The sequence below is a fragment of the Burkholderia latens genome (assembly GCF_902499045.1).
Lineage (GTDB): Bacteria > Pseudomonadota > Gammaproteobacteria > Burkholderiales > Burkholderiaceae > Burkholderia > Burkholderia latens.
The window spans coordinates 1-57,671 of sequence record NZ_CABVPL010000039.1; the positions used below are offsets into that span (position 1 = coordinate 1).

Sequence of the window (57,671 nt, forward strand, 5' to 3'; positions counted from 1 at the left end):
AAGCGCCAAGCGCCAAGCGCCAAGCGCCAAGCGCCAAGCGCCAAGCGCCAAGCGCCAAGCGCCAAGCGCCAAGCGCCAAGCGCCGAGCGCCGAGCGCGTGCCCAAGCCCCAAGCCCCTCAACGCAGCGGCAAATGAATCTCGGTCCGCAGATCGGCCGGCGCCGCGTCCATCGGCGTGTTCAGATACAGCTCGAACGGCGGCGCATCGGCCGCTTCGCGTCCCGAGTGACGCAGCCAGTCGCCGTACAGCCAGTGGTAGGCGGCCTTCAGATCCGCATACGGCCCCGTATGCAGCAGCACCGCATATTCGCCGCCGGCGATCGCGATGCGCTCGACCGGCGGCACCGGGTCGACGTCCGGCGCGCCGTCGGCCGGCACGACGCACGCTTTCGCGCGCAACTGCGCCTCCGGCGTCGTATCGGGATCGTCATAGTAGAGGCCGATCATCTTCGCGCCGAGCCCGAACAGCCCGCGCTGCCCGGCCCACGCGCCGATCTGCCCGAACGCATCGCCGACCTTCAGATACGCGCCCGTATGCGCAACCGCATAACCGTGCAGTGCCGGCACGCGCCTAATCTCGACTTCATGCTTGAACATGTCTTCCTCTCCTCGCTGTAACGGATAAATCGGCCGGTGGACGCCGGCGCGCCGGTGCCGCGCGGGCGGCACGCCATAAGCATCGCGAAATGCGCGGGCGAATGCGTGCGTCGACCCGTAGCCGGCGCGCCGCGCGATCGCGTCGAGCGGCAGCGTCGTGCACGCGAGATCCTCCGACGCACGCACGATCCGCATTCGCCGCACCGTCAGCACGACCGACTCGCCGTACAGCGCGCGATAGACGCGCTGCCAGTGATACGGCGACAGGCACGCGATGTCGGCGAGCCGGTTCAGGTCGAGCGTGTCGTCGAGGTGCGTGCGGATGTAATCGTGAACGCGCGCGATGCGCGCCGCATAACGCGCCCACGCGGGCGTTTCGGCTTTCGTGTCGATGGTCATGCGTGGGCCCCCCGGCGGAAATCGACGTCACGGTAGCACGCGGCCGATTGATAAATCTTGCGGAGATGCGTAGGCCGCCACCACGGCCGCCAAAATCCGCCCCTTTTTATTTCGCAGAAATTGGGTCTCGTCCCCGCCGATCTATGACTAAAGTTAAAGACGGTGAAATCGGGTGATCGCGTCATTTTTCTCGGGTAAGTTGCTACGGCGGCAACGCACGCTTTTCGAAGTACGCAGGTAGTTCGTCGATGTTCAATCGCAACGCCACGTTTTCGGGAGAAGAAGAAATGGATGCTTCCAGCTTCATCACGTCGCTGCAGACCACGCTGGGCGGATACCTGCCCAAGATCGCCGGGGCGATCGGCATCCTGGTGATCGGCTGGCTGATCGCGGTGGGGGTGCGGGCCGGCGCGCTGCGCCTGCTCAACGCGCTGAAGGTCGATCAACGGATCAGCGAAAGCACCGGGCAGGGCGCGTACGTGGAACGCATCATCGCGGGCGGGCTGTTCTGGCTCGTGCTGCTCGTCACCGCGGTGGGCATCTTCAACGTGCTCAACCTGTACGCGGTGTCCAATCCGTTCTCGCTGCTGGTCACGCACATCGTCAACTACCTGCCGAACCTGATCGGCGGCGCGGCGCTGACGCTGATCGCATGGCTGATCGCGTCGCTGTTGCGCAGCCTCGCGAACCGCGCGCTGAGGGCGAGCAAGGTCGACGCCGCGCTGTCCGAAAGCGCGGGCATGCAGCCGATGAGCGGCTATCTCGGCGACGTGCTGTTCTGGCTGGTGATCCTGATGTTCCTGCCGGCGATCCTGTCGTCGTTCGCGCTGTCCGGCCTGCTGTCGCCGGTGCAGGGGATGGTCGACAAGCTGCTCGCGATCGTGCCGAACATCTTCGCGGCCGCGGTGATCGGCTTCGTCGGCTGGATCGTCGCACGCGTGCTGCGCGGCCTCGTGACGAACCTGCTGGTAGCGGCGGGCGCCGACCGGCTGACCGCGAGCCTGGACAGCCCGACGCCGGTGCGCGTGTCGAGCCTGGCCGGCACGATCGTCTACGTGTTCGTGTTCGTGCCGACGCTGATCTCCGCGCTCGACGCGCTGAAGATCGACGCGATCTCGATTCCCGCGACCAACATGCTGAACCAGTTCCTCGGCGCGGTGCCGGACATCGTCGCGGCGATCGTGATCGTGCTCGTCACGTTCTACTTCGCGCGCTTCGTCGCATCGCTCGCGCAGCGGCTGCTGGAGGCCGCCGGCGTCGATGGGCTGCCGGTCGTGCTCGGCGTCGGCAGCGTGTTCTCGGGGATCCTGCAGCCGTCGGTCCTGGTCGCGCGGCTGATCGTGTTCTTCGCGATGCTGTTCGCATCGGTCGAGGCCGCGAACCGGCTCGGCTTCACGCAGGTGCGCGACGTCGTCACGCTGTTCATCGAATTCGCGGGCCACGTGCTGACGGGCGGCGTGATCCTCGTGATCGGCGTGTGGCTCGCGGGCCTTGCGCGCCGCGTGATCGAGCAGGCCGACCGCGAGCACAGCGTGCTGTTCGCGCGGATCGCGCAGTTCGCGATCCTCGGCCTCGTGTTCGCGATGGGGCTGCGCGCGATGGGCATCGCGAACGAGATCGTGCAGCTCGCGTTCGGCCTCGTGCTTGGTGCGATCGCGGTGGCGGTCGCGCTGTCGTTCGGCCTCGGCGGCCGGGAAGCGGCGGGTAAGTTGCTTGATCGCTGGTTCAACCAGCGCGGCCAATGACCGTGTGAGACCGCGTGCTGCCGGGCCGCCGCGTGCAGCCGGGCAGCAACGCGCGATGCTCAGCGGGAGGTCGGGTGTTCGTCGTTGTGGCGCGACGCGTGGCGACGCTTTCCGTTCGTCACGTAGCGCCACACCCGCCAGACAAGCCACCCCGCGAGCGTGATAGCCAGCACGTTCAGGAACGACAGCGTCAGCCAGAACAGGTCGTAGAAGAGTTCGGTATCGTCTCCATGAAGCCCGTACAGATCTTCGATCCATTCCACGACCCAATCGGGGTAAGTTGGGAAGTGGTCGACGTTGTGTGTCCAGACGTATTGGTAGAGCAAGGTGGCAGCGATCAACCAGACAACGAGCGCGCCGCCTTTCTTGAACGCTTTCATCGAACCGTTACCTTGCCGTATGCGCGGACTTCCGTTCCGGGGATGACTCCGCGGCCGCCGAGCAACATGCCTCGCACGATGTCGAAATCCGCCTGATTTTCGAGCGTGATGCACCCTTTGCTTGTTCCGGTGCCCGATTTCGGGTGCAGTCGAAATTCGCCTCTCGTCACACTGTTGCAAAATGTGTAATCGTCGATACGGCCATCATCCGCATAAAGTGCGAACCACTCGCGTTTTCCGGAAAATGCGTCCTTGAATCGACCAAGACGGCCACCAGACTGCCGATCGACAATGTAGTACGTACCGGTCGGGATCGGTCCGTAATTCCCCAAGCATTGATGGTCGCGTTTGTTGATATAGGGTGATTTACCTGAAAAAGCAGGAAATTTCCGCCCATTTATTTCAAATATGCTTATTGGTTCGTCGTTCAGGGTGAAGGTGCATCGATGCATTTTCATTTGCTCTCGTTCGTCAGCGGCTCACCACGGTATCACCGCCACCCTCTCAAAATTGTGCGCAGCGAGAACGGGAGCGACGCCGCCGGACAACGGCATGGGCGTCGGGTCGCATCCCGCGATGGAACGCGAACGCGACGATTGCAATCGCTCTGCTCGCTGACGACACGTTTCTGTAGCCTTCCCGTTGGCGAAACGTCAGCCGAAACCATTGCCGAATTTCGATAACACGTCGTTTTATGACTCTCTAGCATCGATTCTCAGTCGCGCGGGCCGGCAGGCCGGCGCCTTTCAGGAGAATCCGATGAAAGCAGAGTCGAATGGCCGGCCCGCCGCCGGCGCCAAGTCGTCCGGCCAGCCCGCGCTGCAGCAGACGCTCGGGACCTGGCAACTGTGGGGCATCGCAGTCGGCCTCGTGATTTCCGGCGAATACTTCGGCTGGAGCTACGGCTGGGCGAGCGCGGGCACGCTGGGTTTCGTCATCACCGCGCTGTTCGTCGCGGCGATGTACACCACCTTCATCTTCAGTTTCACCGAGCTGACGACGTCGATCCCGCATGCGGGCGGCCCGTTCGCGTATGCACGCCGCGCGTTCGGCCCGACCGGCGGCTATCTGGCCGGCGCGGCGACGCTCGTCGAGTTCGTGTTCGCGCCGCCCGCGATCGCGCTCGCGATCGGCGCGTACCTGCACGTGCAGTTTCCGGGGCTCGAACCGAAACACGCGGCGATGGGCGCGTATCTCGTGTTCATGGCGCTGAACATCGTCGGCGTGCAGATCGCCGCGACGTTCGAGCTCGTCGTCACGCTGCTGGCGATCTTCGAGCTGCTGGTGTTCATGGGCGTCGTGTCGCCGGGCTTCGCGTGGAGCAACTTCATGAAGGGCGGCTGGTCGGGCGCCGATCATTTCAGCGTCGGCGCGTTCCACGGGATGTTCGCGGCGATCCCGTTCGCGATCTGGTTCTTTCTCGCGATCGAAGGCGTCGCGATGGCCGCCGAGGAAGCAAAGAATCCGAAGCGTTCGATCCCGATCGCGTACGTCGCGGGGATCCTGACCCTCGTCGCACTCGCGATCGGCGTGATGGTGTTCGCCGGCGGCGCGGGCGACTGGACGAAGCTCGCGAACATCAACGATCCGCTGCCGCAGGCGATGAAGTACATCGTCGGCGCGAACAGCGGCTGGATGCACATGCTCGTGTGGCTCGGGCTGTTCGGGCTCGTCGCGTCGTTCCACGGGATCATCCTCGGCTACTCGCGCCAGATCTTCGCGCTGGCCCGCGAAGGCTATCTGCCGGAGTGGCTCGGCAAGGTGCATCCGCGCTTCAAGACGCCGCATCGCGCGATTCTCGCGGGCGGTGTGGTAGGGATCGCCGCGATCTACAGCGACGAGCTGATCCAGTTCGGCGGCCAGACGCTCACCGCGAACATCGTGACGATGTCGGTGTTCGGCGCGATCGTGATGTATATCGTAAGCATGGCGGCGCTGTTCAAGCTGCGCCGCTCGCAACCGAACATGGCGCGACCGTTCCGCGCGCCGCTGTACCCGTTCTTCCCGGCGTTCGCGATCGTTGCGGCCCTGATCTGCCTCGGGACGATGGTGTACTTCAACGGGCTGGTCGCGATGGTGTTCGTCGCGTTCCTCGCGCTCGGCTACGCGTACTTCCTCGCGACCCGTTCGCAGCGCGCCAGCGCGCCGGGCGACGCGCTGCTGGAGGAGTGAGCGGCATGAACGCGAACGGCCATTCCTGACGGCAACCGGCGCGCCCCGTCGAACGGGCGCGCCGTCGGCATTTGGCAAGGAGATTCGAACGATGTCCTATACGGAGACGATCGGCCCGCGCACGTACCGTTTCGCGGACCTGAAGACGCTGCTCGCGAAGGCGAGCCCGCTGCGCTCGGGCGACCAGCTCGCCGGCGTCGCGGCGGCGAGCGAGGAGGAGCGCGTCGCCGCGAAGATCGCGCTCGCGGGCGTGCCGCTGAAGGCGTTCCTGAACGAAGCGTTGATCCCGTACGAACATGACGAGGTCACGCGGCTGATCATCGACGATCACGACGCGGCCGCGTTCGCGGAGATCTCGCACCTGACCGTCGGCGATTTCCGCAACTGGCTGCTGTCGCCCGCGGCCGACGGCGCGGCGCTCGAGCGGATCGCGCCGGGCCTCACGCCGGAGATGGTCGCGGCCGTGTCGAAGCTGATGCGCAACCAGGACCTGATCGCGGCCGCGAGGAAGCGCCGCGTCGTCACGCGGTTTCGCAACACGGTCGGGCTGGCCGGCCGGATGTCGGTGCGGCTGCAGCCGAATCATCCGACCGACGACGTGAAGGGCATCGCCGCATCGATGCTCGACGGGCTGATGTACGGCTGCGGCGACGCGATGATCGGCATCAATCCGGCGACCGACAGCCTCGCGGCGATCGTGAAGCTGCTCGCGATGATCGACGGGTTCCGCGAACGCTACGGCGTGCCGACGCAGTCGTGCGTGCTCACGCACGTGACCAACACGATCGCGGCAATCGAGAAGGGCGCGCCGGTCGACCTGGTATTCCAGTCGATCGCCGGCACCGAGAAGGCGAACGCGAGTTTCGGGATCTCGCTCGCGCTGCTCGGCGAGGCGCGTGACGCCGCGTTGTCGCTGAAGCGCGGCACCGTCGGCAACAACCTGATGTATTTCGAGACGGGGCAAGGCAGCGCGCTGTCGGCGAACGCGCATTTCGGCGTCGACCAGCAGACCTGCGAGGTGCGTGCGTATGCGGTCGCGCGCAAGTTCGATCCGTTCCTCGTGAACACGGTGGTCGGCTTCATCGGGCCGGAATACCTGTACGACGGCAAGCAGATCATCCGCGCGGGGCTCGAGGATCACTTCTGCGGCAAGCTGCTCGGCGTGCCGATGGGCTGCGACATCTGCTACACGAATCACGCGGAAGCCGACCAGGACGACATGGACACGCTGCTGACGCTGCTCGGCGCGGCCGGCATCAACTTCATCATGGGGATTCCGGGCGCGGACGACGTGATGCTGAACTACCAGAGCACGTCGTTTCACGACCAGCTGTACGTGCGCGAGGTGCTCGGGCTGCGCCGCGCGCCCGAATTCGAGGAGTGGCTCGAAACGATGGAAATCGCCGACGCGCATGGCGCGCTGCGCGCCGCGAGCGCACGCGTGCCGCTGCTCGCGGGCGCGAACGACTGGATGGGGATTTCCGCATGAGCGACGCCGTCGAGAAGAATCCGTGGGCGCAACTCAAGTCGTTCACGAACGCGCGGATCGCGCTCGGCCGTGCGGGCAGCAGCCTGCCGACCGCGCCGCTGCTCGCGTTCAACCTGTCGCACGCGCAGGCGCGCGACGCCGTGCACCAGCCGCTCGACGCCGATGCGCTGCGCCGCGAGATCGATGCGGCCGGGTTCGCGACGCTCGGCGTGCAGAGCGCCGCGCCCGATCGTCAGCATTATCTGCGCCGGCCGGATCTCGGCCGCAAGCTGTCCGACCACGGACGCGCGCTGCTGGCCGGCTACGGCGCGGCGCTCGACGAGCCGCCGGAGGTCGTGTTCGTGGTCGGCGACGGGCTGTCGGCGTTCGCGGCCGCGAAGCAGGCGCTGCCGTTGCTGCAGGCGGTGTGCCCGCGGCTCGCCGCGGACGGCTGGCGGATCGGGCCGGTGGTGGTCGCGACGCAGGCGCGCGTCGCGCTCGGCGACGAGATCGGCGAGCTGCTGCGCGCGCAGGTCGTCGCGATGCTGATCGGCGAGCGGCCGGGGCTCAGCTCGCCGGACAGCCTCGGCGTGTATCTCACGTGGGCGCCGAAGGTCGGCTGCCACGACGCGCTGCGCAACTGCATCTCGAACGTGCGGCCCGAAGGGCTGCCGCATGCCGCCGCCGCGCACAAGCTGCATTACCTGATGACGCATGCGCGCCGGCTCGGGCTCACCGGCGTCGGACTGAAGGACGACAGCGACACGCTGTTGCCGCAGCAGGAAGCGGAACGGATCGGGGAACGGATCGGCGCGGGGTGAGCGTGCGCCAGCTGGCTACTTGAACAGCCGCTCGCACAGGAAGTCGACGAACACGCGCAGCTTCGGCGACAGCTGCCGGCTCGACGGCCACACGATCGAGAACTGCCCCGGCGCGATCCGGTAGTCGTCGAGCACGGTGACGAGCGCGCCGCTCTCCAGCGCGTCGCGCGCGAGGAAGTCGGGCATGTAGCCGATGCCGAGCCCGGCCATGACCGCGCCGCGCAGCGCTTCCATGTTGTTGCACGTCATCGCGGTGCGCAGCTTCAGCGGCGTGCCGTCGGCGGCGGCGAGCGCCCAGTCCTGCAGCTTGCCGGTGGTCGGGAAGCAGTAGCGCACGCAGTCGTGCGCTTCGAGTTCGCGCGGTAGCCGCGGCGTGCCGGCCCGCGCGAGATACGCGGGCGTCGCGCACAGCACGAACGCGAACGGGCCGAGTCGCCGCGACATCAGGCTCGAATCCGACAGCGGCCCGCTGCGGATCACCGCATCGAAGCCGCCTTCGACGACGTCGACCATCCGGTCGTTGAAATCCAGATCGAGCTCGACATCCGGGTAGCGCTGCCTGAATTCGGGCAGCACCGGCAGCAGGAAGCGGTAGCCGATCACCGGCAGGCTCACGCGCAGCTTGCCGCGCGGGCGCTGCGCGGAGGCCGTCACCGTGGCTTCCGCGTCGCGAAGATCCTCGAGGATCCGCTGGCAGCGTTCGTAGAAGTGGCGGCCTTCGTCGGTCAGCGTGACGCGGCGCGTCGTGCGGTTGAACAGGCGCACGCCGAGCGACTGCTCGAGCCGCGCGATCGTCTTGCCGACGGCGGACGCCGAGATGCCGAGCGCGCGGCCGGCCGCGACGAAGCTCAGCGCTTCGGCGGTGCGGACGAAGGCGGCGATGCCGTTCAGGTTTTCCATCGGCTTGGGCGAGCGGGAGCGGGGATCAGGCGCAAAGAAGCAGATTGCGGAATTTTAATCCGTTAAATCCGGAATCTCGCACGGTTTTTCATCGATTGAGTCGGAATTATCCTTGATCGCTGTTGACGCGCATTCGCGCGGGCTTTTCGAGGAGCGATGATGGATCACCCGTTTTCAACTGTTGCGGCGACGTCGGCACGCCGGCGCGCGTGGGTGCTCGCGGCCGTCTGCATGGCGGCCGTCGCGCTGCCGCTGTCGTTTTCGGGCGGCGCGGTCGCGACGCCGGCGATCGGCCGCGACCTGCACGGCGGCCCGGTCGCGATGAACTGGATCACCAACGCGTTCATGCTCGCATTCGGCAGTTTCCTGATGGCCGCCGGCGCGCTGGCCGACCAGTTCGGGCGCAAACGATTGTTCGCGAGCGGCGTCGGCGGTTTCACGCTGATGTCGGTCGCGCTCGCGTTCGCGCCGTCGATGCTCGCGGTCGACCTGCTGCGCGCCGCGCAAGGGCTCGCGGCCGCCGCGGCACTTGCGGGCGGCACGGCCGCGCTCGCGCAGGAGTTCGACGGCGCGGCGCGCACGCGCGCATTCAGCCTGCTCGGCACGACGTTCGGGATCGGGCTCGCGTTCGGGCCCGTGCTCGCCGGCTGGCTGATCGCGCAGTACGGCTGGCGCGCGATCTTCGTCACGGGCGCGGTGGCCGGCGTGCTGTCGCTCGCGTTCGGCCTGCCGCGCATGCACGAGTCGCGCGATCCGCATGCGACCGGGCTCGACTGGCCCGGCACGACGGCATTCACCGTCGCGCTGACGCTGTTCACGTTCGGCGTGATCGAGGCGCCCGCGCGCGGCTGGACGCATCCGCTCGTCGTCGCGCTGCTGGCCGGCGCGGCGCTCGGCGCATGCGCGTTCGTCGCGATCGAGACGCGCGTCGCGCGGCCGATGCTCGATCTGTCGCTGTTCCGGATTCCCCGTTTCGTCGGCGTGCAGGTGCTGCCGGTGTCGACGTGCTGCTGCTACATCGTGCTGCTCGTCGTGCTGCCGCTGCGCTTCATCGGCATCGACGCGTTCAGCGAAATCGACGCGGGCTGGCTGATGCTCGCGATCTCCGCGCCGATGCTCGTCGTGCCGCTCGTCGCGGCGACGCTCACGCGCTGGCTGCCGGCCGGCGTGATCTCCGGGCTCGGGCTGCTCGTCGCCGCTGCAGGGCTCGTGTGGCTGGGCGTCGCGCTGCGCGGCGGCGCGGGGCCCGCGGCGATCGCGCCGATGCTCGCGATCGGGGTCGGGGCCGGCATGCCGTGGGGGCTGATGGACGGGCTGTCGGTCAGCGTCGTGCCGAAGGAGCGCGCGGGGATGGCGACCGGGATCTTCAGCACGACGCGCGTGGCGGGCGAAGGGATCGCGCTCGCGATCGTCGGCGCGGTGCTGGCGACGCTCGCGCACGACGATTTGCGGCAGGCGGCGGCAGCGACGGTCGGCGCGCCGGATGCGACGCTGCGCGCCGCCGCGCGGCTCGCGACCGGCGATCTCGCGGGCGCCGCAGCCGTGTTGCCTGGCGTCGATCGCGCGGCGCTGCTCGCGAGCTATACGCACGCGTTCGATCGGCTGCTGATCGGGCTCGCGGTCGTGACGGTGCTGTGCGCGGGCGTGGTGTTCGCGTTTCTCGGCGCGCGGCCGGCGCCGACGGAAGCGCGCGTCGATGAACGTGTGCAGCCGCGTGATGAAGCACCGGCGCGGCGCCGCGCGGAAGCGGCGTGTGCGGACGCAAGCGGGCGGTAAGCGCAGTGCCGTGAACGGCATGGCTCGGCACATCGGGCTTGCCCAGGCGGCTGTCGCGTCTCACCGCTGATGCGTGTCCGGGCGAGCGCGACGCTGGCATCGCGCAGCCGCGATCACGCCAGCACGAGCGGCGGCAACTCCGCGTCGGCCCGCGCGTGCGCGTGCTCCACTTCGACGATCACGTAACGCCGCGCATCGGGCCACAGGTGCGCGTGGCGAGCGGCCGCTTCATCGATCGTCGCGCGCCCTTGCACGAGCCACGTCGTCTGCCGGACGAAGTCGACGAACAGCAGCGCGATCGCCGGATTCACGAGCAGGTTGCCTATCGTGTTGAACAGGTTGTTGCCCGCGAAATCGGGCAGCACGAGCGTGCGGCGGTCGCGCACGTCGACGAGCGGCTCGAACGAGCCGTCCGCGCGCGGCTGCCGGCCGCGATACGAACAGTCGCTGTCGCCGGCCTCGTTCGCGGTCGCGACGATCAGGAACGCCTGTTCGCGGATGAACGCGACGGCGTCGTCGCTCAGAGGAGCCGGATGGGTCATGGTTCGATCGGCGCGTGGCCGGTGCGTGCGGATTCGCATTCGTCATGCAAGCGACATGCCACGCGGAGAGCCCGGCAGCACCGCGACGCATGTGCCGATGCGCGACGCCGCTGTGAAAAATCCGAACACCGGCCGCGCCGCTGTGCCGTCGCGTTGTTCAGAATCGGCACACTCGTTTGCCGTGCGCCGGCACCGCCCGCGGCGGGCGCCCGGACGCACCGCTCCTGTTCCGTTGCGAGCCGGTTTGGCACGCATGTTGCGTAAACCGTGCAGCGCGATCCAACCGGCGCTGCATTCACACAAGCACGATGAACAGGAGACATGTATGAACCCGTTTGACCTGAAGCAACTGGGCCTCGACGTCGAATATCCGTATCGTCAGCAGTACGACAACTACATCGGCGGCAAGTGGGTTCCGCCGGTGAAGGGCGAGTATTTCGAGAACGTGTCGCCGATCAACGGCAAGCCGTTCTGCCGCGTGCCGCGCTCGGGCGCCGACGACATCGAGCTCGCGCTCGATGCCGCGCACGCCGCGCGCCGGAAGTGGGGCAAGACGTCCGTCGCCGAGCGCGCGAACCTGCTGCTCGCGGCCGCCGACCGGATGGAAAAGAACCTGAAGCTGCTCGCGGTGGCCGAGACGATCGACAACGGCAAGCCGCTGCGCGAGACGATGGCCGCCGACCTGCCGCTCGCGATTGACCACTTCCGCTATTTCGCGGGCTGCATCCGCGCGCAGGAAGGCGGCATCTCCGAGATCGACGACAACACCGTCGCGTATCACTTCCACGAGCCGCTCGGCGTGGTCGGGCAGATCATCCCGTGGAACTTCCCGCTGCTGATGGCCGCGTGGAAGCTCGCGCCGGCGCTCGCGGCCGGCTGTTGCGTCGTGATGAAGCCGGCCGAGCAGACGCCCGCGTCGGTGATGGTGCTGATGGAGCTGATCGGCGACCTGTTCCCGGCCGGCACGATCAACATCGTCAGCGGCTTCGGCAAGGAAGCGGGCGAGGCGCTCGCGACCAGCAAGCGGATCGCGAAGATCGCGTTCACCGGCTCGACGCCGGTCGGCAAGCACATCCTGCGTGCGGCGGCCGACAACCTGATCCCGTCGACGGTCGAACTGGGCGGCAAGAGCCCGAACATCTTCTTCGCAGACGTGCTCGACCAGGACGACGCGTTCCTCGACAAGGCGCTCGAAGGCCTCGCGATGTTCGCGCTGAACCAGGGCGAGGTGTGCACGTGCCCGTCGCGGATCCTGATCCAGGAATCGATCTACGAACGCTTCATCGAGAAGGCGGTTGCGCGCGTCGAGCGGATCAAGGCCGGCCACCCGCTCGACCTGCAGACGATGATCGGCGCGCAGGCGTCGCAGCAGCAGCTCGACAAGATCCTGTCGTACATCGACATCGGCCGCGACGAAGGCGCGCAATGCCTGACCGGCGGCGAGCGCACGGCGCCGGCCGCGGAACTCGGCACGGGCTACTACGTGAAGCCGACGATGCTGCTCGGCAACAACAAGATGCGCGTGTTCCAGGAAGAGATCTTCGGGCCGGTCGCGTCGGTGATGACGTTCAAGGACGAGCAGGAAGCGATCGAACTCGCGAACGACACGTTCTACGGGCTCGGCGCGGGCGTGTGGACGCGCAACGGCACGCGTGCGTACCGGATGGGCCGCGAGGTCGAGGCCGGGCGCGTGTGGACCAACTGCTATCACCTGTACCCGGCGCATGCGGCGTTCGGCGGCTACAAGCAGTCCGGCATCGGCCGCGAGACGCACAAGATGGCGCTGTCGAACTATCAGCAGACGAAATGCCTGCTGGTCAGCTACCAGGCGGAGGCGCTCGGGTTCTTCTGATCGCCGTACGTAGCGGCGAAGTGCCTGCCGGGGCGGCCGGGCGGTGGGGTAACGCCGCCCGGCCGTGTCGCGGTGACGGGTGGGCCGGTTGCGGACGGCCGGTTGCGGACGGCCGGTTGGGGCTGGGCGGTTGCGGCGGCTGCCGACGCTTGGTTGTCGACGATCGGTTGTGGGCGCCCGGTCGCGAATGCCTGGTTTCCGACGAACCGCGTCCGGCGGCCGGCTCCCGACGAACGGTTTCTGCCGGGCGGCCGCTTACGGCGGTGTGCCCGGCGCGGGATTGCCGAAGAAACCTCGACGGCCGGACGCGGCCCGTTCGGCCGCCGAACGGCGCCCGCACCAGCGGTCCGGTACTGACTGCTCCGGCCCCGGCACTTCGCGTTTCTCTTTCGACATTGAATGCGCAGCATGGGCCCCGCCTGCGCGCGGCCCGCGTCGCGCCGATACCGGCCTTCGCGCGTTCGCGACCGCATCGCGTACCCGCAGGCCCGACGGAAACCAGCATGGCAGAACCGCCCCGATCCTTTCCGCGTCACCCTGTGTTTCACGCGGGCGAACTCGACGCGCACCACCGGTTCGGCGTCGCCGACGAAGCCGAGCGGATGAGCGACGCCGTGACGACGCGGCTGAGCATCGGCGTGCGCCAGTTCGTCGAGTCGCAGCCGTTCATGTTCGTCGGCACGACGTGCGGCGGCGCGGCGCGCGTGACCTGCGACATCGTGCAGGGCATGCGCGATGCGAACGGCGATCTGTGGCCCGTCGTGCGCGTGATCGACACGAAGACGCTGCGCTTCGCGCTGCGGGACCATGGCGATGGCGACGGCAACCGGATCGATCCGCACGCGTGCGACGGCAGCGGCGTCGGGCTGCTGTTCGTCGATTTCATGCGCGGCATCCGCTACCGGATCAACGGCCGCGCGACGCTGCGCACCGACCTGCCGGAAGCGGACGCTGCGCCGTGGCCGGCCGGCAGTCCGATCGTCGAGCTGGCGGTCGCGCAGGCGTACGGCAACTGCGGCACGCGCGTCGTGCGGCTGCGGCCGGGCGGGTAGCCGATGGTCGCTGGCGGCGCGCAATCCGCACTCGCGCGGTGCGCGGCACGCCGCCTCCGGGTGCGCCCCCATGGCGCGCGCGGGCCGTAGCGCGTGGAATGACGGGCTTGTCGCCGGATTGCGCGATTCGGCACGGGACTTGCGTGACGGATGCGGCCCGGGCAGGTGAGGAGGACACGATGGAGCAACGAGTGCAGTGCATGGACGAGCCGACGGCCGAGGACACGCGGCGCAGCGCGCAGGGCGACGCCGCGCCGGCCGGCCAGGCGGTGGTCAGCGTCGCGCACGACGCCGACGAGCAGGCGCGCAACCTGATCGGCTGGCGGCAGACCTACGACCAGCTCGCGGCCGGCCGCTTCGTCGGCACGCTGACCGAACTGCCGCTCGACACGATGAAGCTGTTTCGGGAATCGACCAGCCACCTGCTGCGGCAGGCGTGCGAAGTGCGCGGCGACGCGTACTGGTTCGGGATTCCGCTCACCAGCGACGGCAGCGCGCGCGTCGATGCGTGCCGCATCGGCCCCGGCGCGCTCGCGTTCCGGCCCGGCAACGTCGAATTCGAATTGCTGACGCCCGCGCAGTTCTCGATCTACGGCGTGGTCGTGCGCGGCGACGTGCTGCGCCGCTATGCCGAGGAAGTCGAACACCGCGCGCTCGACGAGCGGCTGTTCACGCAGCGCGTGATCCAGATCGGCGATACACGGCTCGCGCGCCTGTGCACGCTGCTCGGCCACCGGCTCGACGGCGCGGCGGCGGCGGGCGGGCCGCTGCCCGACGCGCAGCGCGACGACCTGCAGGCCGAGGTGCTGGCCGCGTTGTTCGACGCGTGCGCGGAACCGGCGGACGACGGCGCGGGCGGCGCGCCGTCGACGCGGCGCTGGATCGTCGAGCAGGCACGCGAGTACGTACTCGCGCACCGCACGCGGCCGGTCGGCGTGCCCGAGCTGTGCGAGCAGCTGCACGTGAGCCGCCGCACGCTGCAGTACTGCTTCCAGGATGTGCTGGGCATGGCGCCGGCGACCTATCTGCGCACGCTGCGCCTCAATGGCGCGCGGCGCGACCTGTGCGGGCGCGCGGCCGGTTCGGTGCAGGACGTCGCGGAGGCCTGGGGGTTCTGGCATCTGAGCCAGTTCGCGACCGATTACCGGCGGCTGTTCGGCAAGCGGCCGTCGGAGACGCTGCGCGATCGGGCGCCGATGGCCGCCGCCGGCTGAGCCTGGCGGCGGCGCGTGGATGCGGCTGCGCCCTGTGCCTTTCGGGCGAGTCGCCCCTGTTCTATTCCGGTGTCGCTGCACCGTCGCGCGGCGCCGGCCACGGCAGTGCATCCCAATCGACGGCCCGGTACGCGGCTTCGACCGCCGCAAGATCATCCGCCCGTTCGCTGCGATGCAGCCCATGCAAACCGGCCGGCACGTCGAGCGGGACCGGCACGCAGTGCGGATAGTCGCGCACGCGCAGCGCCGGGTCGATCGTCGTGAAACAGCCGAGCGTCGGCACGTCGAAGCCGTCGGCGACATGCAGCGCCGCCGTGTCGGGCGCGAACAGCACGCTCGCACCCTTGACCCATGCCATGAAGCGCGCGGTGTCCGTCGCGTCGCGGCTCACGTCGACATAGGCGGCGTGCGCGATGGCGCCGAAGCCGACCACCGGCAGCCCGTAATGCTGCGCGAGCCGCTCGACGCACGCGGCATGCAGCGCCCGCGGCACGCTGCGCACCGTGGTGCTCGCGTTCGGACAGAACAGCACGTACGGCCGCCGCCATTCGGCCGGCAGCGCGGGCAGCGGCAGCCGCGCGAGCCAGCGATTGCGCTTCGCGGCCGCCGGCACCGCGGCGGGATCCGCGCCGAGCGCGTCGAGGAAGAAATCGATCATCGGCTGCCGCGCGAACGCGGGCCAATACAGGTGATTGCCGACGTCGATGCACTGCGCGCGGCCGGGCAGCGCATTGGCCGCGTACGGCAGCGCACGCGACGGCGCGACGACGTCGGCTGCGAGCGCGTACAGCGCTTCGACGTAACGCGGCGCGCGGGCCGGCCGGTACAGCGTGAAGCGCAGCCCTGGATGCATCTCGCGCAGGGCGGCGAGCGCGGTCAGCCCGATCACCGAGTCGCCGAGCGCGACGCCCATGCCGTTGATCACGTGCACGTCCGCCGCGCGGTCGTAATCGAGCCGGAACGGCCGGGATGCGGCATGCAGCAAGCCGAGCGCCGGCGCGGCCGGCACGTGACCTTCCGCGCGCACGCTGCCGTGCTCGATGTCGTACGGCGCGACGAGCGTGCGATCGGGGGCGAGCAGTGTGCCGGGGTGGACGAGCGCGTCGTCGTGCGACAGCACGAGGCCGGCCGGCGCGTCGGGCAGCGTCACGGTCATGCGTGGCGGGCGCGGCGGCCCTGTTCGCGGATCTGTTCGAGCGTCGCGGCCGGCGTGCTGGCCTCCTGCGGGATCCGGATCTCGATCACCGCCGGCAGCCCGCAACTCAGCGCGCGCTCCAGTGCCGGCGCGAAATCGGCGGTGCGCTCGACCGTCTCGCCATGCGCGCCGAACGCGCGCGCATACGCGGCGAAATCGGGGTTCGTGAGCGCCGTGCCGTGCACGCGGCCCGGATAGTTGCGCTCCTGATGCATGCGGATCGTGCCGAAATGACCGTTGTTGACGACGATGGCGACGATGTTCAGCCCGTACTGCATCGCGGTCGCGAGTTCATTGCCGGCCATCATGAAGCAGCCGTCGCCGGCGAGCGCGACGACCGCGCGCGACGGATACAGCGACTTCGCGGCGAGCGCCGCGGGCAGCCCGTAGCCCATTGCGCCGCTGGTCGGCGCGAGCTGCGACCGGAAATGCCGGTACGCGAAGTGACGGTGCAGCCAGATCGCATAGTTGCCGGCGCCGTTGGTGACGATCGCGTCGTGCGGCAAGCGCTCGCGCAGTTGCACCATCACGTCGCCAAGCTGGACGTCGCCGGGCATCGGCAGCGGCGCGTGCCATTCGCGGTACGCGCGGTGCGCGTCGGCGGCCGAGCCGGCCCACGCGGGTTGCGCCGGCGGCTCGAGCGCGGCGAGCGGCGCCGCGATCTCCGGCATCCCCGACACGATCGGCAGGTCGGCCGCATACACGCGGCCGAGTTCGTCCGCGCCTTGATGCACGTGAATCAGCGTCTGGCGTGTCTTCGGGATGTCGAGCAGCGTATAGCCGCTCGTCGTCGCTTCGCCGAGACGCGGGCCGAGCACCAGCAGCAGGTCCGCATCGCGGATCCGCTTGCCGAGCGCCGGATTGATCCCGAGGCCGACGTCGCCCGCGTAGTTCGGATGTGCGTTGTCGAACGTGTCCTGGAAGCGGAACGCGCAGGCGACCGGCAGTTGCCAGCGCTCGACGAAGGTCCGCAGGTTCGCGCACGCGTCCGGCGTCCAGCCGCTGCCGCCGACGATCGCGAACGGCCGCTCCGCGCGGGCGAGCCGCTCACGCAGCTCGTCGAGCTGCGCGGCCGACGGCGACGCCGCGATGCGTTTCGCAGCCGGCACGACCGGCTGCGGCGTGCACGCTTCGGACAGCACGTCCTCGGGCAGCGCGAGCACGACCGGGCCCGCGCGGCCGGACGTCGCGACGTGGAACGCATGGCTCAGATATTCGGGAATGCGGCGCGGATCGTCGATCTGCGCGACCCATTTGGCCATCTGGCCGAACATCCGCCGGTAGTCGATCTCCTGGAAGGCTTCGCGGTCGAGGTGTTCGCGCGCGCATTGGCCGACGAACAGGATCATCGGCGTCGAATCCTGGAATGCGGTGTGCACGCCGATCGATGCGTGCGTCGCGCCGGGGCCGCGCGTGACGAACGCGATGCCGGGGCGGCCGGTCAGCTTGCCGACCGCCTCGGCCATGTTCGCGGCCGCCGCTTCGTGGCGGCAGACGACCGTCCGGATGCGCGCGGTGTCGTCCGCGAGCGCATCGAGTACGGCGAGAAAGCTCTCGCCCGGCACGCAGAATACGCGTTCGACGTGATTGGCGAGCAACGCATCGACGAGCAGCCGCGCGCCGGTGGTGGCGCGCGGCTCGAGATCCTTGGAATGCGACATGGGCTGCCGTCTCCCTGGGTAGCGGGACGTACAGCTTACGCCCGTTGGCGGGGCGCCGGTATGTTGGCAGGTGAAAAGTGCCGGAACGGTCGGTCGTTCGGGGCTCGTCATGGTTTGGGCTGGCCGAACGGCCGAATTGCGCGCTTGCAACGGTTGGGCGCTGTCGGCCCGTTGCGGCGCGCACGATCGATTCCTTTCGGCCAAGCGCGGCGACGTGCGCGTGTTTCGCCGTTTTGAAACGCTGGTCGGCTTTTTGCGCGACATCGGCATCAGCCGGTTCGATGTGGATGCGTCGACGTTCGATCCGGATGCGGCCGGTCGGGCGAGCCGGTCCGATCGCGCGGCGGCGTTGAAGGCGGCCCACGAGGCAGCGGCACACGACCGCTGGTTTCGCGAGCAGGTGAAGCAGGCATTGGACGATCCGCGTACGTCGATTCCCGATGCCGAAGTCAGCGCCGACTTCGCGTCGCGCCGCGCTGCCATCTGTCAGCCCCACGCTACCGCCCGCTACAGCATCAGCACTCGACGATGTTCACCGCGAGCCCGCCGCGCGACGTTTCCTTGTACTTCGTCTTCATGTCGGCGCCCGTCTCGCGCATCGTCTTGATCACCGAGTCGAGCGACACGTAGTGCGAGCCGTCGCCGCGCAGCGCCATGCGCGCGGCGTTGACGGCCTTCACCGACGCCATCGCGTTGCGCTCGATGCACGGGATCTGCACCATCCCGCCGACCGGGTCACACGTGAGGCCGAGGTTGTGTTCCATCCCGATCTCGGCCGCGTTCTCCACCTGGCGCGGCGTGCCGCCGAGCACGGCCGCGAGCGCGCCGGCCGCCATCGAGCACGCGACGCCAACTTCGCCCTGGCAGCCGACTTCCGCGCCCGAAATCGACGCGTTGAGCTTGTACAGGATGCCGATCGCGGCGGCCGTCAGCAGGAAGTCGATCACGCCCTGTTCGTTCGCGCCCGGCGTGAAGCGCGTGTAGTAGTGCAGCACGGCCGGGATGATGCCGGCCGCGCCGTTGGTCGGCGCGGTGACGACGCGGCCGCCGGCTGCGTTTTCCTCGTTGACCGCGATCGCATACAGGTTGATCCAGTCGACCATCGACAGCGGATCCTGCAGCGCACGCTCGGGGCTGCCGGTGAGCGCGCGATACAGCTGCGGCGCGCGGCGCTTGACCTGGAACGGGCCGGGCAGGTTGCCGTCGGCGTCCGGGTTGCCGATCCCGCACCCGCGCGACACGCACGACTGCATCACCGCCCAGATCTTCAGCAGCCCGTCGCGCGTCTCTTCCTCGGTGTGCCACGCGCGCTCGTTTTCCCACATCAGCTGCGCAATCGACTTGCCGGTCGACTCGGTCAGCGCGAGCAGCTCGGCGCCGGTGCGGAACGGATGCGTCATCTGCTCGGCCGCGCTCAGCACCTTCGTGTTCGGCGCGCCGGCCGTCACGACGAAGCCGCCGCCGACCGACAGGTACGTGCGCTCGACGAGCACGTTGCCGTTCGCATCGGACGCGCGCAGCTTCATTCCGTTCGGATGCTCGGGCAGCGCCTGCCGGTAGAACGCGATGTTCTCCTTCAGCACGAACGGCACCGGATGCGTGCCGAGCAGCGCGAGCTTTTTCGACGTGCGCACCGCGTCGAGCCGCGCGTCGATCGTGTCGGGATCGACGGTGTCGGGCGCGTCGCCGAGCAGGCCGAGCATCACGCCGCGATCGGTGCCGTGGCCTTTGCCGGTCGCGCCGAGCGAGCCGTACAGTTCGACCTTCACGTTGGCCGTCGCGTCGAGCAGCCCGTCGCGCTCGAGGCCCTGGACGAACATCAGCGCCGCGCGCATCGGTCCGACCGTGTGCGAACTGGACGGGCCGATGCCAATCTTGAAAAGGTCAAACACGCTGACTGCCATTTCGATTCCTGCCTTGCTTGAAGAGTGGTGCTAGCGCGCCTGCAACGGCAGGCACGCGGCCAGCCATGCGGGCGGCATGACGGATAGCTGGCGCGCGACGCGGGCATAGCGCCCGTCGAGCCGCGCGGCCAGGTGAAAGAGTTCGGTGGCGTTTTTCGGGTCCCACTGCCCCGTGTAGCCCGGCAAGCCGGCTTCGCGGCGCTTTGCGTCGAACGGCACCGGCGAATGCACGAATTCTTCATGCGTCTTCTCGCCGAGCGCGTACGGCACGAGCCAGTCGAGCGCGGCCGCGAGCGTCGCGCCGTTCGCGCCGCGCTCGCGCAGCCAGTTGCGGTTGAAGCGGCGCGCGGCGAGCGCGGCCGTCACCAGCGGCTGCAGGTCGTACACCGCGTAATGCAGCGCATCGCGTTCGTCGAAATCCCAGGTCTTGCCATCGGGGCCGATGTTGTCGGCGAGATGCTCGACGAACAGCCGCTGCGCGGCGTTCATCATCTTGCGGTCGCCGAGCGTGAACGCGGACAGCGCGATCAGCTTGATCCGATGGCTCTGCCAGTTGTTGCGCCACGTGCCGGTGAGCGGCCGCTTCTGCGCGTCGATCTGCGCGACGTAGCCGGCGCCGAGCTTCGCGATGAATGCGGCCGTCGCGTTGCGGGTCTTGACCGGCAGCGCGCTCGCCGTCATGTCGTACGCGATGATCAGGCTGTCGAAGCGCGTCTCGTCGATCGGGTTGAAGCTCGGCTGGTAGGTCGACACCCACGCGGACAGGAAGCGGTCGACGAGCTGCAGATAGCGCGGCGCATTGGTCACGCGCCACGCGAGCGCGGCGTCGCGCATCAGGTCCATGTCCTTCAGCGCTTCGGCGCTCTGGTCGTAGATGCCTTCGTGCGGCAGCGTGCCCTCGGTGTGCACGCGCGGCATCGCCTTCGGCTGCTCGCCGATGCGCGCGTCGACGCTGTGGATCAGTGCCTGCACGCCCGGTTCGGCCTGCGTCGTCTCGCTCGCCTGCAACGCGGGCGCCGCGCAGAAATTCATTGCCGCGCGCGCGCTGCCGGCCGCGCCGAGACCGGCGGCAAGCGTCAGCGCGACGAACAGCGGCAAGCGGCGCGTGCGCGGCCGCGCCCGCGTTGCACCATGGCCCGGAAACATCGGACGCACCATGCGGAACTCCTTGATTGGCTGGATCGCGTTGATGTTAGCCGGATTGGCGGGCAAGCGTGAGCCGACTGGCCGCGCTGCGAACGCAAACACCGCACGCAACCGGCGGCTGTGTGCGGTGTGTTCGCGCGCGGACGCTTGGTTGCGAGATGTTCGTTACGCGTATTCCGACACCGGCACGCACGAGCAGAACAGGTTGCGGTCGCCGTACGCGTTGTCCGCACGGCCGACCGGCGGCCAGTACTTGTTCGTGCCGAGCGACGCGACCGGATAGGCAGCCTGCTCGCGCGAGTACGCGTGCGGCCATTCGTTCGCGGTGACGACGGCTGCCGTGTGCGGCGCGTGACGCAGCGGGTTGTCCTCGCGATCGGCGCGGCCTTCCTCGACCGCGCGGATTTCCTCGCGGATCGCGATCATCGCGGCGATGAAACGGTCGAGTTCTTCCTGCGACTCCGATTCGGTCGGCTCGACCATCAGCGTGCCCGGCACCGGGAAGCTCATCGTCGGCGCGTGGAAGCCGTAGTCCATCAGGCGCTTTGCGACGTCGTCGACGCTGATGCCGCTCGTTTCCTTGATCGGACGCAGATCGAGAATGCATTCGTGCGCGACCAGCCCGCCCGGGCCCGAATACAGCACCGGATAGTGCGGCGCGAGGCGCTTCGCGATGTAGTTCGCGTTGAGGATCGCGGTTTCGGTCGCGGCGGTCAGGTTCTTCGCGCCCATCATCGCGATGTACATCCACGAGATCGGCAGGATCGACGCCGAGCCGTACGGCGCGGCCGATACCGCGCCGATACCCTCTTCGCCGCGCGCGTAGCCGGTCGAACGCTGGTTCGGCAGGAACTTCGCGAGGTGCGCGCCGACCGCGACCGGGCCGACGCCCGGGCCGCCACCGCCGTGCGGGATGCAGAACGTCTTGTGCAGGTTCAGGTGCGACACGTCGCCGCCGAACTGGCCCGGCGCGGTCAGGCCGACCATCGCGTTCATGTTCGCGCCGTCGACGTACACCTGGCCGCCGTGCGCATGGACGATCTCGCAGATCTCGCGCACGTTCTGCTCGAACACGCCGTGCGTCGACGGATACGTGATCATGATCGCCGCAAGGTTCTTCGAGTGCTGCTCGGCCTTCGCCTTCAGGTCGGCGATGTCGACGTTGCCCTGCGCGTCGCACGCGACCACGACGACCTTCATGCCGGCCATGTGCGCGGACGCCGGGTTCGTGCCGTGCGCGGACGCCGGGATCAGGCACACGTCGCGATGGCCTTCGCCGCGCGACGCGTGGTACGCGTGGATGATCAACAGGCCCGCGTACTCGCCCTGCGAGCCCGCGTTCGGCTGCAGCGACACGGCCGCGTAGCCGGTGGCCGCGACGAGCATCTGCTCGAGCTGGTCGATCATCTCGCGGTAGCCGACGGTCTGCTCGGCCGGCGCGAACGGGTGGATCCGGCCGAACTCGGGCCACGTGACCGGCAGCATTTCCGACGTCGCGTTCAGCTTCATCGTGCACGAGCCGAGCGGGATCATCGAGCGGTCGAGCGCGAGATCCTTGTCGGACAGGCTGCGCAGGTAGCGCAGCATTTCGGTTTCGGAATGGTGGCGGTTGAACACGTGGTGCGTGAGGTACGCGCTCGTGCGCTCGAGGCCGGCCGGCAGCGCGGCGACGCCGGCGAGGCCCGCGTCCAGCGCATCGACGGCCGGTGCCGTGCCGCCCGCGGCCTGCGCGAACACGTCGAGCAGATCGGCGAGGTCGTCGCGGGTCGTCGTTTCGTCGACGGACACGCCGACTCGCGTGTCGCTCACGCGGCGCAGGTTGATGCGCCTGGCCTTCGCGAATTCGTGGATCTGCGCGGTGCGTGCGCCGGTATCGACGGTCAGCGTGTCGAAGAACGTGTCGTTGACCGTCGCGAAGCCGAGCTGCTTCACGCCCGCGGCGAGCAGCGCCGCGATGCGGTTCACGCGCAGCGCGATCGTCTTCAGGCCGTGCGGGCCGTGGTAGACCGCGTACATGCTCGCCATGATCGCGAGCAGCGCCTGCGCGGTACACACGTTCGACGTCGCCTTCTCGCGGCGGATGTGCTGTTCGCGCGTCTGCAGCGCGAGACGCAGCGCGGGCTTGCCCTGCGCGTCGACGGTCACGCCGACGAGGCGGCCCGGCATCTGGCGCTTGAATTCGTCGCGCACGGCCATGTAAGCGGCGTGCGGGCCGCCGAAGCCCATCGGCACGCCGAAGCGCTGCGTGTTGCCGACCGCGACGTCCGCGCCCCATTCGCCGGGCGGCGTCAGCACCGTCAGCGCGAGCAGGTCGGCCGCGACGACGACATGGCCGCCGGCCGCGTGGATCGCGTCGGTGAGCGCGCGGTAGTCGCGCACGTCGCCGTTCACGCCCGGATACTGCAGCAGCACGCCGAATGCGCCGGCCTGCGCGGCGTCGGCCGCCGGACCCGTCTTGATTTCGATGCCGACCGGCAACGCGCGCGTGCGGATCACTTCGAGGGTTTGCGGCAGCACGTCGTCGGCGACGTAGAACACGTTCGACTTCGGCTTGCCGGTGCGCTGCAGCAGCGTCATCGCTTCGGCCGCGGCCGTCGCTTCGTCGAGCAGCGATGCGTTCGAGATCGCGAGGCCCGTCAGGTCGGCGACCATCTGCTGGAAGTTCAGGAGTGCCTCGAGGCGGCCCTGGGAAATTTCGGGCTGGTACGGCGTATAAGCCGTGTACCACGCCGGGTTTTCGAGCACGTTGCGCAGGATCACGGCCGGCGTGTGCGAGTCGTAATAGCCCTGGCCGATATACGAGCGGAACACCTGGTTCTTGTCCGCGAGCGCGCGCAGCGCGGCGAGCGCTTCCGCTTCGCTCTTCGGTTGCGCGAACGGGCCGAGCGGCAGCGTTTCGGTGCGGCGGATCGAGGCCGGGATCACGGCGTCGATCAGCTCGGCGCGCGACGCGAAGCCGAGCGTGTCGAGCATGGCCTGCTGGCTGGCGGCATCGGGGCCGATGTGGCGTTCTGCGAACGCGTCGTGCGTTTCGAGCGCGGCGAGCGAGAGGGGCGTGCGGTTCATCAGGCGGTCCGGGTGTTCGAGCTTCATGGCGTGACTCTGGTCCCGCGCGGGCCGGTTGCCCGGCCGCGCGCAGTTCGGGTAGGAAAATTAGTCGATCAGCTTGCTGTACGCGTCGGCGTCGATCAGCTTGTCGGTCGATGCGCCGTCCGCGAGCTTGATCTTGAACAGCCACACGCCGTACGCGTCGCTGTTCACTTCTTCCGGCGAATTGGCGGCATCTTCGTTGATCGCGACGACTTCGCCAGACACCGGCGAGTAGATGTCGGATGCGGCCTTCACCGATTCGACGACGCCGACGGCGTCGCCCGCCGTCACCGACTTGCCGACTTGCGGCAGTTCGAGGAAGACGATGTCGCCGAGCGTGCTCTGCGCGTGATCGGTGATGCCGACCGTCAGCGTGCCGTCCGCCTCGGTGCGGATCCACTCGTGTTCGTCGGTGTACTTCAGATCGGCCGGGACGTTGCTCATCGGATGCTCCTGGATAAAAGGTGTGTGTTCGTTATGCTGGCGCGCCGCCGGGGCGCGCCGGGTGTGGTTGCGCCGGGCGCCATTTCCCGGCTTTGCCGGGACGCGGCCTGCCGGTCGCTTCCCGGTCGTTACGCAGCGAGGACCTTGCCGTTGCGCACGAACGGCAGTTTTACCACGCGCGCGGGAAGTTGCTTGTCTCGAATCTGCACCTGAACGGTGTCGCCGATCTGGACGGCTGCCGGCACGCGCGCGAACGCGATCGATTCCTGCATCGACGGCGAGAACGTGCCGCTCGTGATCTCGCCTTCGCCGTGCGGCGTGACGACCTTCTGGTGCGCGCGCAGCACGCCGCCCGCCTTGCCGTTTTCCTTCTGCAGGATCAGGCCGACGAACGCGGCGCGCGAGCCGTCGCGCTCGAGCGCGGCCCGGCCGACGAATTCGCGCGGCGCCGACAGGTCGACCGTCCATGCGAGGCCCGCGTCGAGCGGCGACGCGGTTTCGTCCATGTCCTGGCCATACAGGTTCATGCCGGCCTCGAGGCGCAGCGTGTCGCGCGCGCCGAGCCCGCACGGGCGCACGCCGTTTTGCTGCAGCGCATTCCACAGTGCTTCGACGTGCACGGCCGGGACGATCACTTCAAAGCCGTCCTCGCCGGTATAGCCGGTGCGCGCAATGGTGAGATCGCCGAACGGCGTGCCGGCGACCTGCGCGGCGTTGAACGGCTTCAGCTCGCTGGTGGCGGCGCGCGCGGCGGGCACCGTCGTCCAGACCTTTTCACGGGCGTTCGGGCCCTGAACGGCGACGATCGCCAAATCGCGGCGCGGCGCGATGGTCAGGCCGTAGCCGCCTTGTTCGTTGAGCCGGTTGAACCACGCGATGTCCTTCTCGGCCGTGCCGGCGTTGACGACGACGCGGAAGAAGTCTTCGGTGAAGTAGTAGACGATCAGGTCGTCGATGACGCCGCCTTCCGGATTGAGCAGGCACGAGTAGAGCGCCTTGCCGGGCGTCTTGAGTTTGCCGACGTTGTTCGCGATCGCGTGTTCGAAGAACGCGCGCACGCGGCTGCCGGTGAAATCGACGACGCACATGTGCGACACGTCGAACATGCCGGCGTCGGTGCGCACGGCCTCGTGTTCTTCGATCTGCGAGCCGTAGTTGACGGGCATGTCCCAGCCGCCGAAGTCGACCATGCGGGCATTGAGCGCGCGGTGCGCGGCGTTGAGCGGGGTTTGTTTCAGTGCAGTCATCGAGGCCTCAGGCAAGGCGCTTGCGCGCGGGTCAGAACGGCCATGTGCGGACCGTCGCGGCCTGGGGGCCTGCGAAGCGATCCGGTACATGCCCCTCTGTCCTCGATACCTGAGAGATTGCGCTGCGGCTGCAAGCCGGCGAACGCGCGCCCCTTCGGTGGGCAGCCTGCCCGCGCTGCTTGTGCGCAGCGGGCTACTGCCGCTCTCCAGAGTGCAGGGAGTGCGGCCCGCGCAATGCGCGGACGGGAATCCCCGACGCGGTCGGTCCTTTTGCCTGAGAGTTTGCGGGTGTGCCCCTTCGGCGGCGCGACCGGCGTTGCAAAAGCGACGCGGTCACACGCTCTCCCGACGCGTGCGGGCGACTGTACGCGAGCGGGTCGGCATTGTCAATTTGAGCAAAAGAATGTCGCTTCGCGACAAGCGGCCGGCACGGGCCGGCGCACGGATTACTCGCCGATCGCGCGCGCGGCCGTGTCGAGTTCCTGGTTCAGCACGCGCTGCTCGTCGCCGGACAGGCCGCCGTTGTGCTGCGCGGACATGTCGTTCGCTTCCTGGCGGATCACGTCGAGGCGGTGATGCAGTTGCGCGCCGTACGGCGGCGGGTAGTAGCCGCCGTTGACGCGCGCATCGATCCGGCGGTGCAGGTTGTCGATCCGCCCCTGGACCTCCTGCAAGCGGTCGTTCGCGACGACCTGAGGATTCGGCCGGGGCGGGGGTGCCTGTCGGGCCGGCCGCTGCGGCTGCACGACACAGGCCGCGAGCGAGGAAACCAGGACGCAGCATGCTGCTGCGCGAATCAACCGTTGCATCACATTCTCCTGACGGTTTGGTGTCGGATCGACTTTTCGAGAAACGCGTCAGACCGGACGACCGCTGACTTTCGTTCCCGCACCATTTGTAACGGAATGTTCGGACGCGGCCGCCGCGACGGCCGATGCGTGGCCGCAACCGCGGCCGGCTCGTTCCCGATCCGGCCGGCCACTGTCAGACGATGCGGCGCACGCATGGTACGCGGCGGCCTTCGTGCTCGCTTTGCGCGGCGAGCTCGATGATCGTCATCACGTCGACCGCGTCCTGCGGCGTGACCGGGAACGGCGCGCCGTCGTGGACCGACGCGGCGAGCGCGCGGTAGAACTCCGCGTACTGGCCGTCGAGCGTCGGCACCGGGCGTTCGACCTCCAGCTCGCCGTCGAGCACGCGCAGCACGCCGGGCGGGTTGCCGCCGCCGAACTCGACGTGGTCGGGCGTGAGGCCGGCCTTCAGCTGGTCTTCCTGCGTGTCGAGCCCGAACTTCTGATAGCTGCCGCGCGTGCCGTGCAGCGTGAAGCGCGCGGGCTCGATCGCCGACAGCGCGCTCGCGTGCAGCGCGACGTCCTTGTCCGGATAGCCGAGCAGCAGGTGCACGAGATCGGGCGCCGTGCCGTTGTCGCGGCGCGTCTTCACCGTCGCGCTGACCGTCTGCGGCAGCCCGAACAGCACGAGCGCCTGATCGATCAGATGCGGGCCGAGGTCGAGCAGCAGGCCGCCGCCGCGTGCCGGCTCCTCGCGCCAGCGCGTGCGCGGGGTCGGGCGGAAGCGGTCGAAGTGCGACGCGAACCACGTGACGCGGCCGAGTTCGCCCGATTCGACGATGCGGCGCACGGTCAGGAAGTCGCCGTCCCAGCGGCGATTGTGGAACGGCGCGAACAGGCGGCTGCGCGTGTTCGCGAGCCGCGCGAGCGCGAGCGCCTCGTCGGCGGTGAGCGTGACGGGCTTGTCGACGACGACGTGGCGGCCGGCTTCCAGCACCTGCCGCGCGAGCGTGAAGTGCGTGTCGTTCGGCGTGGCGATCACCACGCAATCGATGTCGTCGAGGGCGAGCAGCGCATCGAGATCGGGGACGATGCGCGCGCCCGGATACGCGGCGCGCGCGCGGTCGGACTGACCCGTTGCGATCGCGGCGACCTCGGTGCGGCCGCTCGTGGCGATCACGGGCGCGTGGAACGTCGCGCCGGCGAAACCGAAACCCATCAAACCAATCCTGAGCAATGACGACATGGCAATCCTTGGCTGCGTACGAAACGAAAGGACGGCGCGCCGGGAAGGCGCGGGAACGACCGGCTATTTTGGCATGACGCCGCCGCACATACCGGAGCGTTCGGCAAGATGCGCGGCAGCCGGCGGCGGCGTGCGCACGTGCAAGCGGCGTTTGGCGCGGTGCCGGCGCAGCGCACACGGCCGACCTCGTGAGGAGGCTGCGCGCGCTGGTTGTCCCGCCGCCCAGCGCCGACCCGATGCGGGCCGAACCGGCGGCACGCTCCGATGGCGCCGTGTCATGCAGCGACCCGCTGCCGCGACACCGCATCGGCGATCTGTGCCGCCCACGCGGCGCAGGCGGCCGGCCCCGGATGGAAACCGTCGGCGGCCATCAGATGCCGCTCGAGCGGCAGCGCGACGCGCAGGAACGTGCAGTTCGGCCGGGTCGCGGCCCAGCCGGCGAGGGCGGCATTGAGCCGCTTCGCACGCAGCCCGAGATACCACGCGAGCGGCTGCGGCAGCGCCGGAAAGCGCTCCATCGGCGGTATCGCCGACAAGATCACGTGGCCGACGTGGAAACGTGCGGCGAGCAGCTGCACGAGTTCGGCCTGCTGCGCCTGCCAGCGGGCCGGCGGCACGCCGCCCGTGACATCGTTGACGCCGAGCGACGTCACGGCCACGTCGAACGGCGCGGCCGGTTCGGTCGCGAGCCAGTCGACGAGTTCGCGCGTGGTGAGACCGGTGCGGGCGAGCAGTTTCCACGCGACCCGATGAGTGAGCGCCAACTTGCGGACCAATTGCCCGGACAGCGCGTCGTGCTGCGACGCCACGCCGACGCCCGCGGCGGCCGAGTCGCCGACCACCAGCACGCGCAGCGGCGGGCCGTCGCCGGCCACGCCGTCGCGCGGGCCGGCCGCCTCGGGCAGCCGCGGGGTAACGCGGCGCACGCGGCGTCCCTGGAGGAACAGCAGCGGGCCGAGGGCGGCGGTGGCAAGCGGGTATCCCATGGAGTCGATCCGGTCGTGGTGGGGAGGGCGGCGCGAGGGCGCGCCGGCGTGCTGCCATTGTGGCCGATCGGACCGCAGAAGGGGCCGGATTGGCCGTCAGGACAAGGAACGCACGCGAATCGGCCACCGGCGAAACACGGGCGCGCCGGCGTGCGCGACCCATTCGCTCACGCTTCGGAAAAGCGCCGCGCCGACGTGTTAACATGCGCGTCCTGCCCCGCGTGTCCGCCTGCGTCCCAGGCGTGCCGCGCGCGGCATCCTCCCGGCGTTTCGCCGTCAACCGCAACATCATCCGTCATCATGTCCGCAGGCCTCAACCCCGCTCAGAACGAAGCGGTGCGCTACCTCGACGGTCCCTGCCTCGTGCTCGCCGGCGCGGGCAGCGGCAAGACCCGCGTGATCACGCAGAAGATCGCGCACCTGATCGAAGCGAAAGGCTTCGAGCCGCGCCACATCGCGGCCGTCACGTTCACGAACAAGGCCGCCGCCGAAATGCGCGAGCGCGTGTCGAAGCTGCTGGAAGGCAAGACGCTCACCACGCCTGGCAAGGAAGGCCGCAAGGTGCCCGTCAACCAGCTCACCGTGTGCACGTTCCATTCGCTCGGCGTGCAGATCCTGCGTCAGGAGGCCGAGCACGTCGGCCTGAAGCCGCAGTTCTCGATCATGGATGCGGACGACTGCTTCGGGATGATCCAGGAGCAGATCGGCACCACCGACAAGGGCCTGATCCGCAAGATCCAGAGCACCATCTCGCTGTGGAAGAACGGCCTGATCATGCCCGAGGAGGCGATGACGATCGCGGCCAACGAGGACGAGCACCAGGCGGCGCTCGTCTATCGCAACTACGTCGCGACGCTGCACGCGTATCAGGCCGTCGACTTCGACGACCTGATCCGGCTGCCGGCCGAACTGTTCGCGAAGAACGAGCAGGTGCGCGACCGCTGGCAGAACAAGCTGCGTTATCTGCTGATCGACGAATACCAGGACACCAACGCGTGCCAGTACGAGCTGCTGAAGTTGCTCGCCGGCCCGCGCGCGGCGTTCACGGCCGTCGGCGACGACGACCAGGCGATTTACGGCTGGCGTGGCGCGACGCTCGAGAACCTCGCGCAGCTCGGCAAGGATTTTCCGAAGCTGCACGTAATCAAGCTCGAGCAGAACTACCGGTCGACGGTGCGGATCCTGACCGCGGCGAACAACGTGATCGCGAACAACCCGAAACTGTTCGAGAAGAAGCTGTGGTCCGAGCACGGGATGGGCGATTCGATCACCGTCACGCCGTGCAACGACGAGGAACATGAGGCCGAATCGGTCGTGTTCCGGCTGTCCGCGCACAAGTTCGAGCGGCGCGCGCAGTTCCGCGACTACGCGATCCTGTATCGCGGCAACTTCCAGGCGCGGATCTTCGAGCAGGTGCTGCGGCGCGAGCGGATTCCGTACGTGCTGTCGGGCGGCCAGTCGTTCTTCGACAAGGCCGAGATCAAGGACCTGTGCGCGTACCTGCGCCTGATCGCGAACGCCGACGACGATCCCGCGTTCATCCGCGCCGTCACGACGCCGCGCCGCGGGATCGGCAACACGACGCTCGAGGCGCTCGGCTCGTTCGCGGGCCAGGCGAAGGTGTCGCTGTTCGAGGCCGTGTACATGGGCGGGATCGAGGCGCGGCTGTCCGCGCGGCAGATCGAGCCGCTCAGGATGTTCTGCGACTTCATCCAGCGCCTGACCGACCGCGCGGACAAGGAACCCGCCACCGTCGTGCTCGACGACATGATGGAGGCGATCCACTACGAGGCGTACCTGTACGACGCGTTCGACGAACGGCAGGCGCAGTCGAAGTGGCAGAACGTGCTCGAATTCCTCGAGTGGCTGAAGCGCAAGGGCACGAAGCCGGAGACGGAGGCCGTCGACGGCGAGGCTGAAGGCTTCCACAACGCGGACGGGCTCGCGGACACCGGCAAGAACCTGCTCGGCCTGATCCAGACCGTCGCGCTGATGTCGATGCTCGAAGGCAAGGACGAGGATCCGGACGCCGTTCGGCTGTCGACCGTCCACGCGTCGAAGGGGCTCGAGTACCCGCACGTGTTCCTGGTCGGCGTCGAGGAGGGCATCATGCCGCACCGCGGCGGCAGCGACGACGACGGCCCGATCGACAACGAGCGGATCGAGGAGGAGCGCCGGCTGATGTACGTCGCGATCACGCGCGCGCAGCGCAGTCTGCATCTGAACTGGTGCAAGAAGCGCAAGCGGGCACGCGAGACGGTCGTGTGCGAGCCGTCGCGCTTCATCCCCGAGATGGGCCTCGACGACGCGCCGCCGCCGACGCCGGAAGAAGCGCCGATGTCGCCGAAGGACCGGCTCGCGAGCCTGAAGGCGTTGCTGCAGAAGTGAGTTGGGCGGGGGCCTTGGCCTTCGCTTCGTTTCGGCTGCGGCTGGGGTTTGAGCTTGGGCCTGGGCAAAACAAAACCCCCGCGATGCGTACGCATCGCGGGGGTTTTTTCCGGCCGGCGTGACGGTTACTTCGCCGCGTTGACCATGTAGTCGACGGCCGCCTTCACGTCGGCGTCGGACGCGTTCGACCCGCCCTTCGGCGGCATCGCGCCCTTGCCGTGCAGCGCGTAGTTGTAGACGGTATCCATCGATTCCTTCAGGCGCGGCGCCCAGTCCTCCTTGCTGCCGAACTTCGGCGCGCCGAGCACGCCGGCCGCGTGACACGCCTGGCACACCTGCGTGTACAGCGCCTTGCCGGCCGACGCGGCGTCGGCGCTCGTCGGCGCGGCCGCGGGCTTTTCGCCGGTCTTCGGAATCGCGGCGATCGCGGCCATTGCGGCGGCGGCCTGCGCGTTCGACGCGTCGGCGCCCGATGCGCCTGCCGCACCCGCCGCGCCGCTCGCGGCCTGCGCCGCGTTGGCGGCCGGCGCGGCCGGTTCGGGGAAGTTCGCGCCGTCGTTGTTCGCCATGTAGACGATCGCGCGCGCGATTTCATAGTCGCTGACGTCGTCGGGGCTCGTGCCGCCGCGCGGCGGCATCGCGCCCTTGCCGGACAGCGCCGTCTTCAGCAGCGTGTCGAAGCCTTGCGAGATGCGCGGCGCCCAGTCGTCCTTGTTGCCGAACTTCGGCGCGCCGGCCGCGCCCGTGCCGTGACAGGTCACGCACACGGCCTTGTAGACTTCCTCGCCGGTCTTGTACGTGCGGGGCGCGTTGGCGTCTTTCACTTCGACCTGCGCGATCGGTGCGATTCGCGCGGCGACCTGTTGGTCGGATAGCGCGTCGGTGCCTGCGCCCGAACGGAACGCATGATTGGCATAGGTGGCAAACAGGACGATCAGCGCAATCGGAATCGCGAATGATGCAATGACAACGGCAATCAGTTGCCCGGGAGTTTTGACGGGAGATTCGTGGGGTGCTTCGCTCATGCTTGCCTCGTCTCCGTGAATAGGAATTGTGAGCGCGGTGCAACGGCAAAATGGCAGTCCAATGAAGCACGGACGATTATAGACGGAACGTTTACATCACGGCGAGCGGCGCGAAGGCGCGTGTTTACCCGCAGGAATGAGGGCCGGACGATGATTCTGCCGGCAAGGTGGACGCGTCATGGGAAACCGGGTATCCTTGCCGTCTTGCCAATGGTGGGCGGCCGGTTTATTGGGGTCGTTTCACTGTCACAGGCGCCCGTAGCTCAATGGATAGAGTACTGCCCTCCGAAGGCAGGGGTTGCTGGTTCGATCCCAGCCGGGCGCGCCAAGCCTGATTCCAGGCACCGTTTTTCCGATCCGCTTCTCTATCCTCGCCATCTCGGCCGTTCGTCGAGCAACCGACAGCAGACGCGCGCATGACCCAAGCACCCCCGCCCGCGCACCGCCGTCAGTCGATCACCGCCGTCGCAACCACCGCCCCCAACGAAGCACCGCCTACCTCGATATCCGCCACATCGATGATCGCGACCCAGTCGAACGCCGGCATCGCGGCGAGCTGCTCCGCAGTGGCAGCATATTCCTGCATCGACGTGCTCACGTAACGCAGCCGCTCGGTCCATTCAGGCAACGGTCCGGGCGCCGTCGTCAGCACCACGCTCAGCAGATCCTGTTCCGCGCGCGCCGCGATGGCGCGCAGCGCGGCCTGCACACGTTCGTGATCGCCTGCAGCGTCGAGGATCAGCGCGCCGGGAATCGGCGCATCCTGTGGCGGCAATTGCACGGTCGCGCGTCCGCGTTCGACACACATCCGGTAAATCCGCCGAATCAGCGGCAGGCGCGCCTGCAGTGCGTCGTGCTTGCGCACGCGTGCCTGCGCCGTACGCGCGATCCGTCGGCGCAGCGCCGGCAGCGTAACCACACGCTCGAGCGCGTCGTCCCATGCACGCGTGGCATCGCCGGCGAGCAGCGCATCATCGCCGTCGTTCAGCATGACGCGCAGCGCCGGCCGGTCGCTCGCGACGACGGCGATGCCGGCCGCCGCGAACTCCTGTCGCTGGATCGCGCCGGTCGCTCCGTCGCCGGCATCGGCGGCGAGCGGCATCAGCGCGACGTCCCAGTCCAACGCGCGCAGTTGCTCCGCGTACGCGCGGTATTCGTCGGGCGCGGGCCGCAATTCGGCAGCCGGATGATGTTCCCATCCTGCCGGCACGTGCGCGCCGAAGAACTGCACGGCGACGCGGCCGGCATGACGCTCGCACAGCGCGCGCAACGCGGTGTCCACCAGCGCGAAGTTACCCGGCAGAAGCGCCGCGCCGGCGACGCCGATCGTCACGCGCGCGTCCCTGCGGGCCGGGACCGGACGCAGGAAGAGTTCGAGATCGACGCTGTCGGGCAGCACGAACACGTTCGGATTCCACGGCCGATACTGGCGCGCGAGATCGGGCGTCGGAACGATGATCGCGTGCGCGTTGCCGAGAGTGAACGCGATACCGGTCCACGTCGAATCGGCCTGCGCCGACGGTTGCGCGGCGAGCGGAAGGTCGGTCGCATAGATCACGGGCTTGTCGAATTCGAAGATCGCGCCGAGCGCGTCGAGCGACAGCAGCCCCGGCGTATGGCGATCGAGCAGCACGGCATCTGCGGTGGCGATCGCCGCGCTGTCGGCGAGACCGCTGACAAGCGTCCACTCGTCGTCGAGCCGCGCGAACGGCAGCGCGAGACGGCGCTGCACGGATGGACCGTCGGCCGGATCGATTACATACGCGACGATGCGCTTCTGCTGCTTCGCGCGCGCCGCAGACGCACCGGCCGTTGCCGGAGCGGGTGCCGGCGCCGGCGCCGGCGCCTGCCGCCGACCGTGTTCGGCGATTCGCGTATACAGCGCTCCGTGGCGTCCGGGTTCGGCGTCGACGGGCAGCACATGTATCGCCGCGTTGACATGACGATACGTGGCGGCGATCGCGTCCGAGCGCACCACCAGCGCGTCGGCGCGCCGGATCGCATCGCGCATCGCGGCGAGCCGGCGCGCGCTGCCGGCGATATCCGGATCGTCGAGCGTGAACGCGTCGAGCGGCCGGTCGATGTGGCAGACGACCGGCTTGCCGAGCGCGAACACCTGCTCGAGCGCCGCGCCCGACAGCAGGCTCGCCGTCGCGCCGTGCAGCACGATCACGTCGGCGCGTTGCAGCGCGCTCACGTCGATTCCATTTGCGCCGACGGGAAAATCGAGCGTCCATTCCCGAGCGAGTGCGTGCATCGGCGTGGTGAACCGCGCCGCGATCCTCGCATCGGCGGCCGGCGCCGCGCACACGACGGCCATGCGCCGAGGCACACCGGCGGCGTGCGGCGCGACGGCCGCACCGTCCGCGCCGGACTGCGCGTCGGGTTCGTTCGCGCGTGCCTGCGTCGTGGCGACGAAGTGCCGCAATTGCCGCCAGAACACCGCTTCCTCTTCGCGGTACACGTCGCGCGCCTCGTGCACGGTCGCCTTCGCGTGCGCGATTTCATGCGGATCCAGCCCCCACGCGATCCCCTTGCCGCTCATGACCCAGCGTTCCGCGTTCGGCATCGACGCGTCGTTGAGAATGCACACGACCGGGCAACCGCACATCAGCGCTTCGAATACCGCGGTGGACCATTCGTACAGGTACAGGCATTCGACACGGCGAAACAGTTCGGCCAACTCGTGCGCGGAGCGTGGCGCGACACGGCCGGAAATCTCGATCGAATCGGCCGTCGCCGGATGCAGGCTGCCGCCGCGGCGCAGATGGCGGTTCAGGAATACGGCGGTGCCGCGGCGCGTTGCGTCGTCGACACCGTCGCAATGGAAGATGCGCGTATCGACGAGCGGGATTCTGAGCAGGTCGGCGTGCCAGCCGTCGGGCACGATCGACGGACCGAACGTGAACACGAGATCGGTCGGCGCGAGCTCGATCGGCTTCCCGTTGATGCGCCCCGGCTCCGCGAGCAGGTAGCGCGCGACGCAGCGTGCGTTGAACGGATTGCCTTCGACGATCTCCGGATAGACGGCGATCGGCCGGCGGCCCGCGGCGGCGTGCGCGTGCGCGATCTGCTGCGTCAGCAACGGCGTGCGCAACTGCGGGTGCACGTCCGCCGTGTTGATATAGGCCTCGCAGCCGAGCAGGTTCAGCGCGTGGCACAGGTAGTGCATCGCGCGCACGCCGCCGGACGTCTGCAGGTACGGCGGCGCGGATACGTAGTACGGCTGGCCGAGCGGCGCGAAGATGCGGGGCGTGTCGTTCATGGAGCGGATGCCACGAGATGCGATGAAGGGCGGCGGACAACCGGCCGCGCGGCCGTCCGGTAAAAGTCGGATACCACCTGAAGCACACGCTCCTGTTCCGCGTCGCTCATCGCGTGGTACAGCGGCAGGCGCACGAGCCGGTCGGCGACGTCGTCGGTCACGTGCATGCCGGAGCCGCAACGGCCGTAGCGGCGGCCCGCCGGCGAACTGTGCAGCGGCACGTAATGGAACACGGCGAACACGCCCGCGTCGCGGATTCGCTCGAGCAGCGCCGTGCGCTCGGCGAGGTCGCGCGCGAGGAAATAGAACAGATGGCCGTTGCCGGCTTCACTCAGCGGCACGGCGGGCAGCGTGAGGCGACCGGCATCGTGCAGCGGCCGCAACGCATCCTCGTAGCGCTTCACGGTCGCGCGCCGTTGCTCCGTGATCACGTCCGCGTGTTCGAACTGCGCGTACAGGAAGGCGGCGATCAATTCGCCGGGCAGATACGACGAGCCGACGTCGACCCACGTGTACTTGTCGACCTGGCCGCGGAAGAACTGGCTGCGGTTCGTGCCTTTCTCGCGGATGATCTCCGCGCGCTCGACGAGCCGCTCATCGTTGACGAGCAGCGCGCCGCCTTCGCCGGCGATCACGTTCTTCGTCTCGTGGAAGCTCAAGCACGCGAGATGCCCGAGGCTGCCCAGCGGCTTGCCGTTCCACGTCGACTGGATCGCCTGAGCGGCATCCTCGACGACCCATAGCCGGTAGTCGTCGGCGAGCTGCATGATCGCGTCCATGTCGCACGCGACACCCGCGTAATGGACCGGCACGATCGCGCGCGTGCGCTCGGTGATCGCGGCGGCCACCAGCTTCTCGTCGAGGTTCAGCGTATCGGGACGGATGTCGACGAACACGGGCGTCGCGCCGCGCAACGCGAACGCGTTAGCAGTCGATACGAACGTGTACGACGGCATGATCACTTCGTCGCCGGGGCCGACGTCGGTGAGGATCGCGGCCATCTCCAGCGCGGCCGTGCACGAGTGCGTGAGCAGCGCGCGATGGCAGCCGATGCGCGCTTCGAGCCACTGGTGACACAGTTTCGTGAACGCCTGGTCGCCGGCGAGGCCGCCTTGCTCGACGGCCTTCGCGATGTAGTACAGCTCCTTGCCGACGATGAACGGCCGGCCGAACGGAATGCGGTCGAGATTGGGGGGAGCGAACATGACGGAACTCCGCGAAGGCGTGAACGGGGGCATCGGGGCCGGCGGCATGCGCGTGCGCGCTCAGCCGTCCTTCCGGACGAGGATCGTGAATTCGTACAGGCCGTAGTCGTGCAGCAGCGCGACATTGCGCGAGTAGCGGCGCTTGCAGCGGTCGAACAGCGCGCACGGATCGGCGTAGTAGAGCCGCTCGGGACGCATGTGCGGCGGATCGGAATACGACGTCAGGCAGTTGAACGCGAAGCCGCTGCGGCTCGTCTCGTGCAACGTGTCGAGCGTCGCGTGGATGTAGTCGAGCCACGCATCGTCGCCGTGGCCGCGGTGCACGTTGAAGATCCCCGACGCGATCCCGTAGTCGGCAACCGCGCGCGGCGCGGCGCCGACGTGGAACGTCACGTCGGCGCGATCGCGATAGCGCGCGCGGGCCGCGTCGATCATCTGCGCCGACACGTCGTTGCCCGAATAGGCATGGTTGCGTCCGGCCGCGTGCTCGTCGAGAAAATCCACCAGCGCGCCGTAGCCGCAGCCGAGATCGTTGACCGAGAAGCCGTCGGGCGCGGGCGCGACGATCTTCGTCAGCTGCGCGAACCGCAGCCGCTGGCCGTCCTCGCCGTTCCAGTCCACGCCGCGCGCGGTCTGGCCGTGCTCGGCCAGGCGCGCGCTGTAATACGCGGCGACGTCTGCCAGCAGGCTCGAGTGTCGGGAATCGTCCATCGCATCATCCTCAGGTTCGGCTGGTCACGACATGCCGGCGCGCATCCGGGCCGCAATGGAACAGCACGTCGAGCACCGTCACGCCGTGGACGAACTCGCCCCACAGCTGCGTGTACGTTGGATAGGCCGGATAGTCGAACCAGCGCACTGCGATTCCTTCGGCCGCGAAGCGGCTCTCGTCGAGGTAATCGCGCGCGGCGGGGCCCGACAGGTATTCGGTCGCGCCAGCCTGGATGCACAGGTTCAGCAGCTTGTCGGTGCGATCGCCTTCCAGCGTGTAGTCGGACGACGACGAAATGCGCGTGTCGATGCCGAGCTGCCGGTTGATCCAGGTCAGCATCGCGAGATTCAGCGCACTCAACGTGCGGTGGCCGGTCAGATAGAGCGCTTCGAGCTCGTCCGCGTAACGCGCGAAGTGCGGCGCGCGTGCATAGTTCTGCCGCAGCCGCGTCCAGTGCTGTTCGGCCCAGTCGCTGCCGTCGATCTCGGTGTCGCGAATGCTCTGGTAATAGCGTCCCTTCACCTTGACCGGCACCGTCAGCCACTGCACGCCTTGCGGCGTCTTGATCTGGTTGCGGTTGCGCCAGTCGCGCCGCGTGTACTGCGCGTCGTCGTACAGGATGAACTCGTCGGTTGCGGCGATCAGGTCGAAATAGCCCTTCCACGGGATGTAATTCGACTGGACGATCGCGATGCGTTTCGGCTGCACGGTCATCTCGCTCACGCCGGGATGTGACCGTACCGGTACATGTCGACGAGTTCGGGCGGAATGCCCCAGTCGGTCGCGCCGAGCCGGTCGTGCAGCGCTTCGAGATCGGCGCGGATCGCGCGTTCGAGCTGCTCGACCATGCGATTGCGTGCGGGCACGAAGTCGTGCTGGTAAGCAGCGTTGATCTGGTGGCGGACCGTCTTCGCGATCGCGGTGTCGCGCGACAGGTTGCGAATCAGCGGCCGTTCCGGCGCGAGCTCGGCATAGCGCGGATCGATCGGCTGGCCGCGCATCGCGGCGACGAGGTCGCGGCACAGCACCGGCGACAGGTGGAAGCCGTCGCGCTTGGTGCCGCCGAGAATCCACAGGCCGCGCACGCTGGTCTCGCCGAACAGCGGATACAGGTCGGACGTCGTCGGCCGCCAGCCGACGTTCACGTTGACGAGATTCGCACGCGAGAAGCGCGAGTTGATCTGGTCCATCGCGGATTTCAGCAGCGTGTACGCGCTGCCCGCGTGCCCGTGCTCGTGCGGCACCGGGCTGATGTAGTTGCTTGCACCGACGAGCGTGCGATCCGGGCCGTAAGGCGCCGAATACACGCCGCACGCGAGGCCGCGATTCGTCGTGCGCACGCAGTGCGTATGCACGTTCTCGCTGCTCTGCAGCTCGATTGACATGCCGATCCCGTAGAACAGCCGCTGCACGGGTAAATCCGGCACGCTCGCCTGCAGCACCTTCGTCAGGTTCGCGCCGTTGCAGAGCACGAAGCGGTCGGCGTCGAGCGTCGTGCCGTCGCTCAGCCGCGCACCGGCGGCACGGCCGCCCGCGACGTCGAGCCGTTCGACCTCGGCGGAGACGAACGTGACGTTGCCGGCCGCGGCCACGCTGGCCTGCAGCGCATCGAGAAACTGCTTCGGGTTCGCCCAGCCTTCGCGCTTCAGATACACGGCGTTCAGCGCGCGGAACTGCGGTTGCGGATGATAGTTCGGGATGCTGGCCGGATCGACGGTCTCGCACGGTTCCTCGAACTCGCGGCAAAAGCGCCGCATCGCCGCGAAATTCTCGTCGTCGAGCGCGTCGGTCGCGGCATTGTTCAGCACGTAGGTGCCGAAGCCGTGCGCGACCGCGCGATCCGGCGTGCAGATCTGCGCGAACACTTCCGGCCATGCGGCGGTCGCCGCGCGGCTCAGTTCGAACTTGAAGCGGTCGATCGGCGTGCCGAGCGAATCGCCTTCCAGTTCGGTGAACGAGTTGAGCATCGCGGCGGCCGCGCGCGTCGCGGAGCCCGGACGTTGTGCCGGCCCGACGACGACGAGCTCGACGTCGGGCTCGGCGCGCAGCCACGCGCGGGCCGTCATCAGCCCGAGGATGCCGTTGCCGAGGATCGCGATCTTCATGTGCGCACCCCGCCGCCTTCAGGGAACGTGAGATAGCACAGCGACGGATACGACTTCGCCTTGTGCACGCGATGCGGGTATTTGCCAAGCAGCTCGCGCACGTAGTGGACACCTTCGGCCGGTGTCTGGCCGCCGCGCGTGAGCTGCCAGAACGCGACCACGCCGCCCGGCACGAGGCGCCTCATTACCGTTTCGAATGCTTGCCGGGTCGGGCCCGGCACGTTCAGGTCGAACCACGCGAGCGCGACCGGTTCGCCCGGATGCGCTTCTTCGTACGCAGCCAGCGTGTCGCGGCAGTCGCCTTCCCACACGTGGTGCTTGCCGTTCACGTGGCCCATCGCGTTGTTGCGTTCGTGCAGCGACAGCAGGTTGCGCAGCAGGTCCGCATAGTCGCTCGCGAGCGAGTACGTGCCGTCGGAGAACAGTTTCCGGTCGCGCGAATCGCTGTCGGAGAAGCCCGCGTAGCCGGTGAACGTATCGAACGCGTGAATGCGGCGCTGGAAGTTCAGCGGCTCGAGGATCGCGCGGAAGTTCTCGCACAGCACGGCCGTCTGGCCGCGCCAGGTGCCGAGGTCGAGAATCGAGCCCGGCAGCGGCACGATCCGTTCGTAGACCTCGAACGTCGCGAGGATCCGCGCCAGCAGCGAACCGCGCACGAACAGGCCGAGCGAGCGTTCGAGTTCCTCCTGCGTCGCCGGATAGGTCTGCATCAGGTCGAACAGTTCGCGCCGTGCGGCGAGCTGGTCGTCGTTCGAGTTGGAGATGATTGAGGACTCGTGCATACACGTGGCTCCAGGCGCTGAGAGGGGAATCGGGGCATCCCCAGCCGCGGGCCGGCAAGCGGCTTGCGCCCTGCGCGATCGTCCGCGCGGTGGACGCCTCCAAGTCTGTGCCCGAGTCTATCGACCCGCGCCCGGGATCAAATGCCGGATTAGCGGGCCGTTTTCCCCCGCATTTCCGTGTATGCCCGTGTGCGCGGCGGCCGCCCGGCCGTCGAACCGGCGCGCGGGCGCCGTCGCAAACCATTGACGGGCAAGGCTTCGCGCGACGGCGCGATGGACGACGCTCGCGCCGCGCGGGGCCGCCGGACACGGGAACCGCGGCATTGATCGCCGTCAAGCCGCCGGCCGCGCCGTCACCGGAAAAGCGACCAAATCCGCCGCCTGCTCCGCCGATTGGAACGGCCGGCGCGCGCCGAGAATGCTGGCATGTCGAGGGCCGTCCGCGCGTGCGCGACGACGGCCTCCGCGCGTGTCGCGCGCTCCGTATCGAACCCACGCTGGCTTACCACGATGACTGATCTCACGCTGTCCGACTCCCCCGTCGCCACGATCGAAGCGGCGCTGGCGCTCCACCAGGCCGATCGCCTGGAAGAAGCCGAGACGCTGTACCGCCGCATCCTCGACGCGGAGCCGCGGCACGCGGACGCGCTGCACCTGCTCGGCCTGATCGGTCACCAGTACGGGCGCTATCACGAGGCGTCCGAGCTGATCATGGCCGCGATCGAGATCAAGCCCGACGCGATCTACTACTACAACCTCGGCAACGTGATGCAGGCGAACAACCGCCCGGCCGCCGCCGCCGAGTGCTTCCGTCTCGCGATCGAGCTGCGGCCGGGCTACGTCGACGCTTACAACAACCTTGGCAACGCGCAGCGGCTCGCGGGCAACGCGCGCGCGGCCGTCGACGCGTTCTGTCAGGTGATCGCGCTGCAGCCGGACCACGGGCAGGCGTACAACAACCTCGGCAACGCACTGCTCGACCTGAACGAGATCCCCGCCGCGCTCGAGGCGTACCAGCACGCGGTTGCGCTGCGTCCGGACCTGCCGGAGCCGCGCAGCAACCTGCTGTTCGCGTATCACTACAGCGATGCGTTCGATCCGCGCGCGTACCTCGACGAAGCCGCGCGGTTCGACGCGCTGGTCACGCAGCGCGCGCAGCCGTACACGACGTGGCTGGTCGACCTGGCCGCGCGCGTCGGCCGGCCGTTGCGCGTGGGCATCGTGTCGGGCGACCTGAAGGCGCACCCGGTCGGCTACTTCATCGAAGGGATGCTCGCGCACCTGAAGCGCGAGCGCGTCGAGCTGCACGCGTATGCGACGCGCGACGTCGAGGACGACGTCACCGCGCGCATCAAGCCGCGCTTCGCGTCGTGGACGTCGCTTGCCGGCCTCGACGATGCGGCCGCGGCCGCGCGCATTCGCGACGACGGCATCGACGTGCTGATCGACGCGTCGGGCCACACGATCCACAACCGGCTGCCGCTGTTCGCGTGGAAGCCCGCGCCGCTGCAGGTGAGCTGGCCCGGCTACTTCGCGAGCACCGGCATGCGCGCGATCGACTACGTGCTCGGCGATCGCTACGTGATGCCGGACGACGAAGCCGCGCATTTCGTCGAACGCGCGTGGCACCTGCCCGACAGCTATCTGTGCTTCACGCCGCCCGCGATCGAACTCGACGGCGGCCCGCTGCCGATGCTCGCGAACGGCTATCCGACCTTCGGCTATTTCGGCAAGCTCGCGAAGCTCACCGATCATGTGATCGACGTGTGGTCGCGCGTGCTGCGCGACGTGCCGGATGCGCGACTGTTCGTGAAGGCGCCGCATCTCGACGATCCGCGCGAGCAGCACGCGCTCGCGGCCCGCTTCGCCGCGCGCGGCATCGATGCGGCGCGCCTGCTGTTCGAAGGCCGCTCGCCGCGCGACGAATATCTGGCGGCTTACCGGCGCGTCGACCTGATGCTGAGCCCGTTCCCGTACCCGGGCGGCACGACGACGGCCGAAGCGCTGTGGATGGGCGTGCCGGTGCTCGGCCGCCGCGGTGCGCGCTTCCTGTCGCATATCTGCGAAAGCCTGCTGCAGGCGGCGCGCCTGCCCGAATGGATCGCGGACGACGACGACGCATACGTCGCGAAGGCCGTCGCGTTCGCGCGCAATCCGGCCGGGCTCGCCGTGTTGCGCACGACGCTGCGCGAGCGGGTGCTGGCGGCGCCGCTGTGCGACGCGCCCCGCTTCGCGCGTCATTTCGAAGACGCGCTGCACGCGATGTGGACGCGCCGCGTCGGCACCGCGCCGGAGATCACGTCGTGAACGGCCAGTCCGTCCTCATCACCGGCGGCGCGGGTTTTCTCGGCTCGCATCTGTGCGAGCGGCTCGTGCGCGCCGGCTACGACGTGATGTGCGTCGACAACTTCCACACCGGCAGCAAGCGCAACATCGAGCACCTGCTCGGCCAGGTCAATTTCGAGCTGATCCGCCATGACGTGTGGCTGCCGCTCTACGTCGAAGCCGATCGCGTGTTCAACATGGCGTGTCCGGCGAGCCCGGTGCACTACCAGAGCGACCCGGTGTCGACGGTGAAGACGGCCGTGCTCGGCGCGATCAACATGCTCGGCCTCGCGAAGCGCTGCGGCGCGCGCATCCTGCAGGCGTCGACGAGCGAGGTGTACGGCGACGCGCAGCAGCATCCGCAGCAGGAAAGCTACTGGGGCAACGTGAATCCGAACGGGCTGCGCGCGTGCTACGACGAAGGCAAGCGCTGCGCCGAGACGCTGTTCTTCGACTATCACCGTCAGCACGGCGTCGATATCCGCGTGGTGCGGATCTTCAACACGTATGGGCCGCGCATGCGCGCGGACGACGGCCGCGTCGTGTCGAACTTCATCATGCAGGCGCTGCGCGGCGAGCCGATCACGCTGTACGGCGACGGCAGCCAGACGCGTTCGTTCTGCTACGTCGACGATCTCGTCGAAGGCCTGCTGCGGATGATGGACCAGGACGACGAAACCGGCCCGATCAATCTCGGCAACCCGAGCGAGATCACGATCCGCGAGCTCGCCGAATGCGTGCTGCGCCTCACCGGCTCGAAAAGCCGCATCGAATATCGTCCGCTGCCGGCCGACGACCCGCTGCAGCGCCGCCCCGATATCGGCCGCGCGCGCCAGCATCTCGACTGGCAGCCGGGCATCGCGCTCGAGGACGGCCTGAAGGAGACGATCGCCCATTTCCGCAAACAGGTGAACGCATGAGTCCCGACCTGATCGACGCCACCTGCCCGATCTGCGCGCATACGGTCGCCGCGCCGTTCTTCGCGGCCGGCGAGCGCACGCTCGCGACGCTCGCGTGGCCGGCGTCCGCCGAAGCGGCGCGCGGTCTGCCGCGCCACGCGCTCGACTTCGTGCAGTGCCCGCAGTGTTCGCACGTGTGGAACCACCGTTTCAGCTACGACGCGATCCCGTACCAGAGCAACCCGAACCGGATGTTCAACAGCGGCGGGATCTGGAAAGGCCATCTCGCGGCGACGCGCGACCTGCTGCTCGGCGTGCTGCCGGCCGAACCGACGGTCGTCGAGATCGGCTGCGGCGAAGGCCATTTCGTGCGCGGCCTCGCGCAGGCGAGGGGCGGCGGCCGCTTCGCCGGTTTCGATCCGAACGCGAGCGCAGGCACCGGCAACGGCATCGAATTCCACGCGCGGCTGTTCGCGCCGCTGGCCGACATGCCCGAATTCCGCCCCGATGCGATCGTGATCCGGCACGTGCTCGAACACCTCACCGAACCGGCGAAGCTCGTCGAGCAGCTCGCGTGGGGCGCGTCGCGCCAGCCGAACGCATGCTGGCTGTTCGCGGAAGTGCCGTGCATCGACCGCGTGTTCGAAACCGATCGCCTCGCCGATTTCTTCTACGAGCACGTATCGCAGTTCACCACCGAGTCGTTCCGCGCGCTGATGGCGCGCGCCGGCGAGATCGTGACGCTCGCGCACGGGTACGACGGCGAAGTCGTCTACGCGCTCGTGCGGCTCGGCGTGCCCGCGCAGGCGCGCGCGCGCGCCGACGCGTCGCTGCAGTTCGCGGCGCGCACGGTCGAGAATCGCGCGGCGATCGCCGCGCAGCTCGCGGCGCTGGCCGAATCGGGGCGTCGCGTCGCGATCTGGGGCGGCACGGGCAAGGCCGCCGCGTTCATCCATCACTTCGACGCCGATGCCGCGCGCTTCCCGCTCGTCGTCGATTCCGATCCGGACAAGGTCGGCACCTACGTGCCGGGCACCGGCCAGAAGATCGAATTCCGCGACGCGCTGAAGGCGGCGCCGGCCGACGTGATCATCATCCCGACGCAATGGCGCGCGCGCGACATCGTCGCCGAGATGTCGCGCGAAGGGATCGCGGCGGCAGCCGTGATGATCGAGCACGACGGCCGACTGATCGACTTCGGGCGCGAACCGCATCCGTATTGAGCGGCGTGCGCCATGGAGCCGATTGAACTGCAGCTGCGCGACGCGCTCGCGCATCATCAGGCGGGCCGCCTCGCGCAAGCGAAGACGCTGTACGACGCGATACTGCACACGCAGCCCGGGCAGCCGGACGCGATGCATTTCCTCGGGCTGCTCGCATGTCAGCTGAAGCAGTACGACGCGGGCCTCGCGCTGATGGAGCGCTCGCTCGCCGCGCGGCCGGACGCGTCGTACTTCAACAACCTCGGCAACATGCTGCGCGAATGCGGGCGGCTCGACGACGCGATCGCGCACTATCGCCGCGCGGTCGCATTGCGACCGGACTATCCGGAAGCGCACAACAACCTCGGCAATGCGCTGCGCGACGCACGCGAGCCAGCCGCGGCGATGCAGAGCTGCGCGCGCGCGATCGAGCTGCGCCCCGGTTACGCGGAGGCGTACAACAACCTCGGCAACGTGCTGCAGGATCTCGGCGAGCTCGATGCGGCAGCGGCGAGCTACGGCAAGGCGATCGCGTTTCATCCGTCCTATGCGGAAGCGCACAGCAACCTCGGTAACGTACTGCGCGCGCAGGAGCGCCACGCGGATGCGATCGCGCACTACCGCCGCGCGCTCGAACTGAGCCCCGCACTGCCCGCCGCCTCTCACGGTCTCGGCCTGTCGTTGTGGGCGCTCGGCGAGCTGGCCGAAGCCGCGAGCGTGCTGCGCGCGGCCGCAGCCGAATCCGCCGACGCGACCCTGCACAACAACTATGCGGGCGTGTTGCGCGACGCGGGCGATCTGGAAACCGCCGCAGCACACTACGCACGCGCGATCGCGCTCGATGCCTCGATGGCCGCGGCGCACGCGAACCTGAGCGGTGTGCGCCGCCGTCAGGCGCGTTATGCGGAAGCGCTCGCGCACGCGCACGACGCGATCCGCATCGCGCCCGATCTTGCCGATGCCCACAACCACGCCGGCAACGCACACCACGGGCTCGGCGATCTCGCGGCTGCGCAGGCGTGCTACCGCACCGCGCTCGAACTGAATCCGGCCGACAGCGGCGCCTGTCACAACCTGTCGGTCGTGCTGCTCAAGTGCGAACGGCTCGACGACGCACTCGCGTATTGCCGGCGAGCACTCGCGGCCGACCGCCCGACCGTGCCGATGCACGTGAACCTCGGCGACATCCTGCGTGCGCAAGGCAACGTCGACGCCGCGGTGCCTGCATATCGCGACGCGCTCGCGCTGGTGCGCGACGACGCGAGCGACGAAGCGGCCGACGTGCTCGGCCGCTTGCTGTTCGCGGCTGCCGCATCGGCGACCGTATCGCCCGCGGACTACCTGAACGATGCGCGCCGCTACGGCCGCCACATCGCGGCGCGTTCGACGCGCTACCGGCACGATCCGCGGGAACGCGCGGCGCGGGCGCGGCACCGCCCGCTGCGGGTCGGCTTCGTGTCGGGCGATCTGCGGCAGCACCCGGTCGGCATCTTCGTCGAGAGCGTGTTCGCGCATCTCGATCGCGCGCGCATCGAGCCGCACGTGTACGTGACGTCGGATGAAGAGGACGCGATCACCGCGCGGCTCAAGCCGCGCGCGGCCGCCTGGCGTTCGATCGCCGGCTGCGCCGCGGCGGCGGCCGCGCGCACGATCCATGACGACGGTATCGACGTGCTCGTCGATCTCGCCGGCCATACGCAGGCGAGCGGGCTCGCCGTATTCGGCTGGAAGCCTGCGCCCGTGCAGGCGAGCTGGCTCGGCTTCTTCGCGTCGACGGGTAGCGACGCGATCGACTATTTCATCGGCGACGCGAAGACGTTGCCGGCCGACGAAGCCGGTCACTTCGTCGAGCAGCCGTGGCATTTGCCGGACAGCTATCTGTGCTTCACGCCGCCCGCGTACGACGTCGCGATCGGCCCGCTGCCGATGGCCGCGAACGGCCACGTGACGTTCGGCTGCTTCGGCAAGCTCGTGAAGCTCGGCGACGACGTCGTGCGCGTGTGGTCGCGCATATTGCACGCGCTGCCGGGCGCGCGGCTGTTGTTGAAGGCACGCGAGCTCGAGCAGCCGGCGGTGCGCGACGCGACCGCCGCACGCTTCGCGCGGCACGGGATCGACGCGAGCCGGCTACTGTTCGACGGCGCGTCGCCGCGCGCCGAGTATTTCGCCGCATACAACCGGATCGACGTCGCGCTGAGCCCGTTCCCGTACCCCGGCGGCACGACGACGGCCGAGGCGCTTTGGATGGGCGTGCCGGTGCTCGGGATGAAGGGCGGACGGTTCGTCACGCACATCTGCGAGAGCCTGCTGCACGCGGCGGGGATGCCCGACTGGATCGCGGGCAATGAGGACGACTACGTCGAGAAGGCCGTCGCGGCCGCGCAGGACGGCGCGCGCCTCGCGGCATTGCGCGCGACGCTGCGCGCGCGCACGCTCGCGTCGCCGCTGTGCGATGCGGCGCGCTTCGCACGCAATCTCGAAGATGCGTTCGTCGGCATGTGGACACGCTATACGGAAACGGCACAGACAGCATGAACGATATCCAGCACGCGTTGCAGCAGGCGCTCGAGCACCACCAGGCCGGTCGTCTCGCGCAGGCGAAGACGCTGTACGACACGATACTGCACACGCAGCCCGGGCAGCCGGACGCGATGCATTTCCTCGGGCTGCTCGCATGTCAGCTGAAGCAGTACGACGCGGGCCTCGCGCTGATGGAGCGCTCGCTCGCCGCGCGGCCGGACGCGTCGTACTTCAACAACCTCGGCAACATGCTGCGCGAATGCGGGCGGCTCGACGACGCGATCGCGCACTACCGTCGCGCGGTCGCATTGCGACCGGACTATCCGGAAGCGCACAACAACCTCGGCAATGCGCTGCGCGACGCACACGAGCCGGCCGCGGCGATGCAGAGCTGCTCACGCGCGATCGAACTGCGCCCCGGTTACGCGGAGGCGTACAACAACCTCGGCAACGTGCTGCAGGATCTCGGCGAGCTCGATGCGGCAGCAGCGAGCTACGGCAAGGCGATCGCGTTTCATCCATCCTATGCGGAAGCGCACAGCAACCTGGGTAACGTGCTGCGCGCGCAGGAGCGCCACGCGGACGCGATCGCTCACTACCGCCGCGCGCTCGAACTGAACCCCGCACTGCGTGTCGCGCATCGCGGGCTCGCCGCCGCGCTGCGCGCCACCGACGATTTCGACGGCGCGCTGGAACATGCGCGTGAGGGGCTCGAGCCGGACGATGCCGAAGGTCACTGCGCGCTCGGCCGATCGCTGCGCAGCATGAACGACTTCGACGGCGCGGCGCGGCTCTTCCAGCGTGCGTGCGAGATCGATCCCGGCTATGCGCAGGCATGGTGCCGGCTCGGCGAACTGCGGTGCCAGCAGGGCGAATACGAAGAATCGATGCGACTGTGCCGGCACGCGATCGAACTCGATCCGACGCTCGCGGACGCATACAACTTCCTCGGTCTCGCGTATCACAACCTGGACCGCATGGCGGCGGCAGAGCTCAGCCATCGCCACGCGATCGACCTGAATCCGGACGACGCGGACGCGCACCACAATCTCGCGGCGGCGCTGTTCCGCCTCGACCGGCTCGACGAAGCGATGAGCGAATACCGGATCGCACAGGAACTGGGCGTCGATCCGGCGAAGATCCAGCTGACGCTCGGCGACATCCTGTGGGCAAAGCGCGATTACGCCGCTGCGGTCGAAGCGTTTCGCGACGCCATCGAGCACGATCCGCATCGCGCTTATGCGCGGCTGCTGTTCAACATGTCGAGCTCGCCGGCGTTCGCGCCGGACGAGTGGGTCGCCGATGCGCAGCGCTACGGCGACTACCTCGCGCGCGACGCGCGGCTGCTGCCGCACGACCGCGAACGACGGGCACGGCAGGCGCGCGGGCGGCCGCTGCGGGTCGGCTTCGTGTCCGGCGACCTGCGTCAGCATCCGGTCGGGATCTTCCTCGAAAGCGTGCTCGCGCATCTCGATCGCACGCGCATCGAACCGCACGCCTACGTGACGTTCGTCGTCGAGGACGACGTGACCGCGCGGCTGAAAACGGGCTTCGCAAGCTGGAAGAAGCTCACGTGCCTGAATCGCGAGCAGGCGGCGCAGATGATTCACGATGACCAGATCGACGTGCTCGTCGACCTGGCCGGCCACACGAACTGGAGCGGCCTGCCCGTGTTCGCGCACCGGCCGGCGCCCGTGCAGGCGAGCTGGCTCGGCTTCTTCGCGACGACCGGCTGCCGCGCGATCGACTATTTCATCGGTGACCCGCACACGTTGCCGGCCGACGAGGCCCATCACTTCGTCGAACAGCCGTGGCGTCTGCCGGACAGCTATCTGTGCTTCACGCCGCCCGCGTACGACGTCGAGGTCGGCCCGCTGCCGATGGAGCGCAATGGCGGGGTGACGTTCGGCTGCTTCGGCAAGCTCACGAAGATCAGCGACGACGTGATCGCGCTGTGGTCGCGCCTGCTGCATGCGCTGCCCGATGCGCGGCTGATGCTGAAGGCGCACGAACTCGGCGCGAGCGACATGAGCCGCGCGACGCTCGAGCGTTTCGCGCGGCACGGTATCGGCGCGCACCGGCTGATTCTCGAAGGCGGTTCGCCGCGCGCGGAGTATTTCAACGCGTACAACCGGATCGACATCGCGCTGAGCCCGTTCCCGTATCCGGGCGGCACGACGACGGCCGAAGCGCTGTGGATGGGCGTGCCGGTGATCGGGATGAAGGGCGGCCGCTTCGTCACGCATATCTGCGAGAGCCTGCTGCACGCGGCCGGGATGGGCGACTGGATCGCGGCCGACGAGGGCGCGTACCTTGCGAAGGCGATCGCGTTCGCGAGCGATCGCGACGCGCTCGCGGCATTGCGCGCGACGTTGCGCGAACGCACGCTCGCGTCGCCGCTGTGCGATGCGGCGCGCTTCGCACGCAATCTCGAGGACGCGTTCCACGGGATGTGGGCGCGCTACGTGGCCGGCGACACGGACGGAACACGCGCATGACCGGCGTCGTCGCGGAGCGACTGAACGCGGCCCTCGCGCATCACGAGGCCGGGCGCCTCGACGACGCGCGGGCGCTGTACGAGGCCATCCGTCGCGACGAGCCCGATCAGCCGGACGCGACGCACTTCCTCGGGCTGCTCGCGTGCCAGCTCGGCCAGTTCCCGGCCGGCCTCGCGCTGATGGAGCGCGCGATCGCGCTGCGCGCCGATCCCGTCTACCTGAACAACCTCGGCAACATGCTGCGCGCGCACGGCCGCCTCGACGATGCGACCGCCGCATACCGGCGCGCGATCGCGCTCGCGCCCGGCTATGCGGAGGCGCACAGCAACCTCGGCAATGCGTTGCGCGACGCGGGCGACGCCGATGCGGCGATGCTCAGCTGCGTGCAGGCGCTCGCGCTGCGCCCCGACTACGCGCCGGCCTTCAACAATCTCGGCAACGCGCTGCAGGACAAGGGCGAACTGGACGCCGCCGCGCGCGCGTACGAGAAGGCGCTCGCGCTCGATCCTGCCTACGCGCACGCATGCTTCAACCGCGGCAACGTATTGCGCGCGCAATGCCGGTACGACGACGCGATCGCGTGCTACCGCCGTGCGATCGCGCTGCAACCGACGCTGTACGCCGCGCACCATGCGCTCGGGATGCTGTTGTTCGAGCGCGGCGAACTCGACGCGTCGATCGCGAGCCTCACCCGCGCGGCGGAATCGGACGAAGCCGATTGCCTGTTCCACCTTGCGGCCGCGTTCGAGCGCGCGGGCGATCTCGACGGCACGGCCGCGAGCCTGCGGCGTGCGCTGGCCGCCGCGCCCGATCGTGCCGATCTGCATTTCCATCTCGCGCAGACCCTTGTGCAGCAGGGCAAGCGGCGCGACGCGCTCGAGCGTTGCCGGATCGCGCTGTCGCTGCCGAATCCGACCGCGCAGATGCATGCGGTCGAAGGCGACCTGCTGTGCGCGATGTGGCAGCTCGATGCGGGCCTCGCGAGCTACGATCGCGCGCTCGCCGTCGATCCCGCGTTTCGCAACGCGCACTCGGGCAGCATGTTCCATGCGGCCGGCAGCGACCGGCTGTCGCCGGCGCAACTGCTCGAGCGGGCGCGCGCATTCGGCGCGCAGATGGCCGCGCAGGCATCGCCGATGACACACGCGCCGCGGCCGGCCGCGGGGCGCGTGCTGCGTGTCGGGTTCGTGTCCGGCGACCTGAAGTCGCATCCGGTCGCGGTGTTCCTGTCGAGCGTCGTCGCGGCGCTCGATCCGTCGCGCGTCGAAGCGCTCGCCTATGCGACGCAGTCGGTGCAGGACGAGATGACCGCGATGCTCAAGCGCCACTTCGCGGTGTGGCGCGACATCACCGCGCTCGACGATCGTGCGGCGGCGGAGCTGATCGCGAGCGACCGCGTGGACGTGCTGGTCGACCTGAGCGGCCATACCGCGTCGAACCGGCTGCCGCTGTTCGCGTGGAAGCCGGCGCCGGTGCAGGCGACCTGGCTCGGCTATTTCGCGACGACGGGCATTGCCGCGATCGACTACGTGATCGGCGATCGCCACGTGCTGCCGGAGAACGAGGCGCACCACTTCGTCGAGCGGCCATGGCGGCTGCCGGACAGCTACCTCTGCTTCACGCCGCCCGATCTGCCGCTCGACGTCGGTCCGCTGCCGGCCGAGCGCGAACGTGTCGTCACGTTCGGCTGCCTCAACAACGCGAACAAGATCGGCGACGCGGTCGTCACGCTATGGTCGCGCGTGCTCGATGCCGTGCCCGGTTCGCGGCTGCTGCTGAAATCGGCGCAGCTCGACGAGCCCGCACTGCGCGCGAGCGTGGCCGCGCGCTTCGCGGCGCACGGCATTGCCGCCGAGCGGCTGGTGCTGCGCGGCGGATCCACGCGGCTCGCGCACATCGGCACGTTCAACGACATCGACATCGTCCTCGATCCGTTCCCGTATCCGGGCGGCACGACGAGCGTGGAAGGACTATGGATGGGCGCGCCGTTCATCACCCGGCGCGGCGACCGCTTCCTGTCGCATATCGGCGAAAGCATCCTGCACACGCTCGGGATGCCCGAATGGATCGCCGGCAACGACGACGACTATGTCGCGAAGGCGGTCGCGTTCGCGCAGGATCTGCCGCACGTCGCCGAAGTGCGGGCCGGGCTGCGCGAGCGGCTGCTGCGCTCGCCGCTGTGCGATGCGCCGCGCTTTGCGCGCCATCTCGAAGCGGCGTTCGCGCAGATGGTCGATGCGGCGGCGGCCGCGCGGTAGCCTTCGCCATCGCTGCCCCGCGCTGCTTGACCGGCATGCTGCGCAGGCCTCGGGCCGGTCATGCGATCGCTGTTCCTGTTTCCGTCACGAAAAAAAGCCGCCCGAAGGCGGCTCGATACTACGACGTCGGCGCACGCTCGATGGCGGCGCGCGTTGTTGTTCGATCGAAGACTTACAGCATGCCGGTCGCCTGATAGAGGCCGGCCGCGCGGATCCGGTCGCGCGATTCGGTGAACTGCCGCGCGAGCCGGTCGCGATCGGCCTGCGCGTCCTGCGCGATCGACGCGTCGATGTCCATGATCCGGCGGATCGTGTCGAGCGCCGCCGGCGACTGCTCGGGCGACAGGCCCATCAACAGCGGCGAGCGCGCGTCGGCGAGCGCCGCGACGCGCTCCCAGTCGCGCAGCGCGGCGGCCGTCTGCATCGCGTCGGTCAGGTGGAGTGCGTGGTCCAGCGTATCGGTCGTCATGGTCGTCGTCCGGATCCGTCGTATGAGAAAGCGGCTTACTTGTTGGTCGCGAGCGCACCGGCGCTGTTCGAACCGCCGAACAGCTGCGTCAGGTACTTCGTGTTGTTGGCCATCGTCGCCATCAGGTTGTTCAGCGCGGTGAACTGCGCGTTGTACTGCGAGGTCAGCTGGTCCGAGTAGTTCTTCAGCTGCGTCGCCTGATCCGACAGGTTCTTCAGGTCCGAGTTGATCGCCGTCGTGCGCTGGTCGATCAGGCCGTTCGTCTGCGTGTACGTGTTGACCAGGTTGTTCAGCGTCTTGCCGACGCCGTTGGTCGTGTTGAACAGCGCGGCGACGGCGGGGCTGTTCGACGTGAGCGCGGTGTTCAGTGCGGTCGAATCGACCTGCAGCGTGCCGTCCGACTGCAGGTTGATGCCGATCGCCGCGAGCGAATAGGTCTTGCTCGGGCTGCCCGTCGTGACGCCGCCGCTGATCGCGGTGGCGAGGCCGTTCGAGATCGTGTTCAGCATCGAGTCGCCGAGCAGCGGGCCGGCCGTCGACGTGTTCGGATCGTACGACGACAGCGACTGCGAGGTCGTCACATAGCTGTTGTACGCGTTGACGAACGCGTTGATCGCGTTCGTCGTGGCCGTCGTGTCCGGCGACAGCGTGACCGTCTGGGTCGTGTTGACCGCGGCCGCCGTCAGGTTCAGCGTGACGCCCGTCAGCACGCCCGACACGCTGTTGGATGCGCTGCTGACCGGCGTGCCGTCGACCGTCAGCTTCGCGTCCGCGGCCGCCGTCACGGTCGTGTAGCCCGACGTCAGTTTCGAATTCACGCCGGTTCCGCTCACCGACACCGTATTGGCCGCGCCGGTGTTGTTCGACTGGATCACGAGGTGCTGGCCGTCCGAGCCGGTGATCACCGACGCGGTGACGCCCGGGTTGCCGGCCGTCGTATTGATCGACGTCGCGATGTCGGACAGCGATGCGCCGGCCGCGACGTTGACGTTGAATGCCGTGTTGCTGCCGAGCGTGATGCTCAGCGAACCGGCCGAAATCGTGTCGCTCGACGTGAGGCCCGCGGACGACAGCTTGTTCGCGGTCGCGAGCTGCGTGACGTTGACCGAGTACGAGCCGGCCACCGCACCGCCGCCGCTCTTGACCGACGCGGTGATGCCGTTGCCGCTCGCGGTGGCCGCGAGGCCGCTCAGCGTGGTGCCGTTCGCGAGACCGGCGATCGCGGTCTGCAGCGCCGACAGCGCCGATTTCAATTTGCCGACCGCCGACAGCTCGGTGTTGTCCGCCGCCTGCCTGGTCGTGAGGGTTTGTGTCTGACCGGCCGTCTTCGCGGTGACCAGTGCCGACACGAGCGAATTGACGTCGAGCGTCGAATTGGTCGCGCCGCTGATGATCGATTGCCCGGCCTGCGCCAGAAGGCTGCCGATATCCGTCGTGCTTGTGCTCGTCGTGGTCATGCGGGTGCTCCAGTCGTTTGCGCGGTGGCGCGCGTTCCGGCGGGTCGCCGTGCTTCGGATTCAATGCAAGCAGGGAGGCGAGCCTCCCTGAAGTATCGGGTTCGACGAATCGAACCGGCGTCGTCGCGCGCCGCAACGCGGACGACGCCCTGCGCGCGGGCGATGCGCCCGGCGCCGATGTACTCGATTACTGCAGGAGCTTCAGGACTTGCTGCGGCAGCGAGTTCGCTTGCGCGAGCACCGAGATGCCGGCTTGCTGCAGCACTTGCGCCTTGCTCAGGTTCGCCGTTTCCGTCGCGAAGTCCGCGTCGGTGATCTGCGAACGCGCTGCGCTCATGTTGGTTGCCTGCGTTTGCGTCGTCGTGATCGCAGCCTGGAACGTGTTTTGTGCTGCACCCAGCGTTGCCTGGAACGTGTTGACGTTCTTCAGTGCCGCGTCGATTGCCGTGATCGCCGACTGTGCGCTCGTCTGGTCGCTGACCGTCAGGCCGCTCAGGCTCAGGCCTGCGCCCGTGCTCGTCCACACGGTCGCGCCGAAGTTGACGGCAACGGTCTGGTTCGCCGATGCGCCGACCTGGAACGTGACGTTGCCGGCGTTGCTCAGGATGGTCTGGCCGTTGAACGTCGTTTGCGTTGCCACGCGGTCGATTTCGCCGAGACGCGTCGTGACTTCAGCTTGCAGGTTTGCACGTGCGTTCGAATCCAGCGAGCCGTCGCCAGCTTCGACTGCCAGCGTACGGATACGCTGCAGGTTGTCGACGGTCGACTGCAGCGCGCCGGCTGCGGTCTGGATCATCGAGATACCGTTGTTCGCGTTCGAAACGCCTTGCGTCAGTGCGTTGATCGCGGCCGTTTGCGTCGTCGAGATCGCGAGACCTGCCGCGTCATCGGCTGCCGTGTTGACGCGCTTGCCCGACGACAGGCGGTTGATCGCTTGCGACAGTGCGTTTTGCGAGCCCGACAGGTTCGTCTGCGTCGTCAGCGAAAGGATGTTGGTGTTGATGTTCAGCATTTGCTTCCTCGTTTTGGAAAATGCCTGAGTACAGACAGGGTCGTTTTCGGCGTTGCGCTTTATCGCGAGTGGCGCTGCCCGCCTTTCCTGGTTGACGGCGGCACCCGGCGAAAACTTTAGAAAGATGTTCGAGGAAATTCGGGACGGAAGGAGCCGATGGCCGCGGAAGCCGCGCCCGGCGTAGCTCGCCGCGATTTCGGCGGCCGCGGGACGTCATGTTTGCGGACGGCCCGGGCGGTCTCGGGCGGTGCGGCGACGCGCCGGGATCGACAAAAGGATAGTTTTGTCTGTGATTTCCTGATATGATGGCGGGCTGAATTGAGATTTTCTGTCACGCCTATGCCGTTGCGGCATTCCTGCTGGCAGTCAAACGCGGCGCTGCACGCGGCTTGTGAAGCGTACTCGCGGTGCTTTCCGCCTCTCTTTTCCGGCCTCCGAGGCCGTATTTCCGCTCGTTTCGCCTGTTGTGGGGACGCCCGGATGGCCGGTGCGTGGCGCTTGGCCGCTACGTTTTTGACCGTTTAAGCAATTTAGGAACGACATGACGACGATTCTTCTGAAAGAAAACGAGCCGTTCGAAGTGGCGATTCGCCGCTTTCGCCGTGCTATCGAAAAAAACGGCCTGATCGCTGAACTGCGCGAACGCCAGTCCTACGAAAAGCCGACCGCAGTCCGCAAGCGCAAGAAGGCAGCAGCCGTCAAGCGCCTGCACAAGCGCCTGCGCAGCCAGATGCTGCCGAAGAAGCTCCACTAAGAGCGTCTGACGGTTCGCCGCGAAACGGCGGAGTGTGCTTCGAAAGAAGCCGCTCCGCCGTTTTGCTTTTCCGGCATCGGAAAACGGCTTTCGGCGTTGGCGTGCGGGCGTCGGGCGTCGGGCGTCGGGCGTCGGGCAGATGGCGCGCGGGGCGCGCGTGCAGGCGCGGGCGGTGCCGCCGCTGGCGGCGCCGCGGCCGGATTGGCTCGGCGCCGGCTGCTTCAGGCCGATCGCGCCCGGTTCGCTCAGAAGTCGATCTTCGCGCTCAGGCTCACCGTGCGCGGATCGCCCGGCTTCACATAGTCCGCGTACTGATATTCCCAGTAGCGGCGGTTCAGCACGTTGTCGATCGATGCGCGCAGCGTCACGTCGTGGCGCCCGACTCGCGTCAGGTAGCGCGCGCCGGCATTGACGACCAGGAAGCCCGGCGCGTCGAGGCCGCCGGCCGCGCGCAGCGGCGTCGCGCCGGTGAATTTCGCGTCGACGCCGAGCGTCAGCCCCGGTACGCCCGGCACCGCATAGCCGAGGTCGCCCGCGAGCACGAAGCGCGGTGCGCCCGCGACGCGGTTGCCGTTGTTGCCGGTCCCTTTCGCGTACCACGCGTCCAGCACCATCGCGTCGAAGCCGGCGTTCCAGCGTGCGCCGAGTTTCGCGTGCGCACCGAACTCGATCCCCTGGACCACCGATTCACCGTCCTGCACGTAGACGTTCGCGGCATTCGCATATTCGGCGCTGCGTTCGATGCGGAACAGCGCGGCCGTCGCGCTCCAGCGCGCGTGCTCGCTCTTGATCCCCAGTTCGTACTGCTTGCTGCGCAGCGGCTTGAGCACCTGGCCCGCATTCGCGTAGACGTCGTTCACGCGGCTGCCGGGCTCGAGCGATTCGGCATAGCTCGCGTACACGGTCGTGGCCGGGGCGGGCTTGAACATCACGGCGAACGTCGGCGTCACGACGCCGTTCTGGCTGTAGCCGGGATCTTCGGCGCCGCTCGGTTCGAACGCGCGCTGCGCGTAATTCATGTAGCGCACGCCGGCGAGCACCGACCAGCGCTGGGTCAGCTGCACGGTGTCGCTCGCGAACAGCGACTTCTGCACGATCTCGCTCGTGCGGTACTGGACGAAGCCGTGCGGGCTGTCGTAGCGGTACGGGTTCGGCGCGTAGAGGTTGCCGGTGCCGAGCGGCACGAACACGCTGTTCGCCGAATAGTCGTTGGCCTGCTTCTGCCACGACGCGCCGAGCACGATCCGGTGACTGAACGGGCCCGTGCGCACGGTGCCTTCGACCATTGCGCGCCATTGGCTGAAGCGATGATCCTCCATCCCGACGTAGCGGCTGTCCGAATAGTTGCCGGCCGGGTCCGCCAGCGTCAGCGTGCTCTCGTTGCGGCGGCGCGTCGCCTTGCTGTAGCTGTACGCGACGTCGAGCAGCCAGTCCGGCGCAAGCTGGTACTGCAACCCGGCCGTGTAGAGCTGCAGGTTCGTGTTCAGGTACTGGTCCTTGCCGCCGAGGTTCGTCGTGCCGCCGCTGACCGTCGCCGGCAGCGCGCCGCTCGGGTAGCTGCCGGTGAAGATCGACGGCGTCTGGCCGGTCGTGCGACGATCCTGGTACAGCGCGCCGAACGTCACGGAAAGGTCGCGCGTCAGATTTGCCTGCAGCGCGAGCGACACCGCATCGCGGCGGATGTTGCCGTCGTTGTAGGTCTTGCCTTCCTCATGGGTCGCGTTCAGCCGCGCGCCGAACATGCCGTTCGGCCCGAAGCGCTGGCCGAAGTCTACGTGCTCGGTCCAGACGTTCGTGCTGCGATAGCCGACGTCGACACTTCGCACCGGCTCCGTTCCCGGCTGCTTCGTCACGTAGTTGACTACGCCGCCGGGCGTCACGAAGCCGTACAGGAAACCGCCGAGCCCCTTCAGCAGTTCGACGCGCTCGAGCTGCTCGTACGGCATCGTGATCCCGTACGTGACGAACGGCAGTCCGTCGATCTTGTAGCCGTTCTGCCAGTCGAGCTGCATGCCGCGCACGGTCATGTAGCTCGCCCATGCGCTGTACGCGCCGCTGTTGTCGGACACCGACGCGTCGTTCGCGAACACGTCGCCGAGCTTGTACGGCTGGCGCGCCTCGAGTTCCTCCGACGTGACGATGGTCGTCGAGAACGGCGTGTCGAGCT

At 68.5% G+C, this 57,671-nt stretch carries 43 protein-coding genes, 1 tRNA gene and 2 riboswitches (1 of these 46 running past the window's edge); of the genes, 18 read left to right on the top strand and 26 right to left on the bottom strand.

The genetic code is table 11. From position 1 onward, the window contains the following. Positions 1-117: 117 nt before the first annotated feature. The gene (locus BSE24067_RS22825) at positions 118-996 is read right to left on the bottom strand and encodes an AraC family transcriptional regulator (protein WP_151066980.1); all 879 of its coding nucleotides are present in this window, start codon (positions 994-996) and stop codon (positions 118-120) included. A gap of 287 nt (positions 997-1,283) precedes the next feature. On the opposite strand from BSE24067_RS22825, the gene BSE24067_RS22830 reads away from it, so the two are divergent. Further along, positions 1,284-2,741 (top strand): mechanosensitive ion channel, encoded by a 1,458-nt coding sequence (locus BSE24067_RS22830; protein WP_151066979.1) that lies wholly within the window; start codon positions 1,284-1,286, stop codon positions 2,739-2,741. Positions 2,742-2,800: 59 nt separating this feature from the next. Here BSE24067_RS22830 and BSE24067_RS22835 read toward each other — a convergent pair whose 3' ends face one another. Continuing rightward, positions 2,801-3,121: a hypothetical protein gene (locus BSE24067_RS22835; protein ID WP_151066978.1), complete on the bottom strand. Its 321-nt coding sequence runs from the start codon at positions 3,119-3,121 to the stop codon at positions 2,801-2,803. Further along, positions 3,118-3,573 carry a DUF2778 domain-containing protein gene (locus BSE24067_RS22840; RefSeq protein ID WP_151066981.1) on the bottom strand — a complete coding sequence of 152 codons (456 nt, stop codon included), beginning with the start codon at positions 3,571-3,573 and terminating at the stop codon, positions 3,118-3,120. The genes BSE24067_RS22835 and BSE24067_RS22840 overlap by 4 nt, the downstream gene beginning before the upstream one ends. 307 nt (positions 3,574-3,880) lie before the next feature. Between BSE24067_RS22840 and eat the strand changes: the two genes are divergently transcribed. The 3 genes from eat to eutC all read left to right on the top strand — a co-directional run bounded on the left by eat (position 3,881) and on the right by eutC (position 7,582). Beyond that, positions 3,881-5,293 carry an ethanolamine permease gene (gene eat, locus BSE24067_RS22845; RefSeq protein ID WP_151066977.1) on the top strand — a complete coding sequence of 471 codons (1,413 nt, stop codon included), beginning with the start codon at positions 3,881-3,883 and terminating at the stop codon, positions 5,291-5,293. A gap of 91 nt (positions 5,294-5,384) precedes the next feature. Continuing rightward, a complete protein-coding gene (locus tag BSE24067_RS22850) occupies positions 5,385-6,782 on the top strand; it encodes an ethanolamine ammonia-lyase subunit EutB (protein WP_151066976.1) in 1,398 nt (465 codons plus the stop codon). Beyond that, a complete protein-coding gene (eutC, locus tag BSE24067_RS22855) occupies positions 6,779-7,582 on the top strand; it encodes an ethanolamine ammonia-lyase subunit EutC (RefSeq protein ID WP_151066975.1) in 804 nt (267 codons plus the stop codon). Before BSE24067_RS22850 ends, eutC begins: the two co-directional genes overlap by 4 nt. 15 nt (positions 7,583-7,597) lie before the next feature. Here the strand turns inward: eutC and BSE24067_RS22860 are convergent, their stop codons facing one another. Then, positions 7,598-8,482 (bottom strand): LysR family transcriptional regulator, encoded by an 885-nt coding sequence (locus BSE24067_RS22860; RefSeq protein WP_151066974.1) that lies wholly within the window; start codon positions 8,480-8,482, stop codon positions 7,598-7,600. A 159-nt stretch (positions 8,483-8,641) separates the two neighbouring features. Between BSE24067_RS22860 and BSE24067_RS22865 the strand changes: the two genes are divergently transcribed. Next, a complete protein-coding gene (locus tag BSE24067_RS22865) occupies positions 8,642-10,258 on the top strand; it encodes an MFS transporter (protein WP_151066973.1) in 1,617 nt (538 codons plus the stop codon). 113 nt (positions 10,259-10,371) lie between these two features. Here the strand turns inward: BSE24067_RS22865 and BSE24067_RS22870 are convergent, their stop codons facing one another. Beyond that, a complete protein-coding gene (locus BSE24067_RS22870) occupies positions 10,372-10,800 on the bottom strand; it encodes a pyridoxamine 5'-phosphate oxidase family protein (protein ID WP_151066972.1) in 429 nt (142 codons plus the stop codon). Positions 10,801-11,125: 325 nt separating this feature from the next. Between BSE24067_RS22870 and exaC the strand changes: the two genes are divergently transcribed. The 3 genes from exaC to BSE24067_RS22885 all read left to right on the top strand — a co-directional run bounded on the left by exaC (position 11,126) and on the right by BSE24067_RS22885 (position 14,918). Then, a complete protein-coding gene (exaC, locus tag BSE24067_RS22875) occupies positions 11,126-12,652 on the top strand; it encodes an acetaldehyde dehydrogenase ExaC (protein ID WP_151066971.1) in 1,527 nt (508 codons plus the stop codon). Positions 12,653-13,155: 503 nt separating this feature from the next. Next, the gene (locus BSE24067_RS22880) at positions 13,156-13,704 is read left to right on the top strand and encodes a hypothetical protein (RefSeq protein ID WP_151066970.1); all 549 of its coding nucleotides are present in this window, start codon (positions 13,156-13,158) and stop codon (positions 13,702-13,704) included. A gap of 179 nt (positions 13,705-13,883) precedes the next feature. Continuing rightward, positions 13,884-14,918, top strand: a complete 1,035-nt coding sequence (locus BSE24067_RS22885) for a helix-turn-helix domain-containing protein (protein WP_151066969.1) — start codon at positions 13,884-13,886, stop codon at positions 14,916-14,918. Positions 14,919-14,979: 61 nt separating this feature from the next. Here the strand turns inward: BSE24067_RS22885 and BSE24067_RS22890 are convergent, their stop codons facing one another. Together BSE24067_RS22890 and BSE24067_RS22895 are read right to left on the bottom strand one after the other, a co-directional pair. Further along, complete coding sequence (locus BSE24067_RS22890; RefSeq protein ID WP_151066968.1) at positions 14,980-16,074, bottom strand: glycosyltransferase family protein; 1,095 nt, start codon at positions 16,072-16,074, stop codon at positions 14,980-14,982. Continuing rightward, the gene (locus BSE24067_RS22895; RefSeq protein ID WP_151066967.1) at positions 16,071-17,774 is read right to left on the bottom strand and encodes a thiamine pyrophosphate-binding protein; all 1,704 of its coding nucleotides are present in this window, start codon (positions 17,772-17,774) and stop codon (positions 16,071-16,073) included. Before BSE24067_RS22895 ends, BSE24067_RS22890 begins: the two co-directional genes overlap by 4 nt. A gap of 109 nt (positions 17,775-17,883) precedes the next feature. Between BSE24067_RS22895 and BSE24067_RS22900 the strand changes: the two genes are divergently transcribed. Next, positions 17,884-18,381 (top strand): antitoxin PaaA2 family protein, encoded by a 498-nt coding sequence (locus tag BSE24067_RS22900; RefSeq protein ID WP_244130564.1) that lies wholly within the window; start codon positions 17,884-17,886, stop codon positions 18,379-18,381. On the opposite strand, the gene BSE24067_RS22905 is transcribed toward BSE24067_RS22900, so the two are convergent. The 8 genes from BSE24067_RS22905 to BSE24067_RS22940 form a co-directional block, all read right to left on the bottom strand. After that, positions 18,290-19,678, bottom strand: a complete 1,389-nt coding sequence (locus BSE24067_RS22905) for an L-serine ammonia-lyase (RefSeq protein ID WP_151066966.1) — start codon at positions 19,676-19,678, stop codon at positions 18,290-18,292. The two genes, BSE24067_RS22900 and BSE24067_RS22905, sit on opposite strands and share 92 nt — an antisense overlap. 30 nt (positions 19,679-19,708) lie before the next feature. Then, entirely contained in the window at positions 19,709-20,836 is a 1,128-nt protein-coding gene (locus BSE24067_RS22910) for an alginate lyase family protein (protein ID WP_151066965.1), read from the bottom strand. Positions 20,837-20,989: 153 nt separating this feature from the next. Next, a complete protein-coding gene (gene gcvP, locus BSE24067_RS22915) occupies positions 20,990-23,917 on the bottom strand; it encodes an aminomethyl-transferring glycine dehydrogenase (RefSeq protein ID WP_151066964.1) in 2,928 nt (975 codons plus the stop codon). A 60-nt stretch (positions 23,918-23,977) separates the two neighbouring features. Further along, on the bottom strand, positions 23,978-24,358 hold the full coding sequence (gcvH, locus tag BSE24067_RS22920; protein ID WP_040142830.1) for a glycine cleavage system protein GcvH: 381 nt from the start codon (positions 24,356-24,358) through the stop codon (positions 23,978-23,980). A 128-nt stretch (positions 24,359-24,486) separates the two neighbouring features. Next, complete coding sequence (gene gcvT, locus BSE24067_RS22925) at positions 24,487-25,605, bottom strand: glycine cleavage system aminomethyltransferase GcvT (RefSeq protein WP_151066963.1); 1,119 nt, start codon at positions 25,603-25,605, stop codon at positions 24,487-24,489. An 86-nt stretch (positions 25,606-25,691) separates the two neighbouring features. Then, positions 25,692-25,825: riboswitch (glycine riboswitch) on the bottom strand. Positions 25,826-25,857: 32 nt separating this feature from the next. Then, positions 25,858-25,963, bottom strand: a riboswitch (glycine riboswitch). Positions 25,964-26,051: 88 nt separating this feature from the next. Then, positions 26,052-26,414: a hypothetical protein gene (locus BSE24067_RS22930; protein WP_040142834.1), complete on the bottom strand. Its 363-nt coding sequence runs from the start codon at positions 26,412-26,414 to the stop codon at positions 26,052-26,054. A 175-nt stretch (positions 26,415-26,589) separates the two neighbouring features. Beyond that, positions 26,590-27,642 (bottom strand): oxidoreductase, encoded by a 1,053-nt coding sequence (locus tag BSE24067_RS22935; RefSeq protein ID WP_151066962.1) that lies wholly within the window; start codon positions 27,640-27,642, stop codon positions 26,590-26,592. A 275-nt stretch (positions 27,643-27,917) separates the two neighbouring features. Next, positions 27,918-28,628 carry an SGNH/GDSL hydrolase family protein gene (locus tag BSE24067_RS22940; protein WP_174904860.1) on the bottom strand — a complete coding sequence of 237 codons (711 nt, stop codon included), beginning with the start codon at positions 28,626-28,628 and terminating at the stop codon, positions 27,918-27,920. A gap of 300 nt (positions 28,629-28,928) precedes the next feature. On the opposite strand from BSE24067_RS22940, the gene BSE24067_RS22945 reads away from it, so the two are divergent. Continuing rightward, on the top strand, positions 28,929-31,016 hold the full coding sequence (locus tag BSE24067_RS22945) for a UvrD-helicase domain-containing protein (protein ID WP_151068747.1): 2,088 nt from the start codon (positions 28,929-28,931) through the stop codon (positions 31,014-31,016). Positions 31,017-31,141: 125 nt separating this feature from the next. Here the strand turns inward: BSE24067_RS22945 and BSE24067_RS22950 are convergent, their stop codons facing one another. Continuing rightward, the gene (locus BSE24067_RS22950; protein ID WP_174904861.1) at positions 31,142-32,041 is read right to left on the bottom strand and encodes a c-type cytochrome; all 900 of its coding nucleotides are present in this window, start codon (positions 32,039-32,041) and stop codon (positions 31,142-31,144) included. Between the two features lie 252 nt (positions 32,042-32,293). On the opposite strand from BSE24067_RS22950, the gene BSE24067_RS22955 reads away from it, so the two are divergent. Continuing rightward, positions 32,294-32,369 (top strand) — tRNA-Arg (locus BSE24067_RS22955). Between the two features lie 120 nt (positions 32,370-32,489). On the opposite strand, the gene BSE24067_RS22960 is transcribed toward BSE24067_RS22955, so the two are convergent. The 6 genes from BSE24067_RS22960 to BSE24067_RS22985 are packed head-to-tail and all read right to left on the bottom strand — an operon-like array spanning position 32,490 to position 40,110. Next, positions 32,490-35,306, bottom strand: a complete 2,817-nt coding sequence (locus tag BSE24067_RS22960; protein WP_151068165.1) for a glycosyltransferase family protein — start codon at positions 35,304-35,306, stop codon at positions 32,490-32,492. Next, positions 35,303-36,511 (bottom strand): dTDP-4-amino-4,6-dideoxygalactose transaminase, encoded by a 1,209-nt coding sequence (rffA, locus tag BSE24067_RS22965; RefSeq protein ID WP_151068164.1) that lies wholly within the window; start codon positions 36,509-36,511, stop codon positions 35,303-35,305. Before rffA ends, BSE24067_RS22960 begins: the two co-directional genes overlap by 4 nt. Before the next feature lie 60 nt (positions 36,512-36,571). After that, positions 36,572-37,222 (bottom strand): methyltransferase domain-containing protein, encoded by a 651-nt coding sequence (locus tag BSE24067_RS22970; RefSeq protein WP_151068163.1) that lies wholly within the window; start codon positions 37,220-37,222, stop codon positions 36,572-36,574. A gap of 10 nt (positions 37,223-37,232) precedes the next feature. Then, on the bottom strand, positions 37,233-37,937 hold the full coding sequence (locus BSE24067_RS22975; protein WP_151068167.1) for a WbqC family protein: 705 nt from the start codon (positions 37,935-37,937) through the stop codon (positions 37,233-37,235). Positions 37,938-37,942: 5 nt separating this feature from the next. Next, positions 37,943-39,328: an NAD(P)/FAD-dependent oxidoreductase gene (locus tag BSE24067_RS22980; protein ID WP_151068162.1), complete on the bottom strand. Its 1,386-nt coding sequence runs from the start codon at positions 39,326-39,328 to the stop codon at positions 37,943-37,945. Further along, entirely contained in the window at positions 39,325-40,110 is a 786-nt protein-coding gene (locus tag BSE24067_RS22985; RefSeq protein ID WP_151068161.1) for a class I SAM-dependent methyltransferase, read from the bottom strand. The genes BSE24067_RS22980 and BSE24067_RS22985 overlap by 4 nt, the downstream gene beginning before the upstream one ends. 510 nt (positions 40,111-40,620) lie before the next feature. Between BSE24067_RS22985 and BSE24067_RS22990 the strand changes: the two genes are divergently transcribed. From BSE24067_RS22990 to BSE24067_RS23015, 6 genes are read left to right on the top strand one after another with little or no spacing between them, the layout of a single operon-like run. Further along, on the top strand, positions 40,621-42,417 hold the full coding sequence (locus BSE24067_RS22990) for an O-linked N-acetylglucosamine transferase, SPINDLY family protein (RefSeq protein ID WP_151068160.1): 1,797 nt from the start codon (positions 40,621-40,623) through the stop codon (positions 42,415-42,417). After that, complete coding sequence (locus BSE24067_RS22995) at positions 42,414-43,355, top strand: UDP-glucuronic acid decarboxylase family protein (protein WP_174904862.1); 942 nt, start codon at positions 42,414-42,416, stop codon at positions 43,353-43,355. The genes BSE24067_RS22990 and BSE24067_RS22995 overlap by 4 nt, the downstream gene beginning before the upstream one ends. Then, the gene (locus BSE24067_RS23000; RefSeq protein WP_151068158.1) at positions 43,352-44,557 is read left to right on the top strand and encodes a class I SAM-dependent methyltransferase; all 1,206 of its coding nucleotides are present in this window, start codon (positions 43,352-43,354) and stop codon (positions 44,555-44,557) included. The genes BSE24067_RS22995 and BSE24067_RS23000 overlap by 4 nt, the downstream gene beginning before the upstream one ends. A 12-nt stretch (positions 44,558-44,569) precedes the next feature. Further along, complete coding sequence (locus BSE24067_RS23005; RefSeq protein WP_151068157.1) at positions 44,570-47,071, top strand: tetratricopeptide repeat protein; 2,502 nt, start codon at positions 44,570-44,572, stop codon at positions 47,069-47,071. Further along, positions 47,068-49,554: a tetratricopeptide repeat protein gene (locus BSE24067_RS23010; protein ID WP_174904863.1), complete on the top strand. Its 2,487-nt coding sequence runs from the start codon at positions 47,068-47,070 to the stop codon at positions 49,552-49,554. The genes BSE24067_RS23005 and BSE24067_RS23010 overlap by 4 nt, the downstream gene beginning before the upstream one ends. Then, positions 49,551-51,812 (top strand): O-linked N-acetylglucosamine transferase, SPINDLY family protein, encoded by a 2,262-nt coding sequence (locus BSE24067_RS23015; RefSeq protein ID WP_151068587.1) that lies wholly within the window; start codon positions 49,551-49,553, stop codon positions 51,810-51,812. The genes BSE24067_RS23010 and BSE24067_RS23015 overlap by 4 nt, the downstream gene beginning before the upstream one ends. Before the next feature lie 172 nt (positions 51,813-51,984). Here the strand turns inward: BSE24067_RS23015 and BSE24067_RS23020 are convergent, their stop codons facing one another. The 3 genes from BSE24067_RS23020 to BSE24067_RS23030 all read right to left on the bottom strand — a co-directional run bounded on the left by BSE24067_RS23020 (position 51,985) and on the right by BSE24067_RS23030 (position 54,750). Continuing rightward, positions 51,985-52,281, bottom strand: a complete 297-nt coding sequence (locus BSE24067_RS23020; RefSeq protein ID WP_151068586.1) for a flagellar protein FliT — start codon at positions 52,279-52,281, stop codon at positions 51,985-51,987. Between the two features lie 35 nt (positions 52,282-52,316). Further along, the gene (gene fliD, locus BSE24067_RS23025) at positions 52,317-53,738 is read right to left on the bottom strand and encodes a flagellar filament capping protein FliD (protein WP_151068585.1); all 1,422 of its coding nucleotides are present in this window, start codon (positions 53,736-53,738) and stop codon (positions 52,317-52,319) included. Between the two features lie 187 nt (positions 53,739-53,925). Further along, on the bottom strand, positions 53,926-54,750 hold the full coding sequence (locus tag BSE24067_RS23030; RefSeq protein ID WP_151068584.1) for a flagellin domain-containing protein: 825 nt from the start codon (positions 54,748-54,750) through the stop codon (positions 53,926-53,928). 541 nt (positions 54,751-55,291) lie between these two features. Between BSE24067_RS23030 and rpsU the strand changes: the two genes are divergently transcribed. Further along, positions 55,292-55,504, top strand: a complete 213-nt coding sequence (rpsU, locus tag BSE24067_RS23035) for a 30S ribosomal protein S21 (protein ID WP_006401410.1) — start codon at positions 55,292-55,294, stop codon at positions 55,502-55,504. A 245-nt stretch (positions 55,505-55,749) separates the two neighbouring features. On the opposite strand, the gene BSE24067_RS23040 is transcribed toward rpsU, so the two are convergent. Next, positions 55,750-57,671, bottom strand: the 3' portion of a protein-coding gene (locus BSE24067_RS23040) for a TonB-dependent siderophore receptor (protein WP_151068427.1). The gene runs 202 nt beyond the window's last position; 1,922 of the gene's 2,124 nt are visible here — the last part of the coding sequence; its start codon lies off the right edge, out of view — the gene reads right to left on this strand; the stop codon is at positions 55,750-55,752.

Bases quoted from the DNA above. Each gene is read 5' to 3' on its own strand.
- BSE24067_RS22825 (WP_151066980.1), bottom strand. From the start codon at position 996: ATGACCATCGACACGAAAGCCGAAACGCCCGCGTGGGCGCGTTATGCG.
- BSE24067_RS22830 (WP_151066979.1), top strand. From the start codon at position 1,284: ATGGATGCTTCCAGCTTCATCACGTCGCTGCAGACCACGCTGGGCGGA.
- BSE24067_RS22835 (WP_151066978.1), bottom strand. From the start codon at position 3,121: ATGAAAGCGTTCAAGAAAGGCGGCGCGCTCGTTGTCTGGTTGATCGCT.
- BSE24067_RS22840 (WP_151066981.1), bottom strand. From the start codon at position 3,573: ATGCATCGATGCACCTTCACCCTGAACGACGAACCAATAAGCATATTT.
- eat (WP_151066977.1), top strand. From the start codon at position 3,881: ATGAAAGCAGAGTCGAATGGCCGGCCCGCCGCCGGCGCCAAGTCGTCC.
- BSE24067_RS22850 (WP_151066976.1), top strand. From the start codon at position 5,385: ATGTCCTATACGGAGACGATCGGCCCGCGCACGTACCGTTTCGCGGAC.
- eutC (WP_151066975.1), top strand. From the start codon at position 6,779: ATGAGCGACGCCGTCGAGAAGAATCCGTGGGCGCAACTCAAGTCGTTC.
- BSE24067_RS22860 (WP_151066974.1), bottom strand. From the start codon at position 8,482: ATGGAAAACCTGAACGGCATCGCCGCCTTCGTCCGCACCGCCGAAGCG.
- BSE24067_RS22865 (WP_151066973.1), top strand. From the start codon at position 8,642: ATGGATCACCCGTTTTCAACTGTTGCGGCGACGTCGGCACGCCGGCGC.
- BSE24067_RS22870 (WP_151066972.1), bottom strand. From the start codon at position 10,800: ATGACCCATCCGGCTCCTCTGAGCGACGACGCCGTCGCGTTCATCCGC.
- exaC (WP_151066971.1), top strand. From the start codon at position 11,126: ATGAACCCGTTTGACCTGAAGCAACTGGGCCTCGACGTCGAATATCCG.
- BSE24067_RS22880 (WP_151066970.1), top strand. From the start codon at position 13,156: ATGGCAGAACCGCCCCGATCCTTTCCGCGTCACCCTGTGTTTCACGCG.
- BSE24067_RS22885 (WP_151066969.1), top strand. From the start codon at position 13,884: ATGGAGCAACGAGTGCAGTGCATGGACGAGCCGACGGCCGAGGACACG.
- BSE24067_RS22890 (WP_151066968.1), bottom strand. From the start codon at position 16,074: ATGACCGTGACGCTGCCCGACGCGCCGGCCGGCCTCGTGCTGTCGCAC.
- BSE24067_RS22895 (WP_151066967.1), bottom strand. From the start codon at position 17,774: ATGTCGCATTCCAAGGATCTCGAGCCGCGCGCCACCACCGGCGCGCGG.
- BSE24067_RS22900 (WP_244130564.1), top strand. From the start codon at position 17,884: ATGGTTTGGGCTGGCCGAACGGCCGAATTGCGCGCTTGCAACGGTTGG.
- BSE24067_RS22905 (WP_151066966.1), bottom strand. From the start codon at position 19,678: ATGGCAGTCAGCGTGTTTGACCTTTTCAAGATTGGCATCGGCCCGTCC.
- BSE24067_RS22910 (WP_151066965.1), bottom strand. From the start codon at position 20,836: ATGGTGCGTCCGATGTTTCCGGGCCATGGTGCAACGCGGGCGCGGCCG.
- gcvP (WP_151066964.1), bottom strand. From the start codon at position 23,917: ATGAAGCTCGAACACCCGGACCGCCTGATGAACCGCACGCCCCTCTCG.
- gcvH (WP_040142830.1), bottom strand. From the start codon at position 24,358: ATGAGCAACGTCCCGGCCGATCTGAAGTACACCGACGAACACGAGTGG.
- gcvT (WP_151066963.1), bottom strand. From the start codon at position 25,605: ATGACTGCACTGAAACAAACCCCGCTCAACGCCGCGCACCGCGCGCTC.
- BSE24067_RS22930 (WP_040142834.1), bottom strand. From the start codon at position 26,414: ATGCAACGGTTGATTCGCGCAGCAGCATGCTGCGTCCTGGTTTCCTCG.
- BSE24067_RS22935 (WP_151066962.1), bottom strand. From the start codon at position 27,642: ATGTCGTCATTGCTCAGGATTGGTTTGATGGGTTTCGGTTTCGCCGGC.
- BSE24067_RS22940 (WP_174904860.1), bottom strand. From the start codon at position 28,628: ATGGGATACCCGCTTGCCACCGCCGCCCTCGGCCCGCTGCTGTTCCTC.
- BSE24067_RS22945 (WP_151068747.1), top strand. From the start codon at position 28,929: ATGTCCGCAGGCCTCAACCCCGCTCAGAACGAAGCGGTGCGCTACCTC.
- BSE24067_RS22950 (WP_174904861.1), bottom strand. From the start codon at position 32,041: ATGAGCGAAGCACCCCACGAATCTCCCGTCAAAACTCCCGGGCAACTG.
- BSE24067_RS22960 (WP_151068165.1), bottom strand. From the start codon at position 35,306: ATGAACGACACGCCCCGCATCTTCGCGCCGCTCGGCCAGCCGTACTAC.
- rffA (WP_151068164.1), bottom strand. From the start codon at position 36,511: ATGTTCGCTCCCCCCAATCTCGACCGCATTCCGTTCGGCCGGCCGTTC.
- BSE24067_RS22970 (WP_151068163.1), bottom strand. From the start codon at position 37,222: ATGGACGATTCCCGACACTCGAGCCTGCTGGCAGACGTCGCCGCGTAT.
- BSE24067_RS22975 (WP_151068167.1), bottom strand. From the start codon at position 37,937: ATGACCGTGCAGCCGAAACGCATCGCGATCGTCCAGTCGAATTACATC.
- BSE24067_RS22980 (WP_151068162.1), bottom strand. From the start codon at position 39,328: ATGAAGATCGCGATCCTCGGCAACGGCATCCTCGGGCTGATGACGGCC.
- BSE24067_RS22985 (WP_151068161.1), bottom strand. From the start codon at position 40,110: ATGCACGAGTCCTCAATCATCTCCAACTCGAACGACGACCAGCTCGCC.
- BSE24067_RS22990 (WP_151068160.1), top strand. From the start codon at position 40,621: ATGACTGATCTCACGCTGTCCGACTCCCCCGTCGCCACGATCGAAGCG.
- BSE24067_RS23000 (WP_151068158.1), top strand. From the start codon at position 43,352: ATGAGTCCCGACCTGATCGACGCCACCTGCCCGATCTGCGCGCATACG.
- BSE24067_RS23005 (WP_151068157.1), top strand. From the start codon at position 44,570: ATGGAGCCGATTGAACTGCAGCTGCGCGACGCGCTCGCGCATCATCAG.
- BSE24067_RS23010 (WP_174904863.1), top strand. From the start codon at position 47,068: ATGAACGATATCCAGCACGCGTTGCAGCAGGCGCTCGAGCACCACCAG.
- BSE24067_RS23015 (WP_151068587.1), top strand. From the start codon at position 49,551: ATGACCGGCGTCGTCGCGGAGCGACTGAACGCGGCCCTCGCGCATCAC.
- BSE24067_RS23020 (WP_151068586.1), bottom strand. From the start codon at position 52,281: ATGACGACCGATACGCTGGACCACGCACTCCACCTGACCGACGCGATG.
- fliD (WP_151068585.1), bottom strand. From the start codon at position 53,738: ATGACCACGACGAGCACAAGCACGACGGATATCGGCAGCCTTCTGGCG.
- BSE24067_RS23030 (WP_151068584.1), bottom strand. From the start codon at position 54,750: ATGCTGAACATCAACACCAACATCCTTTCGCTGACGACGCAGACGAAC.
- rpsU (WP_006401410.1), top strand. From the start codon at position 55,292: ATGACGACGATTCTTCTGAAAGAAAACGAGCCGTTCGAAGTGGCGATT.